51 protein-coding genes and 1 pseudogene (2 of these 52 only partly in view) are annotated in these 57,671 nt (G+C 48.4%); 35 read left to right on the top strand and 17 right to left on the bottom strand.

Annotated elements, in window-relative coordinates:
* Window positions 1–1,328: the 3' portion of a tRNA uridine-5-carboxymethylaminomethyl(34) synthesis GTPase MnmE gene (gene mnmE, locus WCN91_RS09880; protein ID WP_342678591.1), read on the top strand. It extends 37 nt beyond the left edge of the window; the window shows 1,328 of its 1,365 coding nt (coding positions 38–1,365); the start codon falls outside the window, past its left edge; the stop codon is at window positions 1,326–1,328.
* 78 nt (window positions 1,329–1,406) lie between these two features.
* Here mnmE and WCN91_RS09875 read toward each other — a convergent pair whose 3' ends face one another.
* Complete coding sequence (locus tag WCN91_RS09875; RefSeq protein ID WP_342678589.1) at window positions 1,407–3,308, bottom strand: hypothetical protein; 1,902 nt, start codon at window positions 3,306–3,308, stop codon at window positions 1,407–1,409.
* Window positions 3,309–3,332: 24 nt separating this feature from the next.
* Window positions 3,333–5,000, bottom strand: coding sequence for a hypothetical protein (locus WCN91_RS09870; RefSeq protein WP_342678587.1), 1,668 nt, complete (start codon window positions 4,998–5,000; stop codon window positions 3,333–3,335).
* A 793-nt stretch (window positions 5,001–5,793) separates the two neighbouring features.
* Here WCN91_RS09870 and mioC point away from each other — a divergent pair.
* The 18 genes from mioC (at window position 5,794) to creD (ending at window position 23,189) form a co-directional block, all read left to right on the top strand.
* Window positions 5,794–6,240, top strand: a complete 447-nt coding sequence (mioC, locus tag WCN91_RS09865) for an FMN-binding protein MioC (RefSeq protein WP_342678585.1) — start codon at window positions 5,794–5,796, stop codon at window positions 6,238–6,240.
* Between the two features lie 405 nt (window positions 6,241–6,645).
* Window positions 6,646–8,535, top strand: a complete 1,890-nt coding sequence (gene mnmG, locus WCN91_RS09860; protein ID WP_342678583.1) for a tRNA uridine-5-carboxymethylaminomethyl(34) synthesis enzyme MnmG — start codon at window positions 6,646–6,648, stop codon at window positions 8,533–8,535.
* A gap of 12 nt (window positions 8,536–8,547) precedes the next feature.
* Window positions 8,548–9,168, top strand: a complete 621-nt coding sequence (gene rsmG / locus WCN91_RS09855) for a 16S rRNA (guanine(527)-N(7))-methyltransferase RsmG (RefSeq protein ID WP_342678581.1) — start codon at window positions 8,548–8,550, stop codon at window positions 9,166–9,168.
* 15 nt (window positions 9,169–9,183) lie between these two features.
* Complete coding sequence (locus WCN91_RS09850; protein ID WP_342678579.1) at window positions 9,184–9,969, top strand: ParA family protein; 786 nt, start codon at window positions 9,184–9,186, stop codon at window positions 9,967–9,969.
* A gap of 20 nt (window positions 9,970–9,989) precedes the next feature.
* A complete protein-coding gene (locus WCN91_RS09845) occupies window positions 9,990–10,898 on the top strand; it encodes a ParB/RepB/Spo0J family partition protein (protein ID WP_342678578.1) in 909 nt (302 codons plus the stop codon).
* A 143-nt stretch (window positions 10,899–11,041) separates the two neighbouring features.
* The gene (locus tag WCN91_RS09840) at window positions 11,042–11,422 is read left to right on the top strand and encodes an ATP synthase subunit I (protein WP_342678577.1); all 381 of its coding nucleotides are present in this window, start codon (window positions 11,042–11,044) and stop codon (window positions 11,420–11,422) included.
* Between the two features lie 15 nt (window positions 11,423–11,437).
* A complete protein-coding gene (gene atpB, locus WCN91_RS09835; protein ID WP_342678575.1) occupies window positions 11,438–12,295 on the top strand; it encodes a F0F1 ATP synthase subunit A in 858 nt (285 codons plus the stop codon).
* Between the two features lie 61 nt (window positions 12,296–12,356).
* On the top strand, window positions 12,357–12,590 hold the full coding sequence (gene atpE / locus WCN91_RS09830; protein ID WP_130146651.1) for a F0F1 ATP synthase subunit C: 234 nt from the start codon (window positions 12,357–12,359) through the stop codon (window positions 12,588–12,590).
* A gap of 45 nt (window positions 12,591–12,635) precedes the next feature.
* Window positions 12,636–13,106 (top strand): F0F1 ATP synthase subunit B, encoded by a 471-nt coding sequence (gene atpF, locus WCN91_RS09825; protein ID WP_342678571.1) that lies wholly within the window; start codon window positions 12,636–12,638, stop codon window positions 13,104–13,106.
* Window positions 13,107–13,122: 16 nt separating this feature from the next.
* The gene (gene atpH, locus WCN91_RS09820; protein ID WP_342678569.1) at window positions 13,123–13,656 is read left to right on the top strand and encodes a F0F1 ATP synthase subunit delta; all 534 of its coding nucleotides are present in this window, start codon (window positions 13,123–13,125) and stop codon (window positions 13,654–13,656) included.
* Window positions 13,657–13,670: 14 nt separating this feature from the next.
* A complete protein-coding gene (atpA, locus tag WCN91_RS09815; RefSeq protein ID WP_342678567.1) occupies window positions 13,671–15,212 on the top strand; it encodes a F0F1 ATP synthase subunit alpha in 1,542 nt (513 codons plus the stop codon).
* A gap of 53 nt (window positions 15,213–15,265) precedes the next feature.
* Window positions 15,266–16,126: a F0F1 ATP synthase subunit gamma gene (atpG, locus tag WCN91_RS09810; RefSeq protein WP_342678566.1), complete on the top strand. Its 861-nt coding sequence runs from the start codon at window positions 15,266–15,268 to the stop codon at window positions 16,124–16,126.
* A gap of 32 nt (window positions 16,127–16,158) precedes the next feature.
* Window positions 16,159–17,544: a F0F1 ATP synthase subunit beta gene (gene atpD, locus WCN91_RS09805; RefSeq protein WP_342678564.1), complete on the top strand. Its 1,386-nt coding sequence runs from the start codon at window positions 16,159–16,161 to the stop codon at window positions 17,542–17,544.
* 13 nt (window positions 17,545–17,557) lie between these two features.
* Window positions 17,558–17,980, top strand: a complete 423-nt coding sequence (locus WCN91_RS09800; RefSeq protein ID WP_342678562.1) for a F0F1 ATP synthase subunit epsilon — start codon at window positions 17,558–17,560, stop codon at window positions 17,978–17,980.
* A 168-nt stretch (window positions 17,981–18,148) separates the two neighbouring features.
* On the top strand, window positions 18,149–19,510 hold the full coding sequence (gene glmU, locus WCN91_RS09795; protein WP_342678560.1) for a bifunctional UDP-N-acetylglucosamine diphosphorylase/glucosamine-1-phosphate N-acetyltransferase GlmU: 1,362 nt from the start codon (window positions 18,149–18,151) through the stop codon (window positions 19,508–19,510).
* Between the two features lie 170 nt (window positions 19,511–19,680).
* A complete protein-coding gene (locus tag WCN91_RS09790) occupies window positions 19,681–20,352 on the top strand; it encodes a response regulator (protein ID WP_342678558.1) in 672 nt (223 codons plus the stop codon).
* Complete coding sequence (gene creC, locus WCN91_RS09785; RefSeq protein WP_342678556.1) at window positions 20,339–21,817, top strand: two-component system sensor histidine kinase CreC; 1,479 nt, start codon at window positions 20,339–20,341, stop codon at window positions 21,815–21,817. The genes WCN91_RS09790 and creC overlap by 14 nt, the downstream gene beginning before the upstream one ends.
* A 76-nt stretch (window positions 21,818–21,893) precedes the next feature.
* Entirely contained in the window at window positions 21,894–23,189 is a 1,296-nt protein-coding gene (gene creD, locus WCN91_RS09780; protein WP_342678555.1) for a cell envelope integrity protein CreD, read from the top strand.
* A gap of 68 nt (window positions 23,190–23,257) precedes the next feature.
* Here creD and WCN91_RS09775 read toward each other — a convergent pair whose 3' ends face one another.
* Complete coding sequence (locus WCN91_RS09775; RefSeq protein WP_342678553.1) at window positions 23,258–24,556, bottom strand: LysM peptidoglycan-binding domain-containing protein; 1,299 nt, start codon at window positions 24,554–24,556, stop codon at window positions 23,258–23,260.
* Between the two features lie 597 nt (window positions 24,557–25,153).
* Between WCN91_RS09775 and WCN91_RS09770 the strand changes: the two genes are divergently transcribed.
* Window positions 25,154–25,456: a DUF6482 family protein gene (locus tag WCN91_RS09770; protein ID WP_342678551.1), complete on the top strand. Its 303-nt coding sequence runs from the start codon at window positions 25,154–25,156 to the stop codon at window positions 25,454–25,456.
* 229 nt (window positions 25,457–25,685) lie between these two features.
* Window positions 25,686–28,061, top strand: a complete 2,376-nt coding sequence (locus WCN91_RS09765) for a TonB-dependent receptor domain-containing protein (RefSeq protein ID WP_342678549.1) — start codon at window positions 25,686–25,688, stop codon at window positions 28,059–28,061.
* 211 nt (window positions 28,062–28,272) lie between these two features.
* On the opposite strand, the gene WCN91_RS09760 is transcribed toward WCN91_RS09765, so the two are convergent.
* Window positions 28,273–29,175 (bottom strand): retroviral-like aspartic protease family protein, encoded by a 903-nt coding sequence (locus tag WCN91_RS09760; RefSeq protein ID WP_342678547.1) that lies wholly within the window; start codon window positions 29,173–29,175, stop codon window positions 28,273–28,275.
* A gap of 166 nt (window positions 29,176–29,341) precedes the next feature.
* On the opposite strand from WCN91_RS09760, the gene WCN91_RS09755 reads away from it, so the two are divergent.
* From WCN91_RS09755 to WCN91_RS09745, 3 genes are all read left to right on the top strand, one after another.
* Window positions 29,342–30,112: a DeoR/GlpR family DNA-binding transcription regulator gene (locus tag WCN91_RS09755; RefSeq protein WP_342678545.1), complete on the top strand. Its 771-nt coding sequence runs from the start codon at window positions 29,342–29,344 to the stop codon at window positions 30,110–30,112.
* A gap of 55 nt (window positions 30,113–30,167) precedes the next feature.
* Complete coding sequence (gene glmS, locus WCN91_RS09750) at window positions 30,168–31,988, top strand: glutamine--fructose-6-phosphate transaminase (isomerizing) (RefSeq protein WP_342678542.1); 1,821 nt, start codon at window positions 30,168–30,170, stop codon at window positions 31,986–31,988.
* 380 nt (window positions 31,989–32,368) lie between these two features.
* Window positions 32,369–32,587 (top strand): hypothetical protein, encoded by a 219-nt coding sequence (locus WCN91_RS09745; protein ID WP_342678540.1) that lies wholly within the window; start codon window positions 32,369–32,371, stop codon window positions 32,585–32,587.
* Between the two features lie 45 nt (window positions 32,588–32,632).
* On the opposite strand, the gene WCN91_RS09740 is transcribed toward WCN91_RS09745, so the two are convergent.
* The 6 genes from WCN91_RS09740 to WCN91_RS09715 form a co-directional block, all read right to left on the bottom strand.
* On the bottom strand, window positions 32,633–32,851 hold the full coding sequence (locus WCN91_RS09740; protein WP_342678538.1) for a hypothetical protein: 219 nt from the start codon (window positions 32,849–32,851) through the stop codon (window positions 32,633–32,635).
* Window positions 32,838–33,338 carry a hypothetical protein gene (locus WCN91_RS09735; RefSeq protein ID WP_342678536.1) on the bottom strand — a complete coding sequence of 167 codons (501 nt, stop codon included), beginning with the start codon at window positions 33,336–33,338 and terminating at the stop codon, window positions 32,838–32,840. Before WCN91_RS09735 ends, WCN91_RS09740 begins: the two co-directional genes overlap by 14 nt.
* On the bottom strand, window positions 33,339–33,554 hold the full coding sequence (locus WCN91_RS09730; RefSeq protein WP_342678534.1) for a hypothetical protein: 216 nt from the start codon (window positions 33,552–33,554) through the stop codon (window positions 33,339–33,341).
* 102 nt (window positions 33,555–33,656) lie between these two features.
* The gene (locus WCN91_RS09725) at window positions 33,657–34,151 is read right to left on the bottom strand and encodes a tetratricopeptide repeat protein (RefSeq protein WP_342678532.1); all 495 of its coding nucleotides are present in this window, start codon (window positions 34,149–34,151) and stop codon (window positions 33,657–33,659) included.
* Entirely contained in the window at window positions 34,135–34,914 is a 780-nt protein-coding gene (locus WCN91_RS09720) for an RHS repeat domain-containing protein (RefSeq protein ID WP_342678530.1), read from the bottom strand. The genes WCN91_RS09725 and WCN91_RS09720 overlap by 17 nt, the downstream gene beginning before the upstream one ends.
* Window positions 34,911–35,705, bottom strand: a complete 795-nt coding sequence (locus WCN91_RS09715) for a hypothetical protein (protein WP_342678528.1) — start codon at window positions 35,703–35,705, stop codon at window positions 34,911–34,913. Before WCN91_RS09715 ends, WCN91_RS09720 begins: the two co-directional genes overlap by 4 nt.
* A gap of 71 nt (window positions 35,706–35,776) precedes the next feature.
* Between WCN91_RS09715 and WCN91_RS09710 the strand changes: the two genes are divergently transcribed.
* From WCN91_RS09710 to WCN91_RS09695, 4 genes are all read left to right on the top strand, one after another.
* Complete coding sequence (locus WCN91_RS09710; protein ID WP_342678526.1) at window positions 35,777–36,751, top strand: transposase; 975 nt, start codon at window positions 35,777–35,779, stop codon at window positions 36,749–36,751.
* A 340-nt stretch (window positions 36,752–37,091) separates the two neighbouring features.
* The gene (gene wecB / locus WCN91_RS09705) at window positions 37,092–38,216 is read left to right on the top strand and encodes a non-hydrolyzing UDP-N-acetylglucosamine 2-epimerase (RefSeq protein WP_342678524.1); all 1,125 of its coding nucleotides are present in this window, start codon (window positions 37,092–37,094) and stop codon (window positions 38,214–38,216) included.
* 334 nt (window positions 38,217–38,550) lie between these two features.
* On the top strand, window positions 38,551–38,784 hold the full coding sequence (locus tag WCN91_RS09700) for a TIGR02647 family protein (protein WP_342678522.1): 234 nt from the start codon (window positions 38,551–38,553) through the stop codon (window positions 38,782–38,784).
* A gap of 167 nt (window positions 38,785–38,951) precedes the next feature.
* Entirely contained in the window at window positions 38,952–39,326 is a 375-nt protein-coding gene (locus WCN91_RS09695; RefSeq protein ID WP_342678520.1) for a DUF3703 domain-containing protein, read from the top strand.
* Between the two features lie 115 nt (window positions 39,327–39,441).
* On the opposite strand, the pseudogene WCN91_RS09690 reads toward WCN91_RS09695, so the two are convergent.
* From WCN91_RS09690 to WCN91_RS09680, 3 genes and pseudogenes are all read right to left on the bottom strand, one after another.
* Window positions 39,442–39,828 (bottom strand): annotated as a pseudogene (locus WCN91_RS09690) (YbaN family protein); the annotation flags it as partial.
* 122 nt (window positions 39,829–39,950) lie between these two features.
* On the bottom strand, window positions 39,951–41,270 hold the full coding sequence (locus tag WCN91_RS09685) for a porin (protein ID WP_342678518.1): 1,320 nt from the start codon (window positions 41,268–41,270) through the stop codon (window positions 39,951–39,953).
* Between the two features lie 214 nt (window positions 41,271–41,484).
* Window positions 41,485–41,979 (bottom strand): MarR family winged helix-turn-helix transcriptional regulator, encoded by a 495-nt coding sequence (locus tag WCN91_RS09680; protein ID WP_342678516.1) that lies wholly within the window; start codon window positions 41,977–41,979, stop codon window positions 41,485–41,487.
* A gap of 219 nt (window positions 41,980–42,198) precedes the next feature.
* Here WCN91_RS09680 and WCN91_RS09675 point away from each other — a divergent pair, with 219 nt between their 5' ends.
* Complete coding sequence (locus WCN91_RS09675; RefSeq protein WP_342678514.1) at window positions 42,199–43,053, top strand: D-hexose-6-phosphate mutarotase; 855 nt, start codon at window positions 42,199–42,201, stop codon at window positions 43,051–43,053.
* Between the two features lie 415 nt (window positions 43,054–43,468).
* Window positions 43,469–44,083: a hypothetical protein gene (locus WCN91_RS09670; RefSeq protein ID WP_342678512.1), complete on the top strand. Its 615-nt coding sequence runs from the start codon at window positions 43,469–43,471 to the stop codon at window positions 44,081–44,083.
* 68 nt (window positions 44,084–44,151) lie between these two features.
* Here the strand turns inward: WCN91_RS09670 and WCN91_RS09665 are convergent, their stop codons facing one another.
* Window positions 44,152–46,662 carry a zinc-dependent metalloprotease gene (locus WCN91_RS09665; protein ID WP_342678510.1) on the bottom strand — a complete coding sequence of 837 codons (2,511 nt, stop codon included), beginning with the start codon at window positions 46,660–46,662 and terminating at the stop codon, window positions 44,152–44,154.
* A 385-nt stretch (window positions 46,663–47,047) separates the two neighbouring features.
* Between WCN91_RS09665 and WCN91_RS09660 the strand changes: the two genes are divergently transcribed.
* The 5 genes from WCN91_RS09660 (at window position 47,048) to WCN91_RS09640 (ending at window position 55,149) form a co-directional block, all read left to right on the top strand.
* Window positions 47,048–48,205 carry an efflux RND transporter periplasmic adaptor subunit gene (locus WCN91_RS09660; protein ID WP_425416032.1) on the top strand — a complete coding sequence of 386 codons (1,158 nt, stop codon included), beginning with the start codon at window positions 47,048–47,050 and terminating at the stop codon, window positions 48,203–48,205.
* Between the two features lie 9 nt (window positions 48,206–48,214).
* Complete coding sequence (locus tag WCN91_RS09655) at window positions 48,215–51,346, top strand: efflux RND transporter permease subunit (RefSeq protein WP_342678508.1); 3,132 nt, start codon at window positions 48,215–48,217, stop codon at window positions 51,344–51,346.
* 287 nt (window positions 51,347–51,633) lie between these two features.
* The gene (locus tag WCN91_RS09650) at window positions 51,634–52,239 is read left to right on the top strand and encodes a chitin-binding protein (RefSeq protein ID WP_342678507.1); all 606 of its coding nucleotides are present in this window, start codon (window positions 51,634–51,636) and stop codon (window positions 52,237–52,239) included.
* A 52-nt stretch (window positions 52,240–52,291) separates the two neighbouring features.
* Window positions 52,292–54,355 (top strand): S9 family peptidase, encoded by a 2,064-nt coding sequence (locus tag WCN91_RS09645; RefSeq protein ID WP_425416031.1) that lies wholly within the window; start codon window positions 52,292–52,294, stop codon window positions 54,353–54,355.
* Window positions 54,356–54,555: 200 nt separating this feature from the next.
* Window positions 54,556–55,149 carry a DUF938 domain-containing protein gene (locus WCN91_RS09640; RefSeq protein WP_342678503.1) on the top strand — a complete coding sequence of 198 codons (594 nt, stop codon included), beginning with the start codon at window positions 54,556–54,558 and terminating at the stop codon, window positions 55,147–55,149.
* On the opposite strand, the gene WCN91_RS09635 is transcribed toward WCN91_RS09640, so the two are convergent.
* The 3 genes from WCN91_RS09635 to WCN91_RS09625 all read right to left on the bottom strand — a co-directional run.
* Window positions 55,126–56,274 (bottom strand): GNAT family N-acetyltransferase, encoded by a 1,149-nt coding sequence (locus WCN91_RS09635; RefSeq protein ID WP_342678501.1) that lies wholly within the window; start codon window positions 56,272–56,274, stop codon window positions 55,126–55,128. The two genes, WCN91_RS09640 and WCN91_RS09635, sit on opposite strands and share 24 nt — an antisense overlap.
* Window positions 56,267–57,607 carry an alpha/beta hydrolase gene (locus WCN91_RS09630; RefSeq protein ID WP_342678499.1) on the bottom strand — a complete coding sequence of 447 codons (1,341 nt, stop codon included), beginning with the start codon at window positions 57,605–57,607 and terminating at the stop codon, window positions 56,267–56,269. The genes WCN91_RS09635 and WCN91_RS09630 overlap by 8 nt, the downstream gene beginning before the upstream one ends.
* A gap of 63 nt (window positions 57,608–57,670) precedes the next feature.
* Window position 57,671, bottom strand: partial view of an Lrp/AsnC family transcriptional regulator gene (locus WCN91_RS09625; protein ID WP_342678497.1) — a 1-nt sliver only. The gene runs 485 nt beyond the window's last position; only 1 of the gene's 486 nt is visible here; the start codon falls outside the window, past its right edge; the stop codon is cut by the window's right edge — 1 of its three bases falls inside, at window position 57,671.

Genomic DNA, 57,671 nt, shown 5'->3' with positions numbered 1-57,671 from the left:
CTCCCGGACGCGGTGGCGTAGGTATTATTCGCATCTCAGGTGCCCTGGCTAAGGAGGTTGCCGAGCAAATCATCGGCCACTGCCCCAAAACCCGTTACGCCGAATATGTGCCCTTTCATGACCTTAATAAGCAACAGCTGGATCAGGGTATTGCCCTATTCTTTCAAGGCCCTAATTCCTTTACCGGCGAAGATGTACTTGAGCTTCAAGGCCATGGCGGCCCTATTATTCTCGATATGCTGCTGCGTGAAATCGCCGAGATTGACGGTGTACGCCTGGCCAAACCGGGGGAATTCTCCGAGCGCGCATTTTTAAACGACAAACTGGATTTAACCCAGGCCGAGGCCATTGCCGATTTAATCAATGCCACCTCAGAGCAGGCGGCCAAAAGCGCCCTGCACTCGCTACAAGGTGAATTCTCCAATCACATCTCTCAACTGGTGGAACAGGTTATTCACCTGCGCATGTATGTTGAAGCGGCCATCGACTTTCCCGATGAAGAAATTGATTTTCTTAGCGATGGCAAGGTTGCCGGCGATCTGCAACAAATACTGGATCAGGTCGAGCAGGTACGTGCCCAGGCTAAACAAGGCAGCATTATCCGCGATGGAATGCGGGTGGTCATTGCCGGGCGCCCTAATGCCGGTAAATCCAGCCTGCTAAATGCCTTGGCTGGCCGTGAAGCTGCCATAGTTACCGATATCGCAGGTACCACCCGCGACGTGCTTAAAGAGCATATCCATATCGATGGCATGCCATTACACATAATAGACACCGCCGGATTAAGGGAAAGTCCTGATAAAGTCGAGCAAATAGGTATTGAACGCGCCTGGGAAGAAATAAACCAGGCCGACCGTGTACTTTTTATGGTTGACGCTCAAGACACCCAAGCTAATACGCCAGAGCAAATCTGGCCTGAGTTTGTCGCCAAGCTTCCCCAAAATATGGGCATTACCGTGATCCGCAATAAAGTCGATATAAGCGGTGAGGAGCTAGGGTTCGACGACAGCCACAGCCACCCGGTGCTGAGGATCAGTGCCAAAGAGGGTCTGGGGATTGACCTGGTACGCGAGCACCTTAAAGCCTGCGTTGGCTTTGAAGGCACGCAAGAAGGCAGCTTTATGGCCCGCCGTCGCCACCTTGATGCTTTAGAACGTGCTTTAAGCCACCTGCAAACTGGCCAGGAGCAGCTTGAAGCCCATATCGCCGGAGAAATACTTGCAGAAGAACTGCGCTTAGCACAGCAATACCTCAATGAGATCACAGGTGAATTCACCTCGGATGATCTGCTCGGCAAAATATTCAGCTCCTTCTGTATCGGTAAATAAGGCAATACCAAATAGCCCATATAAAAAACGCCCTTGTTTACTGCAAGGGCGTTTGTCGTTTTATTACCTGAATAAAAATTAAGAGAAGTACTTGGCAAGCGCCTCTTTCACCACTCGCGACCTGTCTTTGCTCAGCGGCAAGATAAGCTCTGCACCATCATCTGCCTGAGATAAGATCTCAGGCAGTTGTGCTCGCCTACCCGCATGCAAGTAGGCCAAGGTGTGCTTAAAGTTACCGTATTCACCACGGGCATGGCCGTGGATAAACTCACAACAAACCTCCAAATGCGCGCGCTTAATACAAAACAAGGTGATATGAGCGGCATTAACCTGCAGCGATACCAGCCACTGGAGCATAAAACGCATGCCTTCCTCTGTGCTTTCATTATCTAAATTACTGGCGCGAGTAAGCTCAAGGTAGCTATCGAAGTCTATCTCTCCTTGCAACAACAGATGGTGCAGCCAGCATTTTTCATAATCACGCTCGATCACCTTAAAACCACGGTAATCGTGATTAAACAACAGCTTGGCAAGCCTGTCCCGCTGAACTGGTTCCAGCATCCAGATAAATTGGCCGATATTATACATGCTCGACTCATCGGCATTAGGGCGGAAGTATTCGCCTGCCATCTGCCCACCATAAAGGCTGGCAATATTGTCATATTCCACCTCCCCCTCCAGATATGCCAAGATCTGCTCCACCAAGAGCTCAATACGGGCATTTGTATCTTGCAGTGTGGCAATACGCGCAAGCAGCGCCTGGCTATCCACTTCCTGGTCAAAAATAAGCAGTGAGCCACATGGCCACCTGCCTTGGTAAAGCTCCAGTGGCATCTCCTGATCGGCCATCAGAATATGGTTCTTATCACCACGCTGTTGTAAAACCGTGATTTCCAGCCAGCTCATGCCATCCACATGACAAGGCCGGTCGTGCAGCGTATGTTCATCGGCAACAATGGGGTTGCGCAATTTCGCCGGAGCTTTGTCACCCCCACCGATATAAAGGCAGGCTTGGCCATATTCGTGGGCAAGTGCTTGCTCCCAGGAGGTAATATTCAGTTGCACTAAAATACGCAGCGCCCGTTTCAGATCATGCTTTATATCCAGTGGGATCTGCGGGTATTTAAGCGAGGCATGGTGTAAAAAATCGACCTTGATACGTTCGTTAATATATTGCAGGCCTTGGTGCATGGCTTCGGCCTTTTTACGGTCAATACCGGCAAACATGCCCGTGGCCGTGCTGCTAATCTCGCTGTAAAGCTCAAGCCAATGCAGATAACGTTCGTTGTTATAGAACTCCCGACTCATCTCATAGGCCATAAGTACACCGGCATCGATCCCTGCTTTTTCTAACTGCTCCTGTATCTCAATCCCCTCTAAGACATTGTTAAACTCGATACTCCAGGAGTCGTCCGAGTATGCTCGCAATATATTACGGGCAACACGCACCGGCGCCAAGGCAATAATAAACTGCCACAAACGATCCGCATGAACGCTATAGAGAAAGGGTAGCTGACGCAGCCAATAGGCTATCAGGGTAAAGCGCTGGAAGTCATCATCATGGTCACTAAATAGCAGGTATCCCTTCTGCTGTTCGCTGTATTTATTGAGATAGAGCTGGCCGCGACAACAATCATCGCGATGTAATTGCGGCTCCAGCAAAGCCATAATGCTGGCCTGATCATCCTCTGGGTTGTTGGCGGTAAAATAGGCGCGAATACGAGCAACATCAGCCTCGCTTAAGCCCTTATCATCCAAGCTATGAAAGTCCCCTTCCTTATTGGCATGTTTGAGAATTTTCGATACCGCTTTATCCCATACCTGGTGCTCAGTTAAATAGGCCAACAGAGACTTGCTGATCTCATCGCCAATGCGCTCATTAAAATCTCGGTAAAGCTGGTAGCTGGCCAGGGCTAAAAAGCCCATGTCGGCTTTTGGCCAATGTCTTGGATGACACAAATCACGTGAACCACGCAGCACAGAGCCAACCAGATTAAAGTGCTTTTAATATAGGATCTCGTCTCTATCGCTGAATTTGCAGAAGATATATTGCACCTCCTGGGCTAACACAGGATCTGTTTCGCTTTGCTCTAGTACCTCTGGGGCAGGCAACTGGCTGTAACGGCGATAATATTCCTGGCGAGTGAGCAGTGCACCTTCTCCCTCACTTAGTGAGGACATCATGTATTCGCTAAACTCCCTCTTCCCCAAAGCGCGGTAAAATACATCGATAACTCTAAGATATTGTTGCTGACGCGCCTCAAGCAGGGAAACCTGGCTATCTGGAGTCACAGTCAAGGTGGTCGTTAAATTATCGGCCAGCTCAAATGTGCATTCTTCGCCAAAGTGATCAGTCAATAGATCGCCGCTCACCAGGCGCAACACGTCATCTATTTCTTCTGCAATGCCTTGGTTGTTGTACTCGAAACGGTGCAGCATATCGTCCAGATGCGCGGCCATCTCAGGAGCATGAGCCTTAGCAAGTGGCATAAGAGCTATTTCTTCAAGGGCTGCTAAAGCATCCCGCTGCTCGCCACTTTCTATATAGCACCATAAACGCTCGCCCTGGGGCATGGCCAAAATCAAGGGCTTAAGTATTTCTGTGCCATAGTTAAGTTCATATCTACGGGCATCACGGGCGAGATAAGCCTGATATTGAGCGCGCTTTTCCAGTGCGGCGTCTGCGGCTTTCACCAGTGCACCGGTTACCTGGCTTTGTACCTGCCGCTGCAAGTCATAGGCTTCGTCTTCCAAGGTGCTGCCCATAAATGCCTGTTGCATAAAGGCATCCAGCGCATCTTCTTGATCATCAAGGTCAGGACGCTGAAATAGCGACTGATACAGCCAAACTACCGGGCTGTAAGTACTAAGATCTTCCTCTTCATCACTGGTTTCATCTATATGTTGTAAGAGCACGGGCTCGGCTTGAAAACGCTCGATCACCAAGCGCTTAAAAACAGCGTATTGCTCTGGGTTTTCTTCAAGGTAAGCCCCCAAAGGCTGGTGGCTCAAACCACCACTATGGAAGTGGGCACCAAACATACCTAAACGAAATTCAGGGCTATCGCACCAGATAAAGGCTTTTATAAGTTCGGGATGCCAGCCATGTTCGTCTAAAAGGGTACTCAGATAACCTTCATATTGGCCGGCATGCTCATTATCCCAATAAGGAATAAGATACTGGCCGATCAAATAGGCATATTGAAGATCGGTTTTTGCCAGCATATATAAGGCTTCAATACCAAAAACGCGCATATCGTCCAGCCACATATCACTGGTATCGTTCATGCGCCGACTGTACGCCACTATGGCTTTAGCACTATCAACAACCGTGTCTTTTATCTCGGGATACTGCAGCGCAGCAGCAAACAAGATCACCTCGGAGATATAAAGCTCTCTATTATCTGTGATCTCATCTTTATAGTTATGCGCGCCACCTTCTTGCCCCAGGTTCAGGGCCGCTTTTAACAACGCCAGGTTTTCTCCGGCATCATTTACCTGCAGGCGACGTAATTCATCAGGAGTCTGATGTTTAAACTCCACATCAAATTGTTGCTCATTAAAGGCGCTGCCATCGTTAAGAAGCGTTTGGTAGTGAATAAGTGCAGCTTTGATTTGCTGCGGATCGTGAATGTTCAGTGAAATAATTTTGTTTTTATCAAATTGATTCATAAGGAAATATTTTTAAAAAATGATTTTAGATTCGCTATTGAAGAAAATGTCATTCATTGACATTGGGTCAGCGATCGAAATTTTGTGACTGAACGTACCTATATTGTCACGGCGCTAAAACTAGCATAAATAGCAAACCTCGGTCACAAAAAATCCTTTAATTTCTATTACATAGATAATGGATAAGCACAGGGTAGACAACTCGGCCAGCATCCGGAACTGGGTTCAATCATAGGGACTTTAAGGAAGAAAAAGCGCTTAATTATGATCTTATAGGCACAGGTATGAGCGATCATTTCCTTGGCCAGTAGTAAATAATTACGAATAAAAGAGCAGAACAAGCAAAATATTAGTTTTTAGTTGCTCAACAAGTCACCACCTAGCTGCTGTTTGCTTAAAACTAATACAAGATCATCCATGCTTAGGAGATCTAAAACAGAAGATCTTTCTCTTTTTAGAACCTTTTATTATATGGATCCGATGAATTAGATCTAAGAATTAAGATCTAATTCTCACTTTTGGATCATTATCCACAAGCAAATAATGCACACCCCTAAGAAATAAGCCAATAAGGCTTTTTCCCCCTTTTTTGGTGAACGGGTTTAGCTATTTAACCTAAGCTTATCGACTTTTTATCAACAGCTTAAATTTGAAAAAACATTATATTTTTCATACAACTAAAAATATATTCCACAGTATAAAACATAATTATTTATACACTGATAAATAGATCCATTGAGTGACGTGCGAGATCAGGTATCATACCAGCCAATTAAACGACTAGTTTGACGACATGAAACAGCTGGAAATTATCATTGGCAGCCAAATGGGCGGCACCGAATATGTGGCCGAACACCTAAGCCAACTCTTGGCGGATCAAGGCATAGAAACTCAGTTGCACGAGCAACCGGATCTGCAACATATAGACAGGGATCAACCTTGGCTGATATGCACCTCAACTCATGGCGCAGGGGACTATCCGGATAATTTACTGACATTTATCGAACAGTTAGACGCAAATGAACAGCTGAACCAGGTTCATTTTGCGGTGATCGGCGTTGGTGATTCCAGCTATGACACCTTCAATTTTGCCGCTAAAAATATCGTTTCCTTATTACAAACTAAGGGCGCGACCTTGTTATTGCCGCAATTAGAGATAGATGTGCTGGGTGAAGAACTACCAGAAGATACCGCCGAGCAATGGCTACCGAATTTGCTACAAGCATGGAAAAGTGCATAAGGATCTTACCCAATACTTATTCACAAAATATCTAAAAGTTAGATCGTAATGTGGATAAAAGCTGAGTATCATGCGATCCAATGGGTGATTATGCACTTGATAAGATCTATCGCGAATTGCCCTGTGTATAAAACAGCTATTTGATCAGAGCTTATTTACCCTTAGATCCGATCATATCTACAGCTACTTGGATCGATTAATTTATTGAATTTATAAAGTTTTTAATGGTTATCAACAGATCTGGTCGATCCTAATAGTAAGATCAATAAAAGATCTCTTTAAAGATCCTTTATTTTATATATGATCCACTTTGAGATCTTGAACACTATTTAACCATTTCCCTTACCCCATTTTCTAGGTAGAATACGCACCCTTTTCTCTTTCACCGGTTGTAGGAAACGTTAAATGATTTTCCATGAACACTTTGATGTCATTGTTGTAGGCGGCGGTCATGCTGGCACCGAAGCGGCATTAGCTGCGGCACGTATGGGTATGAATACCCTGCTGTTGACACATAACATGGACACCCTTGGCCAAATGTCTTGTAACCCCGCGATCGGTGGCATAGGTAAGGGTCATTTAGTTAAAGAGATCGATGCCTTAGGCGGCGCCATGGCAAAAGCCATAGATAAGGGCGGCATCCAGTTCAGAACCCTGAATTCATCGAAAGGCCCAGCTGTACGTGCAACTCGAGCACAAGCGGATCGCGCTCTTTACAAAGCTGAGATCCAGGCCATTTTACAGGGCCAGGAAAACCTGAAGATCTTCCAACAATCCTGTGATGATCTGATCGTTGAAGGCGATAAGGTAACTGGCGTTGTCACCCAGATGGGCCTGAAATTCAGCGCTCAAAGTGTGGTATTGACAGTAGGTACCTTCCTTGGCGGCCAGATCCATATAGGTTTAGAGAATTTCCAAGGCGGCCGCGCCGGTGATCCACCGTCGATCGCGCTGGCTCGTCGATTACGCGAATTACCGTTTCGCGTTGATCGCCTGAAAACAGGCACACCACCGCGTATTGATGCACGCACAGTTGATTTCAGCAAGATGCAAACTCAGCCTGGTGATACCCCGACTCCGGTTTTCTCATTTATGGGCAAAGCCAGTGATCACCCGCAACAGATCCCTTGTTATATCACCTATACCAATGAGAAAACGCACGAGATCATCAATAACAACCTGCACCGTTCGCCCATGTATTCCGGAGTGATTGAGGGCATAGGTCCACGTTATTGTCCTTCGATTGAAGATAAGATCGTCCGATTTGCTGATAAAGACAAACACCAGATCTTTGTTGAGCCAGAGGGCCTAACCTCTTATGAGCTCTACCCTAACGGCATTTCAACCAGTCTGCCGTTCGATGTGCAAATGGACATAGTGCGTAGCATTAGCGGTTTTGAAAATGCTCATATTTGTCGTCCTGGTTATGCCATCGAGTATGACTTCTTCGACCCACGCGATCTAAAACCATCGCTGGAAACCAAATTTATCAATGGTTTGTTCTTTGCGGGCCAGATCAACGGTACTACGGGCTATGAAGAAGCCGGTGCCCAAGGCTTGATCGCAGGTATGAACGCAGCATTGCAAGTGCAAGGCAAAGATGCCTGGACACCACGCCGTGACGAGGCTTACACAGGCGTGTTAATCGACGATCTTGCGACCTTAGGTACTAAAGAGCCGTATCGCATGTTTACCTCACGCGCTGAATATCGCTTATTGCTGCGTGAAGACAATGCTGATCTACGTCTTACCGCCAAGGGTCGTGAACTTGGCCTGATCTGTGATGAGCGCTGGGCAGCGTTCAATGACAAGCTGGAAGTGATGGAGCAAGAAACTCAGCGTATTCGCTCAACCTGGATCCATAAGGATCATCCATCATTAGATTCTGTTAACGATCTGCTAAAAGCGCCTTTGACCCGTGAAGCAAGTTTGGAAGAGCTGATCCGTCGCCCTGAAATTGATCACAAGGCGCTGTATGCCATTAGCGGTCTTGAGTCACCGTCAAGTAACGAAGCTGCTCTTGAGCAGGTGGCTATTCAAACCAAGTACGCCGGTTATATTGCCCGTCAGCAGGATGAGATAGCCAAACAGTTGCGCCATGAAGAAACCTTGTTGCCAAAAGACTTCGATTACAGCCAGGTTTCCGGTCTTTCGAACGAAGTGGTCGCCAAACTGACCGACGCCCGCCCGGACACTATCGGCCAGGCATCGCGCATTTCTGGTATTACTCCAGCGGCGATTTCGTTATTATTGGTCTATCTCAAGAAGCAAGGAATGTTACGCAAATCCGCGTAACCAAGGGCAAGCGTGTTAGAAAACAAATTTAAACAATTGCTGGCTAAGGCCAGCATTTCTCTTAGTGAGCAACAAATCCAGCAATTACTTGCCTATGTTGCTTTGCTGGACAAGTGGAACAAAGCCTATAACCTCACCTCGATTCGCGATCCTAAAGACATGCTGATCAAGCACATCATGGATAGTTTAGTGGTGGCTGAGCATCTGAAAGGTCAACACTACATAGATGTGGGTACTGGCCCAGGTCTGCCCGGCATGGTATTGGCCATCGCCCTGCCCGATACTGAGTTCGTCTTACTCGACAGTCTTGGCAAGCGCGTTACCTTCTTAAAGCAGGTAAAACACGAGCTTGGCCTAAAAAATGTAACCCCGGTGCAGAGTCGAGTTGAAGAATATCAGCCAAGTGTTAAATTAGATGGGGTGCTATCTCGCGCCTTTGCCTCTATTGATGATATGCTGCATTGGTGCGCGCATTTAATAGATCAGGACGGACGCTTTATTGCGCTTAAAGGTCAGTACCCTGAGCAAGAATTGGCAAACCTTCCCGACGGCTTCTCTTTCGAGCAAAACATTGAGCTTAGGGTTCCTGAATTAGAGGGCGAGCGCCATCTTATAATTCTAAAAAAAGATTAATTGGCGAGGATCAACGTGGCTAAAGTCATTGCTATTGCAAACCAAAAAGGTGGTGTGGGTAAAACCACTACGGCCGTAAATTTGGCGGCCTCAATGGCTGCGACCAAACGCAAGGTGTTGCTGATCGATCTCGATCCTCAGGGCAATGCCACCATGGGCAGCGGCGTTGATAAATACGATGACGTTGACACTGTCTATGATCTGCTGATCGAAGACAAACCCTTCGAAGAGGTAGTGATCACGCAAACTTCAGGCGAGTATCATTTGATCGCTGCTAACGGTGATGTCACCGCGGCGGAAGTCAAACTGATGGAATTGTTCGCCCGTGAAGTACGTTTGCGCAATGCTCTGGAAAAGGTCCAAGCCGACTACGAGTATATTTTTATCGACTGTCCGCCATCGCTGAATATGTTGACCGTCAATGCCATGGCCGCCGCCGATTCTGTGCTGGTGCCCATGCAGTGTGAATATTATGCCCTGGAAGGGATCACCGCCTTGATGGGAACCATAGAGCAGTTAGCGCAACTGGTTAACCCCAAATTACAGATTGAAGGCATTTTGCGAACCATGTACGATCCGCGCAACCGCCTTGCCAATGATGTTTCCGAACAGCTGAAACAGCATTTTGGCGATAAGGTTTATCGGACCGTAGTTCCGCGCAACGTTCGCCTTGCCGAAGCCCCCAGCTTTGGCGCCCCGGCCATGTATTACGACAGAGCCTCTGCAGGAGCCAAGGCGTATCTAGCCTTGGCCGGTGAAATGCTGCGCCGCAAAGAAAAACAAACATCTGCAGTCGCCTAAATCTAGAGGTAAGCGAATCAATGTCTGCTAAAAAACGTGGATTAGGAAGGGGCCTGGATGCCCTACTCACGTCGTCAAAACCCGTTGCACCTAGCTCAGAGCAAAGCGCCGATGAGGGGCCGAGCGAGCAAGCCCTTAAAGGCGAATTGCAAAAGCTGGCGATCGAGTTTTTACGTCCCGGCAAGTATCAGCCGCGCAAGGATATGGCCGAAGACGCTCTTGAAGAGCTGGCCAGCTCGATTCGTGCCCAAGGTATTATTCAACCCATAGTGGTGCGCCAACTGGGCGAGCAGCAATACGAAATTATCGCCGGTGAGCGCCGCTGGCGTGCCGCACAACTGGCCAAGCTGGATATGGTGCCTTGTTTAATCAAGGATGTTGCCGATGAAGCCGCCGTGGCCATTGCCCTGATTGAAAACATTCAACGTGAAGACCTCAATGCCATGGAAGAAGCCATTGCTTTAGAGCGTTTAATTGAAGAGTTTTCACTGACGCATCAGCAGGTGGCCGATGCGGTGGGTAAATCCCGCACCACAGTGACCAACCTGCTGCGTTTGAACAATCTCAACGATGATGTAAAAATCATGTTAGAACATGGCGACATAGAGATGGGTCATGCCCGCTGTTTGCTGGCGCTCAGTGGTGAAGCCCAATCTGAGGCCGCCCGCAGCGCCGTAGCCAAGGCTTTAACCGTACGAGAAACGGAAAAACTGGTGCGTTCTCTGCTGGAACCCACAGAAAAACCGGTTAAAAAAGAAAAAGACCCAGACGTCAAACAGTTAGAGCAAAAGCTCCAAGATAATCTCGGTGCCAAGGTTGAAATTAACTACAACCAGAAAGGTAAGGGTAAGTTGGTGATTTCTTACACTAATTTAGACGAACTTGAAGGTATTTTAGAGCGTATCGACCCACAGCTTAATCAGGTTTAACAATCCCCTTCTCGCCCCCGTGATCTCGGGGGTGAAATTGACACAATTTCATCTTGCTCAAGTTGCAAATTGGCTAGAAATCAGTATAATTTCGCCAGTTTTAGCACCCAAATGAAACTTAACGTAATTAAGGTTAATGAAAAGTGACGCAAAGGTTATCTGGCCCATATCGCCGAGCCGCATTTAAAGGCGTTCTTTTTCAGGGTGTCGTAGCAATTTTAGCTGCAGTAATAGTTTTAGTTTGTTGGGGAGTAGACGCAGGTCGCGCGACATTGTTTGGCGGCTTGACGGCAGTACTCCCTAATTTTGTATTTGCCGTCTATGCATTTCGATATATGGGCGCGAGCAAAGCAGAACAAGTGTATGCCTCGCTAAAACGAGGTAAAACATTAAAGTTTATGCTCACTGTGTGTATGTTTGTACTGGCTTTTAAATATTTATTCTTACTTCCAGTACCTTTTTTCAGCGCTTATTTGCTGATTTTTGCCACACAGTGGATAGCACCGATTTTTTTTAATCATTAACTTTTGGGATAAAACATGGCTGCAGAAGAAGTGACTCTATCGAGCCATATTCAGCACCACTTGACCAATGCAAAGATGTGCTCGACCGACGCCGGTATCGAGTTCAACAAAGCATGTGTCGACAGTGGTTTCTGGACATGGCATGTAGATACTCTCGCATGGTCAATCGGTTTAGGTCTTGTATTTTTATGGATCTTCCGTAGCGCCGCAAAAAAAGCACACACAGGTGTACCTGGTAAATTTCAATGTTTCATTGAAATGATTGTTGAGTTCGTTGGTGACAACGTGCGCGATACCTACCAAGGTAAAAGCAAACTCATTGCTCCGCTAGCCCTGACAATCTTCGTCTGGGTATTCCTTATGAACCTTATGGACTTAATCCCGGTTGACTTCCTTCCGGCATTCGCTGGGTTTGTAGGTGAGCAGGCGCTGGGCATGGATTCACACGATGTGTACATGAAAATTGTACCTACCACTGACTTGAATATGACCGTTGGCCTTGCTATTGGTGTATTCCTGCTAATGATCGGTTACTCAATCCGTATCAAAGGCTTAGGTGGTTTTATCGCGGAACTGACGCTACACCCATTTAGCGCTAAAAGTAAGCTAGCTATGGTGTTCCTGATCCCTTGTAACTTATTACTTGAAACAATTGCGTTGGTCGCTAAGCCATTCTCGTTGGCGCTGCGTTTGTTCGGTAACTTATACGCAGGTGAGATGATCTTCATCCTCATCGGTGCTATTGGTCTAATGCAGTTGCCATTGCACTTTGTTTGGGCGGTATTCCACATCCTGGTTATCGTACTGCAAGCGTTCGTATTTATGATGCTGACTATTGTTTACCTCAGCATGGCAAGCACAGACAATCATTAATATATTGTTTTTAATAAAGATTTTTTAACTTTAACTTACTATTGAAACTTTGGAGATAAAAATGGAAATCGCAGTTGCTATTAAACTAATCGCTGTTGCTCTACTAATCGGCTTCGGTGCTATCGGCACAGCTATTGGCTTCGGTAACATGGGTGGTAAATTCCTAGAAGCATGTGCTCGTCAACCAGAACTAGCACCTTCACTACAGGTTAAAATGTTCATCCTTGCTGGTCTTATCGATGCCGTAGCTATGATCGGTGTTGGTATCGCTATGTACATGTTGTTCGCACTTTAATTTACAAGTAGCTTTTCGAACAACTGTCAATAAGGAGGAGCGGTCGTGAATATTAACGCCACTCTTATCGGTGAATTAATCGCATTCGTCGTTTTTGTATGGTTCTGCATGAAGTTCGTGTGGCCACCACTAAACGGTGCAATCGAAGCTCGCCAAAAGAAAATTGAAGATGGTTTAGCTGCCTCAGATAAAGCTGAGAAAGACTTAGAACTAGCTCGTCAGAAAGCGACAGAGCAGTTAAAAGACGCCAAAGCTCAGGCTGCAGAAATCATCGAGCAAGCTAAAAAGCGTGCCTCACAAATTGTTGATGACGAGACAACTCGTGGCCAGCAAGAACGTGAGAACATCATAGCTCAAGGTCACTCTGAGATTGAAGCTGAGCGCAACCGTGTTAAAGAAGACCTGCGTAAGCAAGTTGCTTCTCTAGCTGTGGTTGGTGCCGAGCGCATTCTTAAGCGTGAAATTGACCAAGCCGCACACAGCGACATCGTTGAAAAACTTGTCGCCGAGCTGTAATTAGGAGGGTATGAGCATGTCTGAATTGACTACTATCGCTCGCCCATACGCTAAAGCGGCTTTTGAGCTTGCCGTTGAGAAGGGCTCAGTTGCACAATGGTTTGAAATGCTGCAATTCGCTGGTCAAGTGGCCAGCGATTCGCAGGTTAAAGTCATTCTTGGCAACTTACCTTCTGCGTCTGCACAGGCTGATGTAATCATCAAGGTGTGTGCAGAGCAACTCAACGAACAAGGTCAAAACCTTATCAAGCTAATGGCCGAAAATGAGCGTTTAGCTGCCCTGCCTGACGTTGCTGAACTTTTTGCTGAATTAAAAGCAGAATTTGATAAAGAAATCGATGTAACCGTGGTTTCTGCAACGGAACTTGCTGCAGCGCAGCAAGAACAACTAGGCGCGGCGCTTGAAAAACGTTTCGCACGCAAAGTTAAGCTGAATTGTAGTGTTGATGCCACCGTCCTTGGCGGATTGGTAATTCGTGCCGGCGACACCGTAATCGACGGTTCTGTACGCGGCCAAGTTGACCGCTTAGCGGCTACACTACAATCGTAATTGGGAAAAAGAGCATGCAACTTAATTCCACAGAAATTTCTGCGCTGATCAAGCAACGTATTGAGCAGTTCGAAGTTGTAAGTGAAGCGCGTAACGAAGGTACTATCGTATCTGTTACCGACGGTATCATCCGCATCCACGGTCTAGCTGACTGTATGCAAGGTGAGATGATCGAGCTTCCTGGCAACCGTTATGCTATCGCATTGAACCTTGAGCGTGACTCAGTAGGTGCAGTAGTAATGGGTCCTTACGCAGACCTTAAAGAAGGCGTAAAAGTTAAATCAACGGGTCGTATCCTTGAAGTACCAGTAGGCCGTGGTCTACTAGGTCGTGTTGTAAACACACTAGGTCAACCTATCGATGGTAAAGGCGCACTAGACAGTGACGGTTTTGAGCCAATCGAAAAAATCGCCCCGGGCGTAATCGAGCGTCAATCAGTAGATGAGCCAGTACAAACTGGTTATAAGTCTATCGATGCGATGATCCCAGTTGGTCGTGGTCAGCGTGAGCTTGTTATCGGTGACCGCCAGACTGGTAAAACTGCACTAGCAATCGATGCTATCATCAACCAAAAAGACACAGGCATTAAGTGTGTGTACGTAGCGGTTGGTCAAAAAGCTTCTACTATTGCTAACGTAGTACGTAAATTAGAAGAGCACGGTGCCCTAGAGAACACTATTGTTGTTGTTGCATCTGCTTCTGAATCTGCGGCCCTTCAGTACCTAGCACCATTTGCTGGTTGTACCATGGGTGAATACTTCCGTGACCGCGGTGAAGACGCGTTAATCGTATACGATGACCTGTCTAAGCAAGCGGTAGCGTACCGTCAGATTTCACTACTTCTTAAGCGTCCACCAGGTCGTGAAGCGTACCCAGGTGACGTTTTCTACCTTCACTCACGTCTTCTAGAGCGTGCAGCACGTGTTAATGCTGACTACGTTGAGAAGTTCACCAATGGTGAAGTGAAAGGTAAAACAGGTTCATTGACGGCATTGCCAATCATTGAAACTCAAGGTGGTGACGTTTCTGCATTCGTACCAACCAACGTGATCTCAATCACCGATGGTCAGATCTTCTTAGAAACTGACTTGTTTAACTCAGGTATTCGTCCTGCTGTTAACGCCGGTATTTCAGTATCGCGTGTTGGTGGTGCTGCGCAAACTAAGATCGTTAAGAAACTAGGTGGTGGTATCCGTCTAGCACTAGCTCAGTACCGTGAACTTGCGGCATTCTCGCAGTTCGCTTCTGACCTTGACGATGCAACTCGTGCTCAGCTTGAGCATGGTGAGCGCGTAACCGAGCTAATGAAGCAGAAACAGTACACGCCAATGTCTGTTGCGGAAATGTCTCTATCACTTTTCGCTGCTGAAAAAGGCTTCCTTGCTGATATCGAAGTTGCCAAGATCATGGACTTCGAAGCAAGCCTAATTGGCTTCGCTAAGAGCGAGTTTGCTGGGCTAATGGCTCAAATCAATGAAACAGGTAACTACAACGCCGAGATCGAAGCGCAGTTGAAAGAACTTCTAGAGAAGTTCAAGTCTACGCAAACTTGGTAATTTAGTTATCCTTGGTGAGTGCTTAGCACTCACCGCGATTCGGAGAGAGAGTCATGGCCAGCGGAAAAGAGATTAAAAGCAAGATCGGGAGTATTAAAAATACTCAAAAGATCACCAGCGCGATGGAAATGGTTGCTGCTTCTAAAATGAAGAAAGCGCAAGACCGTGTGGCTACTAGCCGTCCATACGCTGAGAACTTACGCAAAGTGATCGGTCGTATTGCTCAAGCTAATCTTGATTTTACTCACCCTTTCTTAGAAGAGCGTGAAGTAAAGCGAGTTGGTTATATTGTTATCTCGACAGACCGCGGTCTGTGTGGCGGCTTGAACACTAATGAGTTCAAGAAAGTGACACAAGACGTAAAAGCGTGGAAAGAAAAGGGCGTGCAAGCGACCTTTGCAACCTTAGGTAGTAAAGCTGCCGGGTTTTTCCAACGTTTTGGTGGTCAACTAGCTGCTAAAAAAGCAGGTCTAGGAGATACCCCTTCAGTGCAGGACGTAATCGGTCCTGTAAAAGTCATGTTAGATGAATTCGCTGAAGGCAAAATTGACCGTTTATTCGTGGTTTACAACAACTTTGTAAATACCATGAAGCAAGAGCCAGTAATCGATCAGTTATTACCTTTGCCAAAAGCTGAAGAAGAAGTATCAGCCCACGCTTGGGACTACTTATACGAGCCAAGCCCAGAGGCCATTTTGGAAACTCTGTTGGTGCGCTTTATTGAGTCACAAGTTTATCAAGGTGTGGTTGAGAATGCAGCGTCTGAACAGGCCGCGCGTATGGTTGCAATGAAAGCTGCAACTGACAACGCCGGTGACCTGATGGATAAGTTGCAATTGCAATATAACAAAGCGCGTCAAGCAGCAATCACACAAGAAATCAGTGAGATTGTTGGTGGTTCGGCAGCAGTTTAACGCTTCGGCAAAGTTTAACGAGAGGAATAGACATGAGTTTAGGTAAGGTCGTCCAAATTATCGGCGCCGTTGTGGACATCGAGTTCCCACAAGACAACGTGCCAGCCGTATATGACGCACTAAAAGTAACAGATGGCGACCTAGCAGGTTTGACACTAGAAGTGCAACAGCAGCTAGGTGGCGGTGTGGTACGTGGTATCGCACTTGGTACTACCGACGGTCTACGTCGTGGTACATCAGTAGAAGGCACAGGCGAGCCAATCAAGGTTCCAGTTGGTACTAAGACCCTAGGTCGTATCATGGACGTATTGGGTAACCCAATTGATGAAGCTGGCCCAATCGGTGAAGAAGAGCGTATGTCTATTCACCGTGAAGCACCTTCTTATGAAGATCAATCAAACTCGGTTGAGCTACTAGAAACCGGTATCAAAGTAATCGACTTGGTTTGTCCATTCGCTAAGGGTGGTAAAGTTGGTCTATTCGGTGGTGCGGGTGTAGGTAAAACCGTAAACATGATGGAACTTATCCGTAACATCGCAATCGAGCACAGCGGTTACTCAGTATTCGCTGGTGTTGGTGAGCGTACACGTGAAGGTAATGACTTCTATCACGAAATGAACGACTCAAACGTACTAGATAAAGTATCTCTAGTATATGGTCAGATGAACGAGCCACCGGGTAACCGTCTACGTGTTGCACTAACCGGTCTAACTATGGCTGAAAAGTTCCGTGACGAAGGTCGTGACGTACTATTCTTCGTAGATAACATCTACCGTTATACCCTAGCCGGTACTGAAGTATCAGCACTTCTAGGTCGTATGCCTTCAGCAGTAGGTTACCAGCCTACACTAGCAGAAGAGATGGGTGTTCTACAGGAGCGTATCGCTTCTACTAAGACTGGTTCAATCACTTCAATCCAAGCGGTATACGTACCTGCGGATGACTTGACTGACCCGTCACCAGCAACAACCTTCGCGCACTTAGACGCGACTGTTGTACTTTCTCGTGATATCGCATCACTAGGTATCTACCCTGCGGTAGACCCTCTTGATTCTTCTTCACGTCAGCTTGACCCGCTAGTAATCGGTCAAGAGCACTACGACGTTGCTCGTGGCGTTCAAACCGTACTACAGCGTTATAAAGAGCTGAAAGATATCATCGCCATCCTAGGTATGGACGAGCTATCTGACGAAGATAAGCAAGTGGTATCACGTGCACGTAAGATCCAGCGTTTCCTATCTCAGCCGTTCTTCGTTGCTGAGGTATTTACAGGTGCGCCAGGTAAATACGTTTCACTAAAAGACACTATCTCAGGCTTTAAAGGCATTCTTGACGGCGACTACGATGAACTACCAGAGCAAGCGTTCTACATGGTAGGTTCTATCGAAGAAGCTGTTGAAAAAGCGAAAAGCATGTAATTAGGAGGGGAGTATGGCAGCTATGACCGTACATCTTGATGTTGTTAGCGCTGAAGAGATGATTTTCTCAGGCCGCGTAGAATCACTTCAAGTGACAGGTAGTGAAGGTGAACTAGGTGTTATGCCTGGTCACGCGCCGCTACTGACTGCCCTCAAACCTGGTATGGTACGTTTAGTTAAGCAGCTAGGTGGTGAAGAGATCATCTATATTGCTGGCGGCACACTTGAGGTACAACCTCATAATGTGACCGTGCTAGCTGACACCGCGATTCGAGCGACTGAGCTTGATGAGCAGGCAGCAGAGCAGGCCAAACGTGAAGCGCAAGAACAGATGGATAAAGCACAAAGCGGCGAGTTGGATTACCAACAAGCAGCAGTGCAACTAGAAGAGGCGCTTGCGCAACTTCGCGTTCTTCGTCTATTGCGTAACAGCTAATAGCTATCAACCTAAAAGGTTTGCAAAAACCCACGCTAACAGCGTGGGTTTTTTATGCCTATTCGTTCAATGTTCATGATTGAGCGGTTACAATATTGGCAAATTGTACGCCGTTATGTAGGTCGGTCTTTAGGCCGACACTTGGCCTAGAGCGAAAAGGATATAAAAATGAATTTGACCACAGTTATTTTGGCCGCGGGTAAGGGAACTCGCATGCGCTCAAAGCTTCCCAAGGTATTGCACCCAATCGCCGGTAAACCCATGGTGCAGCATGTTATCGACAATGCCAAAGCCTTGGGCGCCAAAGCAACCAACCTGGTTTACGGCCATGGCGGCGAGATGCTGCAACAGCAACTCACGGGTAACGAATTGAACTGGGTGTTGCAAGCAGAGCAGCTGGGCACGGGTCACGCCGTAGCCGTAGCCAAAGAGCACATTGCAGACAATGACACAGTGCTTATTCTTTACGGCGATGTGCCGCTTACCAAAAAATCGACCCTGGAAAAACTTTTGACTGCAACGCCAGAGATGGGCCTAGCGGTATTAACCGTAGATCTGGAAAACCCGACCGGTTATGGCCGCATGCTGCGTGAAAATGGCAAACTGGTTGGTATTGTTGAACAAAAAGACGCCACCCCTGAGCAACTGGCCATCACAGAAATCAACACCGGCATTATGGCCTGTAACGGCGGCCTGTTGAAAAAGTGGTTAGGCAATCTTTCCAATAACAATGCCCAAGGCGAATACTATCTTACGGATGTTGTCGCCATGGCGCACGCTGAGGGCGTAGAGATCAGTTCAAGCCAGCCGGAGCATCCTATGGAAGTGGAAGGTGCTAACAATCGCGTACAGCTCGCTCAGCTAGAGCGTGCCTATCAAGCATGGCAGGCGGAAGAGCTGATGATTAACGGCGCCAGCCTCGCCGATCCTGCCCGCATCGATGTACGCGGCACTGTAACAACTGGCCAAGATGTACAAATAGACGTAAACGTTATTTTTGAAGGCAATGTAGAGCTAGGCGACGATGTGATCATTGGCCCTAACTGTGTGCTGAAAAACTGCAAAATTGGCGATGGCGTAGTGATCAAGGCCAATACCCTGATTGAAGATGCCACTGTGGCCGCTAAATGCACCCTGGGCCCATTTGCTCGCCTTCGCCCAGGTGCGGTGATGGAAGAAGACTCGCACATAGGTAACTTCGTTGAGATGAAGAAATCGCGTTTAGGCAAGGGCTCTAAGGCAAACCACCTTACCTACCTTGGCGATGCGCAGATAGGCGAGAAGGTGAATATCGGCGCCGGTACCATCACCTGTAACTATGATGGTGTGAACAAGTCGCAAACCATTATCGGCGACAACGCCTTTATCGGTTCTAACTCATCGCTGGTAGCACCGGTTGAGATCGGCCACACCGCCACCGTGGGTGCCGGCTCAGTAGTGACAACGAACGTAGGTGACAACCAACTGGCCGTGGCGCGTGCTAAGCAGCGCAACCTGGATGGCTGGCAACGCCCGGTTAAAAAAAGCTAATTGCTTATTCCAGTTAGAGAAAGCCGCGTAAAGCGGCTTTTTTGTGCCTGCTGGCAACAAATGTCACAAAGTGCGCCTGTGTGCGGATCATTTTCTAGCATCTTGATTAACGATGAACGTCCTGTAACTATATGTGGGGAAAATAAAAAATAGACCCAATGGACACCTGTATGACGAACCAACACATAGTGGTGATTGAAGATGAGCCGGCCATAGCCGATACCCTGGTGCATGTAATAGAACAAGCGGGGTTGAGCGTCAGCTGGTGTGCTACCGCCGCGCAGGGGTTGGCCGTTATACAAGATCAGCAGGTGGCTTTGGTGTTGCTCGATGTGGGTCTGCCCGATGGTAATGGCTTTGAACTGTGTAAACAGATACGCAGCTTCTCTACTGTGCCCATTATCTTTTTAACCGCTCGCAGCGATGAAATCGACAGGGTGGTGGGCCTGGAAATCGGCGCCGATGACTATGTTACCAAGCCCTTTAGTCCCCGCGAGGTGCTGGCCCGCATTAAGCTGCGTATGAACAAGGTAGAAGCCCCTGAACCTGAGACTCAGGCCTACACTGGGCTGCACGCCCGCCAGTATGACTTTTATGTCGGCGCACAGGCGCTGCAATTAACAGCGCTGGAATACAAGCTGCTGCTTAAGCTCCATAGCTATCCGCACCAGGTTTTTAGCCGTGAGCAACTTATGTGTGCCGCGGATATGGCCAATGCATCTCATTATGCCCGCAATATAGACACCCATATCAAGGCTATTCGACACAAGTTGAAGAGCCAAGACCTGGCAGAGGTGATCCATACCAAGCGCGGTTTCGGGTACTTTTATGAGCCAAAGTAACGATCGCTCCTGGGTCGATAAATTGTTTCAATGGCCGCGCATTCCTCTCGGTCTGCGGCTTTTTCTCTTGTATGTTGTAGTGGTGGCCTTGACTACCTATGTGATCAGCTCGACCGTGATGCGGGAGATTAAGCCTACGGTGCGCCAGGTGAGTGAAGAAACCCTGGTGGATATGGCCAACCTGTTGGCAACCCTGGCGGCGCCGTATCTGCAGCAGGACACCTTATCTGGTAGTGAATTTGCCGAGCTTCTGAGCCATTTTGGTCAGCGCGCTCCCAATGCGGCGATCTGGGGCGTGGATAAAAGCAGTATTAACCACAGAATTTATATCACCGATGCTAACGGTATCGTCCTAGTCGATTCCTGGCAGCGGGATGTGGGGGCGGATTTTTCCCGTTGGAACGATGTTTATCTGACGCTGCGTGGCGAGTATGGAGCGCGCTCAAGCATACAAGAGGGTGAGGAGCCTTCATCCACGGTTATGCATGTGGCGGCGCCCATTCGCGCGGATGGTGAGATCATTGGCAGTGTCACCGTGGCCAAGGCCAATCGCTCGGTGCAACCCTTTATCGATAAAGCTAAATATCGGGTGCTGACCTGGCTGGTGGTGATGAGTGTGGTGGCCTTGTTGCTCGGTGCCTTGATCGCCTGGCGTATCAATACGGCGCTGGATAAGCTGGCAAACTATGCCGCCAAACTGGGTCGTGGCGAAAAGGCTAGGCAACCGGTATTTCGCATCTTCTATGAATACGGGCAGCTGAGTGAGGCGCTGGCGGCCATGCGTGCCAAACTGGATGGTAAAAACTATGTGGAACAATATGTGCAAACCCTGACACATGAGCTGAAAAGCCCACTGAGTGCCATAAAAGGAGCCAGCGAGCTGTTACAAACGCCGCTGACGGAGCAAAAGCAGCAGCTCTTTGCTAGTAATATTGAGAAAGAAAGTGAACGCATGCAGCAGCTGATCGACAACCTCCTGGCTCTGGCCAGGCTTGAAAAGCAGCCGCAACTACAGAGCAAGGAGTTGATTGAGCTGGCGCCTTTAATTAACCGCGTGTGTGAATCCATGCTGGCCACCAGCACCCAGAAACGGGTTCAGATGCAGGTTAATTGTGACCCTGGACAAAGTCTGCTTGGTGATGCCTTCTTGGTACAACAGGCGCTCTACAATTTACTGGAAAATGCCCTCGATTTTGTTGTTGTTGGCGGTGAGGTGAATGTGTCTGTGCAGACGGAAGCTGATCGCACCCTGATACAGGTTTTTAATCAGGGTGCGACTATCCCCGATTATGCTCTTAGCAAGGTGTGTGAGCGCTTTTATTCGTTGCCGCGCGATAATGGCCACAAGAGTTCTGGCCTGGGCCTGACCTTTGTTGAGCAGATAATGCAATTGCATCAAGGTGAATTGCACATTGCCAATGTGCCCGGCGGGGTGCGCGTGACCTTGATATTCACAACTCCATAAAATCTCCACATTAGCCGCACCTAAACTCCAATCTTGTTGAATAAGCTAGGGTTATTCATCACATGGAGTTTATTAAATGAGACAAAAACTAGGTAATAAATTACTCATTATCGCCGGCCTTGTACTGCTTATCTTGGTGCCAATTATGATGATCAAGGGGCTGATAATGGAGCGCTCCGAGCGCCATCAGGAAGTGCAACAGGAAATCGCCCGTAGCAGCAGTGGCGAGCAGGGCATAATAGGGCCGTTCCTGTATTTAGAATATATGGAACCCAAGCATAATGAGCAGGGACAAAGCTATACCGTGCTACACAAGCGGTTGCTGTTGCCGAGCGAGTTAAAATGGCAGGCGCAGTTAAGCACCTACGAGAAGTTTCGCGGCATCTATAAGGCCAACCTTTATCGCTCGCAAAACGATATTTCCGCCACCTTTAACACGCGCAAACTCAAAGATTATGAAGACAAGGATATCACCAAGCTGAATCTGGTGATGGTGGTGCAGGATATTCGTGGTATTGGCGTTGGCAGCATGGCGCAAATGGCCGGCGAGCAATTGGCGTTTCTGCCCGGCAGTCAGATTAAACAACTGGCCGATGGTGTGCATGCGCCTTTGGACTTACAGACCCTGCTGACGCAGGAGAAGGTGTCGGTGCAGATCAATCTTAACCTGCAGGGCATGAAGCGTTTTGCTATTGCCCCCGTGGGCGAAGAAACCCATGTCACCATGACCGCCGATTGGCCTCACCCGAGCTTTGTTGGTGACTACTTACCAACCTCATCAAGCATAGATAGCGAGCAATTTACCGCCAAGTGGCAGACTAATTTCTTCGCTACCAATATGCAGGAGCTGTTTGGCAACTGTGTGCGCAGCAAGGGCGATTGCAGTAACTTAAGGGAGCGTAGCCTGGGCGTAAATCTAGTAGATGGGGTCGATCATTATCTGAAAAGCCATCGCGCCACTAACTATGCGCTTTTGGTTTTGGTACTGGTGTTTTCAAGTTTCTTTTTACTGGAGATACTGCGCAAAGACGCGATTCATCCGGTGCAATATGGTTTTGTCGGCCTGGCCATAGCCGTGTTCTATTTGATGCTGGTATCGCTCAGCGAACATTTTGGCTTTAATCTGGCTTACCTGGTATCGGCTTTGGCCTCGAGTTTGCTGTTGAGTATTTATGTGGCGGGTATGCTGCACAGTTCGCGCCAGGGAGGGGTATTCTTAGGCGCTATTGCGCTGCTGTATGGGGTTTTGTTTAGCCTGCTGGCGGCGGAGGATTATGCCTTGTTGATGGGGGCGACCTTGGTATTTGCTGTGCTTAGTTTGATCATGATGCTGACCCGTAAGTTTAACTGGTATGGCAATAATGAAGATTAGCGTGATGACGTAACCATTTAGAAAATAATAAGGCCGCTAAAAAGCGGCCTTATTATTGGGTATTTATATTAACCGCGCGATAAAAACAGGGTCAGTGTGTCGCCAATACGCAGCGCATCCTTGGAGAGATTATTCCACTGCTTGAGCTTGGTCACGCTCACCTGATAACGACGGGCTATCTTCCACAGGCTGTCGCCTGAGGCCACCTTGTATTCAATTTGCTCATCCGCCAGCACAGGCAAAATCAGCTTGTCGCCGATACGGATGCGATCCGACTTTAGGTTATTAAAGGTTTTTAATTGCTGCACCGTGAGCGAATAACGTTTGGCGATAACGCTTAGGCTGTCGCCTTTTGCTATGGTGTAATTTTGCCACTGGCTGTAATCGCTGCTCTGCTGGTCGGCAATAAGTGCCTGCCATTGTTGCTTACCCTCTACCGGCACAACTAGGTGCGGGGCGTCTATGATGGCTGGAAAGCGGATCACCCCATGGTTAAGCTGTTCCAGCTTACCCCATTTCGTTTTATCGGCCAGCACCACGGCACCAGAAATCGGCAAGGTGGTAATGCTTGGCTTGTTGGCTATTAGAGGAAACTCCATTTTCTGATGCTTAAGCAGTTGCACCGCCGCCAGCAGTTTAGGCACATAGTGGCGAGTTTGCTTGGGCAGTTTCAGGGCGAAAAAGTCGGTGCTCTTACCGGCTTTTTTATTGTTTTCAATGGCCTTTAACACCCGGCCTTCGCCGACGTTATAGGCGGCTATGGTGTGATACCAGTCGCCGTCAAAGCGCTTATGCAGATACTCGATAAAGTCCAGCGCCGCCTGAGTGCTGTCGACTACATCCTGACGACCGTCATACCAAGGGCTGATTTTCACACCAAAATATTTGGCTAAAGACGGGGTGAGCTGCCACAGACCCGAGGCATGCTTATGTGAGTAAGCACTGGCATCAAAGTCGCTTTCGATCAGCGGCATAAGCGCCAGTTCAATAGGCAGCTCGCGCTTTTCCACCTCGGTAACAATATGGTACAGGTAAGGCTCGGCACGGCGGCTGATCTCTTCCATATAGTTAGGGTGCGATAAATACCAGTCGATACGCTGCTGTACCGCGGGATGATCTGAGTCGGCAAAGCGCAGTTGCATGCGAATGCGTTGCCATACGTCTTCAACTTGTTGCGGTGTGAGTGTACTTGCTGTTTTGGTTTGCTGGTCATTCTGCTTGGTGCTGACGCTATCAGTTGTGATTGTGCCTGCGCTGCTTTGGTTATCCGTTGCAGTTGTATCCTGCTGCGTCTGGTTATCGTTCGATGGCGTTGTTTGACAGCCAGCCAACACCAGGAAAAAAGAAATAAGTAAAATTCGATACATAAAAATTCAGTGTTATTAAGATAAAAAGTTATATGTGCGCTACCAAGGTGGTAATAGCGAAAGGGTGTGAGCTTAATCGGTTAAGCTGAACACAAAGTGAGCTAAAACTGAGCGTCGGCTTAAGTGTCTGAGCCACACCTGAATATTATTTTTGTTACTAGGGTCTGTTGACCTTTGTTGTTTGTTTCTGCAGCAGTTTGTAGTGTATTTGTACAAGGCGGCACATGTGTGGTGTAGTTATTCTACATAAACATGTAACAACACAGTAGAAATGCGCTACAAACGCTGCCCTACGGGTTCACCTAAACGCATCCTGCTCTGTGTTGCTCGCGATGAACATAGAATGACTATGCATCATAACGAGCGTCGTGATCAGAATGCGTTTAGATTGAACATAAAGTAAACCGCAAAGATAAACAGACCCTAAAGGTAGACCATTGATTTGTATGCTGGTTCCCTCTGCACTTGAGCATAGCACAGAGAAATAGTTGGAACGTAAATTTACTCCATGCCTAAGTGCGAAGTGTGGATAAGGAAAACGCGGCCTTATTCCTCTGCTACCTTTAATCTAGGAGAGCATATTTTAGGAGCAACAGCATGCAAGCCAATCAACTAAAAGCGGCCATCGCGGATAGTCACTATCGTGCCATTATCCTCAGTTATGCCGATGCCAGTCACTATCTAGCTGGGGTGATAGACACCCTGGGTAACTACCATATTTTGGCTGATCATCATGAGGTTACCAAGTCCTTTAATTCGCTGCGCGAAGCTGAGCGAGCGTTATCGGCGCTCGGTGCCACCCAAGCGCTGTTGAAGATGCAGTCGGCTTATGAAGAGCTGGGACCAAATGACGGCTTAGAAGAGCATATTTCTGACCTTGAATTGCGCCATCTTAGTTAGCACCTTCCTAAAGAAAGCCTGCATTGATTGCAGGCTTTTTTGTTTTTAAGCCCCTGATTATTGATGTTTTCCCCATTAGAAAGCGCGAATAAGGTAGTTTTGTTTATTTTTGCTGAACATAAATGATAATCGTTATTGATCACATAGTTCGTTCCTGTATCATACCCACCGCTAATAACAATCATTCGCATTTGTTTGCGAGGTTCTTTTACTTATTTAGGGATGATTAATGTCGTATTTATTTAAACTAAGCCTTCCTGCATTGGCAGTGGGCGTGCACTTTGCTGCTTTTGCCGACGATGAAAAGCCAAGCACTCAAGAAATGGAACGTATCGTGGTTACGGCTACGGGTTTCGAGCAAAAAGTCACGGATGCACCAGCCAGCATTTCAATCGTGACCAACAAAGATATTAAAGCGCACTCTTTCACCTCTGTTTTAGACGCCGTGCAGTATTTAGAAGGGATAGACATAGGTACAACCCGAGATAAAACAGGCCAAGGTAGTGTGAGCATGCGTGGTTTAACCGGCGAGTACACACTCTTGCTAATTGATGGCAAACGTCAAAACAACCATGGTGATATTTACCCTAACAACTTTGGCGGTAATGCCTTTAACCATGTACCTCCTGTCGATGCAATTGAACGAATTGAAGTAATTCGTGGGCCGGCCTCAACCTTGTATGGTGCTGATGCGCTTGGTGGGGTAATTAATATCATTACCAAAAAACATACTGACACCTGGAGTGGCGCATTGTCATTTAGCCGCTCATTTGCGCAAGATGATGACTTTGGTGATGACGTAACCACTGACTTTAACCTTACTGGGCCGCTGATCAAAAACGTACTAACGCTAGGTGTACGCGGTAGTATTTATGACCAACAAGCGTCATCACCTAGGTTTGAGCCAGCTGTTGATCCTAATGGTGTTATTCACGTGCGTGAACTTGGCTTTGGTAGAGGTGGCCGTACCGTAGATAACACCAACGAAGAGTATGGTTTCTCACTTAACTACACGGTTGCGAAAGGTCATCACCTACGCTTTGACTTTGATGACTCACATCAGGTATATGACAACACTCCTAGCTATGACATTGAATCAGGTGAAATTAATTACCCGTTAGGCACCAAAGACAACATTGAATCCATTTGGCAAGCTCGACGTGGGCAAGTTAACCCACGTGCAGGCTACGCAGCAGAGCAAACGTTTGACCGACAGTGGTGGTCACTTGATTACGAAGGTGAATTTAGCTGGGCAACGATGAAGGCCGCTGTCGCTTATGTGGATACTCAGAATAATGGCCGTACCCTACCTTTGAGTGTGGCGGAGCGTCTATTGTTACAAGAGATGTACGACGGCACCGGCGCATATGCTGGTATGGACGAACAAGCGCGTAAAGACTTAGCAGAAGAAACCTTTTTGCCGCGCTCGCAGCGTCCATTAGAAAGCAGCCAATACACTTATGACTTACGCTTTGATATTCCTCTTAGCGGTGCTATCGGTGAACACCACCTTGTTGTTGGTGCCCAATTAATTGACGGCAAGTTGAAAGATGGCGTGTTCGGACTAGAAAGCAACGAAGCTGGTAAGGTGCAAGAGCAAAACATGCACTCAGTATTTGTTGAAGATAACTGGATGCCAAACGATGCCTTTACTTTCACCACAGGTGTGCGTTACGACAATCACGACGTATTTGGTAGCCAAGTATCGCCACGGGCTTATGGTGTTTACACTTTTGATAATGGCTGGACAGTAAAAGGTGGTGTAAGCACTGGTTATAAAACACCAAAAACAACCGACTTATACGACGGTATTACAGGCTTTGGTGGCCAAGGAACGAGTCCATTCGCGGGTAACCCTGACTTAGAGCCAGAAACCAGCGTGAACTCTGAAATTGCGCTTTATTGGAGCTCAGGCACAGCTGGCCACAACTTTAACATCACCTATTACAACACCCAGTTTGAAGACAAAATTGCCAGAGGTGATAGCATTCAAAGCTGTGAACAAACAGGTGGCGTAAAGCCCTGCGTGAATTTAGGTGAGTACGACCAACTGGGTTACCAAAGTTACAGCCAGAAAATTAATATCGACGAAGTAGACCTTCAAGGTATTGAAGTAGCTGGTCGTTACGATATTTCGCAAACCTGGTCTATCAATGGTAACTACACATGGACAGACAGCGAACAAAAGAGTGGGTCTGAGGAGGGTCAGCCGTTAACGAATACTGCTGAACACATGGCTAACCTCACCGTGAGCTGGGATGCCACAGACAACATTGAGATCTACCTACAAGGCGTTTTCCGCTCAGATCGCTACCGTGGCTGGAACACGACGCTGGACAAGGCTCTTTATTACAAAGACTACAACTTGTTTAACTTAGGCGCACAGTTCTATGTGAACCAGTACGTGCAAATTAATGCCCGCATCAACAACCTGTTAGACGAAGACTTCACGACTTACAGCACTGACTATAAGGACTTAAATGGTAATGGTGAGTACGAATACTTAACTGGTCGCGGCGCAGTGAGCGAAGTGGTGTTCACAGACGATTACAACGTGAAAGACAAAGGCCGTAACTTCTGGTTAGGCGTCACTGCTTACTTTTAATTAAAACGAAAAAGGCCTCTTTCAATGAGGCCTTTGTTCTTATTCTACATCGAAAAACTCCAACACAGTTGGCCCGCTAGAATGATTGACGATTGAAGTGAATCGGTAGTATAGCGCTTTGCTATCACTATTAAGCTTTAACCCCGTTTTACCGTGTGAGCACTATGAAAATTCGCCCACTGCCAGACCCCAATGCATTTACCTAAAACACTTAGCCTTGCTCAGGTAAGCCAATGTGAGCATGGCCAAATTTGTAATCTATGGTGACTACAAAGTGTTTGAGAATATCGTAGCCGAGGATACCTTCGACTTTAGCGGATTTAATGCGGGTACCTGTTGTTGAGAATTGATCTTCCAGGTTTGCGCTTTGCCCTTCACCAGGTACGCTTACCAACACATTTTCCAGCGTATATGGGCCAAATTTAAATTCGTCGATACGCAATGAGTTGGTGGTGGCCAAGGTATTGACCCCTCTGCTAATCTCGGAGCTGAGCTTTTTGTTGTCTAACCAACCGAGTCTATCTGCAACAGAGCGTTTGATGGTTAAGCCGCCGTTACTGCCGGTATCGAGTAGCAACCAGGCGCTGCGCTCTTCGCCCAGAGCAACTTTAACTATGGGTCTTCCCGTCCCACGTTGCGCGCGCATTTCTATGTTTTCCAGTTCACCTAAATCCAGGCTATCTCGCGTGATTAAACGTATACGACTATTCGGATAGTCTATTTGCACTATGAATTTATCAAAGAAGCCTGCACCGAGCAGAATGCCGCTTGTGTGAAAACCTAATTGGGCTGCAACTAAGCCGTCTATTTGGGTATCGAATCCGAACAGGCTTAATTCGACCTGGTTATATGTTTTTTTGTCTTCAGTGCCGTAAACGCCTTTAACCCTGGTCTTGCCCGTGGCGGTTAAATCGAGCTTATTTTTTAAGATAAATGCAGTGTTGATGGCATGTATTTGGGCACCGGTGTCGAGTATGGCGTGAGTTTCAATGCCTTCTACGGTAACAGGAATGGTGATATGGCCATTACTTTGGCTAAAACTGATCCATTTAGAAATAGCTGCGAGTGAAGGGAAGTTACATAAAATCAGAGTGATATAAATAAGAGTACGCATAGCTTTTCGTCCTTGTGCGCTATTTAAAAGCAGCTTTGAGAATACTCAAATGTAACATCTATGTAAAATCAATCCTTAGAAATGTGCTGGGAATAACAGGTTGAGCTTTGCTTAAAGTTTCGACTATAATGCAGCATCTTTCGAATCGAAACTTACTTGTAGCTAAATGACCAAACGTAATACTCAACAACGCCGCCATACCATACTTAACCAGGTTAATGAGCTGGGTGAAGTGTCGGTTGAGGCCTTGGCGGAGCAATTACAGACCTCAGAAGTTACGATTCGAAAGGATTTGGCCTCGTTAGAGCAAAGCGGCCTGTTATTGCGCCGTTATGGCGGCGCCATTGCGCTGCCAAAAGAAATAGTCGCCGCCAGTGAGTCGCAAGACTCGGCTCGTAAACGCGCCATCGCCAAAGCGGCGGCGCAGCTGATTAAAGATCACCACCGCATCATTATCGACAGCGGCCGCACCACGGCGGCGATGATCCCCGAGCTGGCCTCCAAACGCGGCCTGGTGGTGATGACCAATGCCATCAATGTGGCCAGCAGGCTACTGGCGTTGGAAAATGAGCCAACCCTCTTAATGACAGGTGGCACTTGGGACCCGCATTCCGAGTCCTTCCAGGGCCAGGTAGCCGAGCAGGTGCTGCGCTCTTACGATTTCGATACCCTGTTTATAGGCGCCGATGGTATCGATGTTTCCCGTGGAACCACCACCTTCAATGAGCTGATCGGCTTAAGCCAGGTTATGGCTGAAGCCGCTCGCGATGTAGTGGTGCTGGTGGAGTCAGAAAAAATCGGTCGCCGCATCCCGAATTTAGAACTGCCTTGGCAAAGGGTTAGCACCCTGATCACCGACAGCAAGCTGGCGCCCGATTTGCGCCGGGAAATAAGCGCCCATGGCGTGCAGCTGATCTGTGCCGAGGTAAACGAATAAGCCCGACCGACAACATCGGGCAAAAATATAACACATACGTGCAAATGGAGAATTTATGTGTGGAATAGTTGGGGCCGTTGCAGAGCGCCCAGTAAACAAGATTTTAGTTGAAGGCTTAAAGCGCCTTGAATACCGTGGCTATGACTCGGCCGGTGTGGCCTTGTTGCAAGGCAATACCCTAAACAGCGTTAAAGCCGTGGGCAAGGTTGCCATGCTTGAGAGCGCCTTAAACGAGGCCGGTGTATCCGGCACTACGGGTATCGCTCATACCCGCTGGGCAACACACGGCGGTGTAACCGAAGCCAATGCGCACCCGCATTTGTCGAACAATGAACTGGCTTTGGTACACAACGGTATCATTGAAAACCATAGCAGCCTGCGTGAAGCGCTCAAGGGCGATGGCTATACTTTCCTATCGGAAACAGATACCGAGGTCATGGTGCACCTTATCCACCAGCTACGCCAGCAACACGACACCCTGTTAAGTGCGGTGCAGGCGGCGGTTAAGCAGCTTGAAGGCGCCTACGGTACCGTGGTATTCGACAAGGCCAACGACAATGAAATCATAGTTGCCCGCTCTGGCAGCCCGCTGGTAATTGGTCTGGGTCTGGGCGAGAACTTTATCGCCTCTGATCAGCTGGCACTCTTGCCTGTGACTCGTAGCTTTATCTTCCTGGAAGAAGGTGATGTGGCGCGTATTACCCGTGACAGCGTCGAGATTTTCGACCAAAACGGTGAGCCGGTGGAGCGTGAGGTGGTGGAATCTAACATCACTCAGGACGCTTCGGGCAAGGGCGAATATCGTCACTATATGCTTAAAGAAATCTACGAGCAGCCGATGGCGGTGCGCAACACCTTGGAAGGCCGTTTACAAGATGACCGCGTTGCGGTCGATGCCTTTGGCGACAGCGCCACACAAATATTTAAAGACGTACAGCACGTACAGATCATTGCCTGTGGTACCTCTTACCACTCGGGCATGGTGGCCCGTTACTGGCTTGAGCAGTTTGCTGGCGTCAGCTGTAATGTCGAGATTGCTTCCGAGTTTCGTTATCGCGAATCATTTGTACACCCGAACAGCCTGTTGGTAACCATTTCACAATCTGGTGAAACAGCTGATACCCTGGCCGCCTTGCGTTTGGCCAAAGAGCAGGGCTACATGGGCTCTATGACTATCTGTAACGTACCAGGCTCGTCATTGGTACGTGAGTCTGACTTGGCCTTTATGACCAAGGCAGGCGCCGAGATCGGCGTGGCTTCAACCAAGGCCTTCACCACGCAACTTGTTGGCTTATTGATGCTAACCGCATCGATTGCCCAGGAAAAGGGCCTAAACCAGGCAGAAATCGTTAACGCTATTAAGGCCCTGCCAAACAAATTGGAAGAAGCACTACAGCTTGCCGACGGTATCGAAGCCTTAGCGGAAGAATTCGCCGACAAGCATCACTCGTTGTTCCTTGGTCGTGGCTCTCAGTACCCTATCGCCATGGAAGGGGCGTTGAAACTCAAAGAGATCTCCTACATTCACGCCGAAGCCTATGCGGCGGGTGAGTTGAAGCACGGCCCACTGGCGTTAATCGATGCGGATATGCCGATCATCGTTGTGGCGCCAAACAACGACTTGTTAGAGAAGCTGAAATCGAATGTGGAAGAAGTACGCGCCCGTGGCGGCATCATCTATGTGTTCGCGGATAAGGATTCACATTTTGAGTCTGACGACACCATGCGCGTGATCAACGTCAATCATGTTGAAAACGTCATCGCCCCTGTGGTCTACACCATCCCATTACAGCTACTGTCATACTATGTAGCCGTCATTAAGGGCACGGACGTCGACCAGCCTCGTAACCTGGCCAAGTCGGTTACCGTAGAGTAATCATAGGTTGGTAGATAATAAAAATTGTCGGAGAGGAATAAAGTTTCATACTAAGTATTAAAGTATCATACTAAGTAATAAAGTTTCATACCGATATTGAGCAAAAAGCCGACTTTACGTCGGCTTTTTAGTGCGTAGGGCAATCTAGGGAATATGCGACGCATCGAGAATGAACTGGTTGCAAACTCTAATTACGGATGCAACTAATTAGGGGAGGTTTACAACAGGACCATCACGCTCAAGATATTGGACCAATCGAATCAATGTTCTGGACCAACCCAGATCTGCTCATATTCATTGCGCTTGGAAAGCGAGCTGTACTCGAAACGGTGTAGCCAACCCCATATCGCTTTAATGAAGAACACAACAGGAGGTAACGTATGACACATCAACTGGATGTGCTCTCCCTGTCTGAAGGAGTTGAGCGCGATAGTCAATCTGGAAAGTTAAGCGTTGAGTTGCAGGCTCAGGGGCAGACGGTATATGGAAAGAACCCTCTATTCCCCGATTATCTTGAACGCATCACACCAGATGGCAAAAAGTCTCTCGGCCAGTGGAAAGATGGCGAATTTGCTGAAGAGCTTTGTCTGCTTTGGTAACAGAAAGCCCCGCTAGTGCGAGGCTTTGGATTCAAAACGCTTATATCACTCTAACCCAATTAATGCTTTCGCTTCTTGAGTGGCTGAATCTATATCGCCAAACAATCCAGCAGGGTCTGGTGTTACTCGCACCTCATAAAACACTTCTTCTTCAGAATCATACTTCTGAACAAATTTTTGAAGCACAAACGAGCCTTCTTGTGACAGGTATATTTCAATGCTTACCTTGTCATCCTCTGTTGAGAAGCGTTTAATTTTTACCATTTAACTTCTTGTTTGATAGTCTAACGATCTCATTGAACCAAAACGCCCCCTCAGCTAAGCATGAAGGATCAAGGCCATTTAACTCTTCTTTTAGCTTTTGAATCAAATTCGCCTCAACTGTATTTTCAACAAAGGAGTCTTCGTCAATAGCAATCGCTTTTTCAACCATGATTGCATAAAACTGCAATGCTTTTCTAAGCTTAAAAGGTGAAGTATTCATAAGCTGCTCATCTGAACCTGCCATGACTTTCAGTGATACTAGGTCAATAAAGATATCTCTATCATCCCGATCTTCCCCAATTTTGAGACTATCCAATTTGCAAGGGTAGTTATCGAAATTAATGTTTGGGGCCGCCCATTCAGGCAACCCCATTTCACATAATGCTCTGATGTCACTAATAGGCGCATCAATTTCAGTGAAGATGCTTTTATCCCACTTAATGAACTGCGTATCTCCCCAATAATCTTTTTCTGAGTATCTAGTCATCTACTTTAGCAACTCTAATTTCGCATTATTGATAGCTTTAAAATATGTATCTAGCTCTACGTTTATAGAAGATTCCTGACCATTAGGAATTTCAAACCTTAATGGCTCATCGGGTTCATTGGTTACAATGCCGACAAAGACATTATCAATTTTAATTTCCGCTATCAGATTGTCATAATCCAAATCACTGCATACTGTTATTTCAATATTTTCCAAGCTGCTATTATTTCCTTAATGCAAGACCTCAAAATAACATTCTTCTTTGAAAACAGCAAAAAGCCCCGCGAAGTGCGGGGCCTTGGATTCAAAAGAAGTCGATTAACTGCCAGATTCGATTCTTTCCTTGACTCTGTTTAAGCTTTCTACAGCTTGTTCATAGCCTGAATCTATTCGTAAAGCACTTTCAAAGTAACTTGATGAAAGCTCTAGCTCATCCATTTCTTCGGCTATTTCTCCCATCCAGTAAAAAGCTTCTGGATCGTCAGGCTTTAACTTGGAGTATTTTTCTAAATCTTCAATTGCTTCCTTTAAAAGCCCTAAATCCCATTTAGAAATCCCCCTCTGCCAGATAGTATTTTTAGCTTTAGGATTCTTATCAATGGCTACATCAAAATCATCGATAGCTTGTTCAAAAGCTTCTAACTTGTGGTATGCGTAGCCCCTTTTAGCATATGCATATGCAGGCTCAGGAAAGCTGCTTATAACTTTGTCATATAGTTTTACAGCGTCCACATAATCAAGTTCATTTGCCTTCTGAAGTAAGAGGACTGCTTCATCTGAATATCCTGCATACATTTTACTGGTAGTCTTCATCTATTTGATCCTTTGTGCGGTCGGGTTCACCACGTCTCTTCTTATCATGACTATCTCTTCGGCCTTGTTTTCCATCTGTCTTTTCTTTTTCTTTAGCCTTCCACTTTACATAGTCCTCAGATACAGGCTCTCCTGCCTCGCCAAACTTCTTATCTCTAGCTTCTTGCTTTTGACGCTTTCGACGATCCTTTGCTTTTTCTTTTTTCTTAGGTTCTTCACCCTCTGAGTCAGAATCATCGCTCATTTCATTGTAAGCTATTACACCTAAGACGCCTAAGGTAGCTCCAATTACACCTCCAACAACAGCACCCACAGGACATGCAGGGCCAGTTGCTGCACAGCCAACGGCAGCTCCCGCGACAGGGTTCCTTCCATCAGGATCTGTATATTTATAAGGGTTATTGTTAGCGTAAGCGTAACGGTTGAAGCCATGTATTCCTCCAGTTCCGCCTAAATGTTCCAGAGTACCAACCGGATCATTGGAATAGAAACGACCTATGACTGGATCATAGTATCGTGCCTGCATATAGTTTAATGCTAGGTCGGTATCATATTTATGCGCGGTAAAACCGACGTCATCCCGCTTTTGTTCAAGCTCGTCTCCGAAAGGCTTGTAATGTGAAAGCGTAATCAGTTTCCCCGATAAATTCGTTTCGGCAGTCGGTGAGCCCAGCAAGTCGCTGTGAACAAATGTGACGTCTGCAGTGGCGAGTTTACAAACCAACCCGGAGAGTAAAATTAGAAATTTGATGTAGTAGTTCATAGCTCTATTCCTCCACCACCGGAGGCCTTGCAGGTAATTGTAGGTGATTTGTTGACTGTCTTTTTAAGTCCGGTGCCCTTGTCAGTCACGATGGCGCCTACGACCCCAGTTATTTCTTGATTAGTTCCTCGGCAGCGGTGACTGAATGTCATTGGGTTGGTGCCAGCACTATTGGCAAATAGTGGGTGGACAGCGTAATACCATTCGATATCACACCCCTTAGTACAACTGGTATTAAGAGATACGGTGATTGAAACCGTACCTGAGCCCGTCTTTGTAACTTCACAACTGGATGGGCTGCATGACATGCTTGCGGTAGGAGGGGACAATTCGGGTTTGCTGGTGTTCCCGGCACCATCTTTTGCAATCAGCTTATTGTTTAGGTAGACATAGTTAATGCCTCCGCTGGCGGTTTCTCGATAAAGCAAGGTGCCGCTTTGAGAGTAAAAACTATAACTTGTCCCTTTGCTGTCAGTTTGTTTAATTCTGCGGTTCTGAGCGTCATAGACGTACGTATTGCCTCCAGAATTAACCATTTGTTCGGCTAAGTTATAATTGAAACTTCTGAAGCTGTTATTCGTAACATTACCACGAGAATCATAAGTAAATGATGGGTATGATTTGGCAGCAGTGCCCGAGCCTGTAACTGAAGAAAGTCGGTTACGTGTCATATCATAGTGATAGGTAAGGCTGCTATTGGCGGTATTGTATGTCTTGATATTTCCGAGCGTATCATAACTGATTGATACGTTGCCGAAGCTGCCTTGACCTGAAAAAATCAACCAAGACACCCACTTTAATATTCCACACTTCCAACCACTTTGGCTACACTTTGAGTGTGTAACTCAAGGAGGAGTGGATCATGGCAACGCCTCGGAAAAACCAAATCAGTTTGGCTGATACTTCTTATTATCACTGTATTTCTCGCTGTGTGCGGCGGGCATTCTTGTGTGGCAAAGATGCACTGACCGGCCGCTCTTATGAACATCGCCGCGAGTGGGTTGAAAGTAAACTGTTGCAGCTAGCGCAAATTTTCTGCATAGATGTATGTGCTTATGCGGTGATGAGTAACCACACCCATATCGTACTGCATGTGGATAAGCCTAAAGCCCAGCACTTAACGGATAAAGCCATAGTGCTGCGGTGGCACAAATTGTTTAAAGGCACCGTGCTCAGCCAGCGCTTTTTGCAAGGAGAGCAGCTTGATACGGCTGAGCTGGCAGCTCTACAGGGTCGTATCTTGATTTATCGGGAGCGTCTCAGCGATATCAGCTGGTTTATGCGTGTACTCAATGAGGGGATTGCCCGTCAAGCCAATCGTGAAGATGGCTGCACCGGCCGTTTTTGGGAAGGGCGCTTTAAATCACAGGCTCTCCTTGATGAAGCCGCTTTAGTAGCTTGTTTAGCCTATGTGGACTTAAACCCGATCAGTGCAAAGGCCGCCGACTTACCCGAGCACTCAGACTATACCAGCGTGAAAGCCCGAATCGCATCAGCAAAGCAGGGTAAGCAACCCACTACCTTAATGCCCTTTGTTGGTAATCCACGCAAAAACATGCCTAAGGGCTTGCCTTTTGAGCTACAGAGTTACTTAGAACTGATTGAATGGACGGGACGCTGTATGCGTGAAGATAAACCAGGGCATATTTCATCTGATGCAACCCCCATTCTTCAACGGCTCGATATTTGCCCAGGAAACTGGCTTGCGCTCACAACTTCGTTCACCAAGGTTTTTCGCGGTGCTGTGGGTAAGGAACAAGCCTTAACAACTTACTGCCAGCATCAACACCGAAAACGACGTGTGGATTTAAGTAACAGTCAAGCGCTGTTTGCTTAGATATTCTTCTGCTCCCTTGTATTTAAACTCTCGGCCAGAGTGGTGACTTTGCATGTCACAAATTCACAGGAAAAGATAAAAACGGAAGAAAAATCGTCGAAATGCAGATTGAATTGAACAAAGCGCATAGGGAAAAGCATTAGTAGCAAGAAGCTAACTTTAGAGTGGGTGTCTTGGTAATTTTGGGTTAATTTTTGCAGTTGTTACAAGTATGCTTATCAGTTGGTTAGTTAGACAAGGTATTGCATTAAAGAGCTCTTCGAAGGGCGCTTAAAGCTTACAATTTTCTTATTTTGGTGCACTACAGCATCAGCAAACACGACTAATAGGATTTAACGTGATGAAAGTATTGACAGTTTTCGGTACGCGCCCTGAAGCGATAAAAATGGCGCCATTAGTACACGAATTAGCAAATGATCAACGCTTTGAAGCAAGGGTATGCGTAACTGCCCAGCACCGGGAAATGTTAGACCAGGTGCTGGAGCTATTCGAGATTGAGCCAGATTATGATCTTAATCTGATGAAGGCTGGGCAAACTCTGCCACAGGTGACCAGTCGTATACTGCTAGAGCTCACCCCAGTTTTACAAGAGTTTAAGCCTGATATAGTGCTGGTTCACGGTGATACAGCAACAACCTTTGCCGCAAGTCTAGCCGCTTATTATGAGCAAATTGCTGTCGGCCATGTTGAAGCGGGCCTGCGCACAGGCAATATTTACAGCCCCTGGCCAGAAGAAGCTAATCGCAAATTAACTGGGGCGCTTACTAAATTTCATTTTGCGCCAACGGATAACAGTAAAAATAACCTGATTAGGGAAAACTATGCACCGGAGCATATCCATGTAACGGGCAACACAGTGATTGACGCTTTGCTGATGGTAAAAAATAAAATTGAGGGTGACGCCAGCCTCAAAGACAAGCTCGCCTCACAATTTCCATTTATTGACCCCAGCAAAAAACTAATTCTCGTTACCGGCCACCGCCGGGAGAGCTTTGGTGGCGGCTTTGAGCGTATCTGTGAGGCGCTTGCCAAAACGGCACAGGCCCACCCAGAGAGCCAAATTGTTTACCCCGTACATTTGAACCCTAATGTGCAAGAGCCAGTTAACCGCATCTTAAATGGTATCAAGAATATTTTCTTAATTGAGCCGCAGCAGTACTTGCCCTTTGTTTACTTGATGAACCAGGCGCACATAATCCTGACCGACTCAGGCGGTATCCAGGAAGAGGCGCCCAGTTTAGGCAAGCCAGTTCTGGTTATGCGCGATACCACAGAGCGCCCGGAAGCCGTTGCGGCTGGCACAGTTAAACTAGTAGGCACCGATGTAGAAAAGATCACTGCATATTTGCACCTCTTGCTAACAGAACAGACTGCGTATCAGGATATGAGTTTTGCTCATAACCCCTATGGCGATGGCCAGGCTTGTAAGCGTATTTGCAACGCTTTGGTCGATAATCAACTATAAGCCGCTGTAGGTCTAATGTTGATCAGCACGTCACATTTTTGAATAACTATTCTTGTTTTATTCAATATTTACTAGGGGAAGCACAATTGCTTTAAAACCATAGGGGGTAGTCCCTGTTAGGCGTTGGCGTGGGGTGAATTGCGCCGAGAAAAGTATTGGCCAGACCCCGCCGCGCACACAAAAATTTAAAGTGGGTGTCTTAGTAATTATCTTTTAAAGCGGGTGTCTTAATTAATCTTGAAAGTGCGAAAATATGATATCGCGCAGGGCAAAATTTATTTCTTCGTCTAGCATTAGTACAGACAGAATAATAAAAGCAACAAAGGAACCTAATATGCGTATTAATCAAGCCATGGTAGATGAGATGGAGTTACTGGCTAAGTTTCCGCGCGCCAGTCATATGCAGGGTATTAAGGTACATAGTGATGCCGATGAGGCCATGCGCGATGCGGCTCAGCGCTTGTATGAAAAAGGCATTACCGACAGCCCGGATGGCGGCTACCTAACCGACTTGGGGCTGGACTTAGTAAACCACCTCGACACCCTGCACAGTGCGCTAAGCTGTTAATCCTAGAATAACCAAGGCGGCAAGCTCTTGCTGCCTTACTTTCCTTTTCCTCCCTTGACGTAAATTCCGTTGCCTCAAAAGGTCGATGAAAAATTACCCATAAAACCTTGCCTTGGAGTTAACACCAAGGTTTATGCTGATTAAAACCTTAGTAATTGGAGCACAGCATGAACTTTACCCAAGCAATTCGTTATGCTGTTTTGCGTGAGCTGGCCATGGCGCGCAGAGCCAGAGTATCGACACAGAGCACACAAGAATTTAAGCACTTAGAAAATGCCCATGTGTTAGGCCAAGAGTCCACTTATTGGCACACCTACACTCATTGGCTGATGCTGGTTTGGGGCTGGAAAAATAAGGCTTACTCCGAGGTCGCCGGGCAGATACTGCGTATTGTCGGTGCTATCAGCAAAACCGCCTTGGGCCTGCTGCCAACGGGTAACACCGGCGGTGCAAATGTGAGTCCATTTAAACCCATGGTTTTATCGCCAACGCATGCGCAGGCCATTAATGACGCCAAGCACAGATGTAAGCTTGCGAACTAAAGTTGCGCTTTGCTCAGCCCTGCAGCCAAAAGAGGACGAGTAAGTGATGGGTAAAAAACAGCGCGCTTAGGGTCATAGCCAAGGTAAAAGAGCTTGGCGGCAGCTGGACCTTCCCTGGGCGGCGAATTAAATAAACCAGTACGCAGGCCTCGATAGCGGCCACCAGCACCACGGCATAGCTTGGCGCGGTAGAAAACATCATCATATACAAACCTATGCTCATGCCCAAGGCCGCCAGCCATTTAGCCTTGGTTGGTACTACCTTATGATGACGCCAAGCCGTTAGTATTGGCCCGAACCTGGGGTGTTCCAGTAACCAGGCCTCAAGGCGCGGGGAGGAGCGGGTAAAGCAGGCCAGAGCGGCAATAAAAAAGATGGTGGTCGGCATCACCGGCAGAGCAATGCCTACTATGCCCAGGCCGACAAAACCTAAGCCCAGCGCTTGTAAGGCAGAATTCTTATAGCGAATGATGACATTGGCAAATGCCGCAAATCGACCCACTGAATATCCCAGCAACCTAAAGGTAGCTTAAGTTTACTAAATGACTTGTCAACTCGCTATGGCTTTAAATTGGCTTTGGCGCTGACGGTTTACACAGCAAAAAGGGCCTTGCGGCCCTTTTTTTAGAAGTAATATCCGATGTTGATATTAAAGCGACGTTCGGTTTCGTCGCTGTCGCCGGCGATGGAACCGCCAACAAATGGCTGGTTCTTCGCATGCACCAGATCGAAATAGGTGAACAAGCCGCCGGCCGCCACCGAGAAGCCGGTGACATTCATCCAGGTATCGGCGCTGTTATCGGATTTGTCGTAGATGATGCCGTAGTCATTATAAAACTGCAGCCCTGTTACCGCGCCCCATTTTACCGGCAGGCTATAGGCGATATTGGCATTGGTCATGGTTGCCTCGGCGGCGATGCTGTCGTAAAAGGAGTAAGCGCCTACCGCCATGCGATCGACATTGTCGATATCATAGTTATATTCACCATGCTGTAACTGTAAATTCCAGCGCCCCAGTGTGCTGTTGAGGTGAACCGCCCAGGCATAGTAATCGCCCACCCGGTCGTCGCCGTCATGCAGATCGCCGCGCAATCCAGACACCCCTAGCTCGGTTTTGCCACCTTCATGCTCAAGGTGGTAGCCGTAGCGGCCGGAGAAGGTGTTGTATTCGCCAATGGCATTGGTGGGTTCGGCATAAATGCCTTCATCGGCGCTGCGAAAACCAACTACATCATAGGAGTAGCGATCGCTGCGGTTATCGACATAGCCATCGACGCCACCGAGTTCATCGTTTTTGAAAAAGCCGAGGTCGAGCTGCCAGTTGTCGGCAATTTTGCGCTTAAACAGCAGGCCTAGGTCGTGATCGTCCTCCAGGCCCACGTAATAAGTGGTGCCGAAGAAATAGTTATGCGAGTTATAAGGCCAGTTACCGAATGGAACCTTGGTAATACCCGCCTGCACCTGCCAGTCGTCGGCAAAATCATAACCCACATAGGCATATTTTACCGCGGTCATATAGTCGAAGAAGCGGATCTCGGCATTGAGTTCCACATCGCCAATATCACCGGCGAAGTTAACGCGGAAAATATCGAAATCGAAGTCGCCGCCGCGGTTTTTATTGTCATCGTCATAGGAGGTATGGCTGTAGTTGGTACGTACGGCACCGCCAATGCGAATACCCTCTTCTTTTTCTTCGCTTTGTTGCGCTACGCTCTGTTCCAGTTGTTCTTCCTGTTTAGCAATGCGCCGAGTGATTTGCTGTTGCTCTTGTTCTTGCTGTTTGGATTTACGCTCTGCCGCTTCGAGCTTTTGCTGCAACTGTTGCATTTGCTGCTGCATTTGCTCAAGTTGCTTTTTCATTGCCTCCAATTCAGGGTTGGCCAGTGCCGAGCCAGATGCTAGGGCTAAGCTTACCGCCAATGCTGTGCTGTTGATATTAATCATAATAACCTTTTGTTGTGGCCCGTTCCCCTAGCCTAGACTAAGTTTCGGGTTTTTACGAAGGTAGGCCCGGATCTGGGGCGACTGGTCGTTTAGAACCGAGTGTCTCAGCAGAGTTTCTCAACCGTGAACAAGCGGTAGCCATGACCAGGCCTCTTATCGAGCCTAAAGATGATTAATTAGTGTAGCAAAAGCGAAAGCTTAGGTTAATGGGGGATTATTCGCCCTTGTTGCTCTCTGGGGGCTTGGTGATGGCGCCAACTTCCAGCAGAGGTGAGGCATCGATCTTATCGGCATCCATCATGGCGGCGATGCGCTGCATAGACGAGAGCAGCAGGGTTTGCTCCCATTCGGCTAGGTTAGTGAACTTGTCGATAAAGTGCTCTTGCAGTGGCTGTGGCGCCTTGTTCAACAGGGCCGTTCCTTGCTCGGTGAGATAGAGGCTGACGCGGCGCTTATCGAGTTGGCTGCGTACCCGGTTTACTAGATTGCGGCTTTCCAGGCGGTCGAGAATATTGGTGACAGTGGCAGGGCTTAAATTTACATTTTGCGCGATGCGACTGGCGGTAATGCCGTCGGTTTGCGCCACTTCATTCATGATCAGCAACTGAGGCCCGGTTAACCCCGAGGTTTTATTGAGTTGTTTGGAATGCAGATCGATAGCGCGAATAACCTTGCGCAGAGCAATTAACAACTCATCATATTTTTGCATTTCCAACCTCCAACTAGTGTATCTCGGCTATTATACCCGTAAAAAGCGCCTCAGCCACCCGCACCTAAAACATCTTAATCTAGACAATAGCTTAAGCCTGGTTGCCAGCCAAGAATCGCGAGCGATGACAATGTTATGAATTATTCTGCTCTTATATTTATTTCGCGCGGGACTTTGGGTAAGGTGACTCAGCACCGCTTTATCGTTAAGGATTGAATAATGCAGCTTTCTTCGAGTGTTTCTATTAACCATTGTGATTCTGGTCTGGAGTATTTGCAGGTGGACTCGCCACTTTGTCAGGCGCGTATCTTCCTCCAGGGCGCACAACTTACCCAATACACTCCTGCTTGCGGTAAAGCCCTTATCTGGATGTCCGAAGAAGAAGATTTTCAAAGTGGTAAGGGCATGCGCGGCGGCATTCCCATTTGTTGGCCCTGGTTTGGTGTGCACCAGCATCCGGATTGGCCGATACATGGCGTTGCCAGAGTCTCGCTATGGCGCGCCGAAGAAGTACAGGAAACTCAGGATGAAATTCGCATCAGCCTGTCTTTACCTATGACCCAGGTCGACCCCGAGTACTGGCCTCATAAAACCAAACTCAAGGTTGAATATGTGCTTAGTGCTAAACAGCTTGAGGTGCGTTTAACCAATACCAACCAAGATGACCACCAGATTCAGCTGACTCAAGCGCTGCATACTTATTTCCCGACTCCGGATATTACTCAAACCGAGGTTGATGGCCTGCAAGGCGCGCACTATATCGAGTTTGGAGAAGGGCCTTTTGAGCAACAAGAAGTGGTACGCTTTGGTCGTGAAACCGACATGGTTTACAGCGGCGCTGGCGCACTGCAGCGCATTCGTACGCCTGATGGTACCATAGAAGTAGAGCGCGAGAATTCCCGTTCTTGTGTGTTGTGGAACCCTTGGGTGGATAAATCCAAGCGCCTTTCTAATTTTGCCGATGATGAATATCACCGCATGCTCTGCCTGGAAGCGGCCAATGTGCTCGATGACAAGGTGGAGCTGGCACCGGGCGAAAGCCATACCCTGGGCACTATTATTCGCTGGGGATAAGCTCGACATTATCATGCCCGGGCTTGGCCTGCTTTTGCTGGCTGAGCCCACAGCGTTGCCTGTATTTTCCTTGTACGAAAATATTTACAGCGGCTCCTCGCTCGTCTTCCCCTTCAAGCTTGCCAACGCACTACGCAAATATACAATGCGCGCCTTCTTCAAAATCGTTAAAAATCATAACTTTACAAGTTTAAACCTGGTATTAACCAAGATTTTTAATGGTTAACTTTTTAATATCAATTCTGTTGAGTATGTGATCAGAGGTAGCGCTGGATAAATGAGGTGATAACAAGGCGGAATTTTTCTTATGTAGTTATTTTACATGGAAAAATCCCAACGCAGTTAGCATGATATTTAGCCCGCTAGAATGATTAGCTATTTAAGTGGATTGGTATAATTACTAAAAGAGGTTGCCTTGACTCCGTATCTAGCTCTGATTGCGTCCTGTATTCTGGCCTTTAGCTTTTGGCCTCTACTGAATAAAATTCGCAGAAATCGCAGTGTTTCCGGGGTGTCCATGCTGATGATGAGCTTTGGGGCGGCGCAAAGCCTTTACTTTATCGCCTTTAACCTGTTTTTTGAGCGCTACGCCATGGTTTTACCCTTTGTGGTAACCGGTATGCTCAGTGCGCTGATCCTCTATTACTTTATCCGTTACAACGCCAGCGATAGCCAGCGTAAACGACTATTAGCCTTGCTGGTCGTGACCTTATTGCCCTTTACCTTGCTGCTTAGCGCGCAAGTTGATACCGGTGAGTTGCTCCATGCCTTAACCTTTGTGGCCTTGCTGATGAGCTCAATTCGGGTGATGCCGCAAACCTATAAAACCATCCGCAGTGGTGATGTATCCAACCTCAGCGCCCGGTATTTTATTTTGCAGTTTATTGCCGGTGTACTTGGCCTGATGGCGGAGTTGGCCATGAGCACACCGAGTGTGGCACATGTGTTGAACTTTGTGATGATCCTCTTAACCAACGCGGCGCAGCTGGCCTGTATTCAATATTATCGCCAACGCCCGGCCATGGCTTAGCACAGACCTGAGTATGAATATAAAAAAGGCCACTTGAAGTGGCCTTTTGTGTTTTTGCGGTGACTAGCTTAAACGGTTAATGCCTTGTCGATCAGCAGGTTGATATACTGCTTATTGGCCTTGGCCGCTGCACTTGCTCCCCAGGCGACATTTATGTCGCGGATATGCTGCAGTTGCGATAATGCTGCCGCCTTGGCCAGATTGTCGTAGCCGCTCGGCTTCTTCACATCGGCGATGGCGATCAGGCGATTCACGTATTCCACCTGCAGGTTATGGCTTAGGCTGCTGGCTTCTTTGGCATCAACAAAAATAGCCGCAGTAAGATCCTGCATCATGGTGCTTAAATCATACTCGTTACCGTAGAGGCTGGAGTCAGAAATACGCTGCAATACATTCTTGTGCAGTAACTGGTTAAGCACCCCTTGCTGCATGGTCAGTATCATGGCGTGCGCTTTTGGATCTTCATTCTTACCATAATGGTTAAAGCCACGGCGCTGTTGCTGTAAGTAGCTGTACAGAGGCTGCATGTCTTTAAGCACATTAGGTGCGAAGACCTTGTCGGCTAGCACCTGCATGGCTGCTTTTTGACGTTCCAGTGGTACCGGCGTAAATGGTGCCTTGCCGCCATCGCTGCCAACCAGATTACGCTCGACATAAATACCGCCGATCTGGCGAGAAATAACTCCCGCCTGCTGGCTATATTGACCAGCGAGGATATTGGCCGAGACCACTAGCTGCTGGTGGCTTTCGCCCTCAACCAGGGCCTTAGCTTTAAGCTCGGCCAGCAGGCTTTCTACAAGTGCCATGCGCTCGGCGCCATAGGCTACTGGGTTTGAGGAAAGGTCACCAATCATTACGCGCGGGTCGATATGACGGCCTGGGGCACGCATATCGTCGGCATCGTTACCAAAGGCCAGCTGATGCTCAGCGGAGCGCGATAGGATTTTCTCCAGGCGAGCTTGCTCAGCCTCGGCTGTATTGAGCGCCTGGCTGTAACCGAATTCAATCGCCCAATCGTCATAAGGGCCTGGTTTGGTTTGGAAAAAGTCGCCTTGCTCAACGCCTTTTGGCGCTATGTTGGCAGGGGCGTAATCCATTACAGAGCCGGTCACTATGCCTTGAGTCAGACTCTTATCATGCACCTGCTTTTCATCCCATAGGATGGATGATTTCATATTGTGGTTCAGACCCAGGGTATGACCTACTTCGTGCAGCACCAATTGCGTTAGGCCCTGGCGCAGAATTTCTTTGTCGCTAATGTCGGCGCCGCTGGCCAGGGTGCTGGCTAAGATCATGTTTTGTTGTAACTCATGGCCAAGCGAGCAGTTTAGCTCTTCGCCGTGAGCTGGGCTTTGGGCTAGGCTGGCGGCACCTTGTGAATACAGGGTGTCGTAGATCCAACGGTTTTTCATAAACACGTATTCAAGCATGATGTCCGAGCCCAGGATTTGACCTGTGAGCGGGCTTGCCAGCGCCGGGCCATAACCACCAAATGGTGGAGTAGGAGACGAGGTCCAGCGTAAAACGTTGTAGTTGATATCGCCAGCATCCCAATCGGCGTCGTCCGGTTGTACCTTCACGACCAGGGCATTTTTAAAGCCGGCCTTTTCAAACGAACTGTTCCAGCCCAGCACGCCTTCTTTAATGGTGTCACGCCACTCCAGTGGTGTGGTGTTTTCAATCCACCAGACGATCGGCTCAACCGGTTCGGATAGCTCGGCATTTGGATCTTTCTTAACCAGGTTCCAGCGGTTGATCACGTCTTTATAGGGGGCCCAATCCGCCGAGGTCATATCGTCAAACTGGTTGCTAAAGTAGCCGATGCGGGCATCGTCATAACGTGGTTGGTAATCGTTCTCTGGCAGCGCCACAAAGGAGTGCTGCACCTTGATGGAAACCGCACGTGGATCGCTGATGGCCGCGGAGCCGCGCACACTAGGGTTGTCATTGTTGAAAACATAATCAACAACTATATCTATATTATTCGGGTAAGGGCGGTGCTTAATAATGCGTGATTTTTTGTCGTCCAGCTTGCCCAGTTTAAAGCGCTTCTTGGCGTCTTTGTCATCCGGGTTGCTCCAAGGCGACACCTTATGCAGCGCTTCGCTAAGGAATAACTGGTCTACTTTAAAAGCGATTTTACCTGCTTCTTCCACTTCAATCGGCAGACTGGCGAGTACGGCTTCGCTGATATTGGCTTCAGCGGCGCGGGCAATGGCGCTGTCGTCGTTGAACTGGTAACGCGGGGTTTTACTAACAATGTCGACGCGGTTAAAGTAGCGACGAAACTCAATCAGCTTGGTTTCACGGTAGGCGCCACGGAAGTGACCGGCATCGGTAACGCCGTCTACTGTATGGGCAAAATAAACGTAAGGCTTGTTAAGTTGCGCCTCGGTGATCACCATCAGGTTATCGCCGCTTTTTGGGTCCTGATAAAAATCGAAAACGCCATCGTAAAGGATGTGGTCGGCGGTGGTTTGCGCCAGTGTCTTGGTTTTGTCTTCTTCTTTGTCTTTGGCAAAGCTGACCTGGCTGCCTAGCGCCAGGCTAAGAGCCAATGTAAGGGTAGATAACTTCATTTGAATCTCGAATGTTGCTTGTTGTCAGCAGGGCAGTGTACTGAAACTGGCTGGCGAAAAAATAGGGAATGAGATAGAAGCCGGTATAAAGCCGATATATTGAAAATAATCAATTGATAAATATGGGTTTTTACTTTGTAACAAAGTATGGCTAAAAGCACTTTATCGCACCTTGGGTGCTCCATACTGTTTAGTGGGCGATAGCTAAGCGCAAATCAGCGGACGATAAATGCACATTACAGGCCTAGAAAGCCCTTGCTAATCAAGTACAAAGCGGTTGATGTTTGCTGTTGCTAGAATTAATACTTGCTTACAAATGAACAGTTACTAAAAAGCATCAGGTTGTTAATATATGCTGAATATAATTTTATCAAGGTGATCGGCCATGCATCAGGCATTAAAAAAATCCTTAGCAGCACTCGCAGTCGTTGTGGTCACTGTGGCCGCCTCGGGCGGTATTATGGCAACGGCGAAGAAGCCGGATGAAAGCAAGCAGGTCGATACCCGGCCCATAGTCGAGGTGAAGTCTCTGGCCGCCAGCGATCACCAAGTGCTGCTGACCAGTTATGGCGAGGTTAGACCGCTTGAACACACCTTGCTGGCCGCTCAAGTCAGCGGCGAGGTGGTGAGCTGGAACAAGGGTTTTGTTGCCGGTGGTGTGGTTGCCCGTGGCGAACTGCTATTCACCATAGAAAAAGACAACTATGAAGCGGCTGTGCTGCAGGCCGAGGCCGAGGTGGCACGAGCACAAGCGGCCTTGATTGAAGAGCAGGCGCAGCAGCAGGTGGCCAAAGATGAAGCCGCCCGCACCCCAGGCGTGAAGCGCTCGGCCTTGTTTTTGCGTGAGCCTCAGGTATTGAGTGCCAAGGCCGCGGTTAAGTCGGCGGAAGCTGCATTAAAACGGGCGCAACGTGATTTAGCCAACTGCGAAGTGCGAGCCCCTTATGATGCCCTGGTGGTATCCCGCGATATTGGTCAGGGTCAGTTTGTCAGCCCAGGTAGCAAGGTGGCAGAGCTTAATAATATAGAGACGGCGGAGATCATCCTGCCGATCGCCGGCTTCGACAGCGCTTTTTTACCGCCGCGCGTTGCCGGCATTGAGGCCACCATTACTCAGGAAGGACTCGGTGGTTATAGTCGCAGTGCGGTGATTGACCGTGACTTGGGTATAGTCGACAGCGCTACGCGTATGAGCAACTTGGTGGTGCGCATAGACGACCCTTATGCCATTCACACGCAGCAGCCTAAGGTGAAATTTGGCAGTTATGTGCAGGTGCAATTCCCAGGGCAAACCCTGCGTGAAATTTTCCGCTTACCGCAAGAGTTGGTGAACAATAAAACCGTCTGGGTAGTGAACAAGGACAACCTGCTGCAGCCGCGTCAGGTTACCGTGGTGCGCGAAGAAGATGAGTTTTTCCTGATCAGCGAAGGTCTGCAAAGCAGCGATCGCATTGTGCTGACGCTGCCGGAATATCCGCAGCAGGGCATGGAAGTGCGCATTGCCGGGCAGGTGAATACCAGCCCAAGCAACGATCAGCTGTAGGAGGTGCCCATGCAAACACCTAAGCAAACCGGCATTATTGCCTACTTCGCCAACAATTCCGTGGCCGCTAACCTGATGATGGTGTTTATCATCATCATGGGTATCGTCAGTTATTTCACCATTCAGCGGCAGATGTTCCCGAATATTGAAATTAACTATATCAATGTGGCCGCCAGCTATCCCGGTGCTTCGCCGCAGGAAATAGAAGAAAGCATACTGATCAAAATTGAAGAGTCGCTTAAAGATGTGACCGAGATAGACAAGGGCATTTATCGCGCCTTTCGTAATTCGGGGCAGGCTTCGTTAGAGATAGACCCGGATACGGAACTGAGTGAGGTGCTCGACAAAGTAAAACTGCGCATAGATGGCATCGCCACCTTCCCTGCAGGAATGGAGCCGGTCACCATAAGTCAGGTGGAATTTCGCCAAGATGTCATAGGCATGTCTTTGGTGGCCGACCTGCCTCTGACCGAGCTTAAGCCCATAGCCAACGAAATAGAAGACGAATTACTGCAGCTCGGCAATGTGTCCCTGGTGCAAAACGATGTGCCGCTGGACGAAATTGCCATTGAAATCAAACCCGATACCCTGCGCCGATATAACCTGACCTTGAGTGATGTAGCTAATGCGGTACGCCGTTATTCGGCCAACTTTTCCGCCGGCCAGTTGCGTACCGATGCGGGCATTATCTCCGTACGGGTTGAGGCCCAGTCATATTCCGGCGAGGAGTTTCGCAATATTCCCGTGAAGATAGGCGCTAATGGCGCCAAGGTGTTGTTACAGGATGTGGCGCAAATTCAGGACGGTTTTGTCGAAGGTGAGCGTTACTTCAAGTTTAACGGTAAAAATGCCATCTACCTGAGCGTGAAGGCGACCAAAGAGCAAAACATGATCCCGGTGGCGGAGTCGGTCAAGGCCTATATAGATCAAAAAAACAAAACCTTGCCTGCCGGGGTGACCATAGAGCCGCTGATGGATATGACCTATTACCTCAATGCGCGCCTCGATATGATGCTGAAAAACCTGTTTCAGGGCGCTGTTTTGGTGGCCTTGATGCTCACCCTGTTTTTGCGCTTTAAGCTGGCGCTTTGGGTGATGATAGGCCTGCCGGTCTGTTTCTTGGGAGCCTTGATGATGATGCCCATCTTCGGCATCAGCATTAATATTGTTTCCCTGTTCGCCTTTATTATGGTGCTGGGGATAGTGGTAGATGACGCCATAGTCATAGGCGAGAGCGCCTATTCCGAAATCGAGAAAAAAGGCGGTGGCGTTGATAATGTGGTGCGCGGTGCACAGCGCGTCGCCACTCCGGCGACCTTCGGGGTGTTAACTACTATGGCGGTGTTTGCGCCCTTTACCCTATCGAGCGGCCCAGAGCGTGCCTTTTTCTTCGGCATTGCCGTGGTGGTAATGGCTTGTTTGGCCTTTAGCTTGATTGAATCCAAGTTGATTTTGCCAGCGCATATCGCTCACACCCATTTTGGCCCCATCAGCTCCAGCGGTTTCCGCGCCCGCTTTAATAATAAGTTCTTTGGCTTTGTAAATGGCACTTATCGTCGCTGCGTGGAGAAGAGCATAGAGTGGCGCTACGTGGTTTTACTCGGGTTTTTAGGTATGTTGATATTGAGCTTTACGCTCATTAGCAGCAATCATATTCGCATGGTGCCAACCCCCAAGGTGCCCCATGATTTCCCGCAAATCAGGGTGGAAATGAACGACAATGCCTCGGACATTCAGACCATTAACGCGATTCAGAAAATCGAAGCCATGGTGCTTGATGTAGATAAGCAAATCGAGCAGGAATTTGGCCAAAAAATGGTACGCAGCCTCTTGGTTTTCAACCAGGGCCGTACCGAGGCTCAGGTATTGGCGCCGCTGGTTGATGAAGAGCTGCGCCCGTTCGATGCTTTTGAGTTATCGCGGCGCTGGCGCGAAGCCATGCCAGAAATTGCCGGGGTGAAGTCGCTGACCATTTATGATGATGTGAATGGTAATCCGGGCGGTGATGGCGAATTCGGTTATCTGCTGTTTGGCTCGGATATAGACACGCTTAATGCCGCTGGCCGTCAGTTTATAACCATGTTGCAGCAACAGCAGGGGCTGTTCGATATCAGCTCCACCATAGACCCGGCCAGTAAGGAAGTGCAGATGAGCTTGAAGGCGGTGGCCTATGATCTGGGTTTGGACCTGCAGAATATTGCCGCTCAAGTTGGTGCCAGCTTCTACGGTGGTGAAGCCCAGCGAGTGATCCGCGACGGTGAAGAAGTGCGGGTCATGGTGCGTTACCCCAAACTAACCCGTGAAGCCTTTGCCTCTCTTAAACATGCCGTGGTGATGACACCGGCGGGCCAGGAAGTGCTACTTGGTGATGTGGTGGAGCTAGAGGAGCGTCCGGGGATCAGTTATATTCGCCGCGAAGGGGGTTATCGCACCGTTTATATCTATGGCAGCATAGACGAGGAAAGAGTGGAGCCTTCCGAGGTGGTTAAGCGCATTAAAGAAGATTTATTGCCGCAATTACAAGAGCAGTTTCCATCGGTGAAAACCGAACTGGGTGGCTCCATTGAAGAGCAGCAGGCTCAGACCAATGAGCAAATCCTCTTCTTTCTTGCGGGCATGATCATAGTTTATATCCTCTTGGCGGTACCGCTTAAGAGCTATGGCCAGCCGTTGATCGTAATGTCGGTGATCCCCTTTAGCTTAACCGGAGCCCTGTGGGGTCACTTCTGGTTTGGTCTGGATTTAAGCACCATGTCGTTTTTTGGTTTAATCGCCGCCGCCGGGGTGGTGATCAACGACTCACTGGTGATGACAGATTATGTGAACCAGGCGCGCCGTGAGGGTTATACGGTAAAACAGGCGGTCGTTGAAGGTGGCTGTGCACGCTTCCGCGCCATTACCCTGACCTCAATTACCACCTTTGCCGGGGTTTTACCCATCATGTTTGAAACCAGCTTACAGGCCAAGTTTGTGATCCCCATGGCGGTGGCATTGGGCTTTGCTGTGCTTTACGCCACCTTGCTTACGCTTATTCTGGTGCCCTGTTTGTATGTGATCCTCGGTGATATGCGCGCCGCGTTTCGCTGGGTGTGGCAGCGCATCACAGGCACAGTGCCACGTAAGCATGAGGTTAAAGCATAAGCAATAGAGAAAGTTACCCGCTTTCAGGACGCGTTAAGATTCGCACTTCTATCTTTTGATAGTCTTGGGTATAAATTTGTAGGCCTTAATATTCTTAACAATAAGAGCTAAGGCCAACAAACCCTAAGCGAGCTTAAAGTTCAACGTATCCTAGTGCAAAAGTATGGTGTTAAGTGGTTGTTTATCCTAATTAGTTGCTATCTTTTTTTAGGTGTCACTACAATAGCCCATTACTTTGATGCTCAATGAAGTGTGCTTTGGTTACTGACCAAGCAAGGGGTAACAAATTGCAATTAGCTGAACATACAGACATTTACTCGAACGTGAGCGAGGCTCTCCCCGCAGCCAGTTGGCTCAGTGTGGGTACCCTAAGCAGCCATACTCAGTTGTTTCGCGGTGATATTGTCGAAGTTGAGGTGTACGATCATCAAGGCCTGGTTCAAGGACTGAGCTTTAAGCTGTATATTAAGTCCGATCAGCAAGGCGAGCCACAAAATTGGTCTCGTGAAGTTGCCCATTATATCAATACTCATATTCCCCTGATGCAAGCGGGTAAATTCACCGAACATGGGCTGATCACCGCTTATCGTGGCAATGAAATCTTTGCCTGTTCAGACAGTGGCATCTGTGAGGTGGTGATCAACTACAACTGTGTGGCGAAACAGCAGCATAGAGGTCAGCATAATAACCAAGGTTATGATCATATCTTCCCCGTTGACCATGAACTCTATTGTGCCGGCGATCGTGTTCTGCATCTGGCCACAGGCAAGGTTTATCGCTGTAAGCCTTGGCCTTACACAGAATTATGCCGCTTAGGCGGAAATAATCGCGAACAATATGAGCCCGGCGTGGGCCTGAATTGGCGCACCGCCTGGCAAGAAATAGAGTCATAGTCGCGCAAAAGTACAAGTGATACACTGAGCGTCCAGTTTCAGTGTATTGAGGTTGCGCGTGCAAGCCCCCATCGCCAAAAAAATCCCCCATCTGCTTACTCAGCATGGTCAACAACGACAAGACGATTACTATTGGATGCGCGACGATCAGCGCCAAGACCCGGAAGTTCTCGCACATTTACGTGAAGAAAACGCATATTGCGATGCCCAGTTAGCTGCCAGCTCAGCTAGACAGGAGCAAATTTTCGCCGAACTAAAGGCGCGCATAAAAAAAGACGACAACACTGTGCCGGTGCACGATGGCCATTACTGGTATCACAGCGAGGTGTCCGGTGATGACGAATACGCCAAGCATTATCGCGCCAGCAGCTTTGGCGGCGACAATAAAACCTTGCTTCTCGATGTAAACGCCCTTGCCGCAGGCCATGAATTTTATGACTTAGCCGATATGGCGGTGAGCCCCAACGAACAACTTCTTGCCTATTGTGAAGACACCAGTGGCCGTCGTATTTACCAGGTGCGTATAAAAGACCTGCAAAGTGGTGAATTGCTCGATGATGTGCTGCTTGAGTGTGAGGGGCAGGTGGTTTGGGCCAACGACAATCGCACCCTTTATTATATTAAGAAAGACCCGCAAACCCTGCTGGGCTTTCAGGTTTTTCGCCATCACCTGGGCAGCGCCCAAAGTGACGATGAAATGGTGTATGAAGAGCAGGACCGCAGTTTTTATATGGGCCTGGGGAAAAGTCGCGATGAAAGCCTGATTTTTATCGACCTGGAAGCCACCGAAACCAGTCACACTTATGTGCTTGATGCCAATGATTCTAAGGCACAACCTAAGCCTCTAATGCCCCGTGAAATGGGCCATCTGTACGAAGTGGATAAGCTCGGCGAGCATTTTTATATAGTTTCTAACCGAGATGCGAAAAACTTCCGCCTGATGCAGGCGGATGCCAGCACTATCGCCGAGCCAGATACCTGGCTGGAACTTATTGCCCACCGCGATAATGTCCTGCTTGAGGGCGTCGATCTCTTTAAGGGTTACTGGCTGGTGACTGAACGTGAGCTGGGGCAGATCCGCTTTGTGGTGTATCAACATCAGCAAGGCAAAATGCAGGGCGAAGGGCAAACACTGAGCTTTAGCGATCCCTGTTATTACGCTGGAGTAGGGATGAACCCAGAGCCGGATGTAAGTAACGTGCGCATTTACTACAGCAGCCTGACTACGCCGGGCAGCTTGTACGAATTTGACCTTAATACTTTGGAGCGCAAGCTGCTGAAACAGCAAGAGGTGCTGGGCGAGTTTAACGCTGATGATTACCAAAGTGAGCGACTAATGATCACCGCGCGGGATGGCGTGCAGGTGCCCGTATCCCTGGTGTATCGCCGCGATACCTTCACCAAAGACGGTACTAACCCCTTGTTGCAATACGGCTATGGCGCTTATGGCATCACCATAGACCCAAGTTTCTCGAGCAGCGTTTTAAGCCTGCTGGATCGGGGTTTTGTCTATGCCATCGCCCATATTCGCGGCAGCGAAATGCTGGGGCGTGCCTGGTATGAAGCCGGTAAGCTGGCGCATAAGCAAAACACCTTTAACGACTTTATCGACGTAACAGAAGCTCTGGTGGCTCAGGGTTATGGCGCTGCCGATAAAATCTTTGCCAGTGGCGGTAGCGCTGGTGGTCTCTTGATGGGGGCCGTGGTCAATCAGGCGCCGCACCTATACCGCGCTATTGGCTGTCATGTGCCGTTTTTGGACGTATTGACCACCATGCTTGATACCAGCATTCCGCTGACCACCAATGAGTATGATGAGTGGGGCAACCCAAATTACGAGCAGGACTACAGCACCATAGCCTCTTATTCGCCCTATGATAATATTCGCGCCCAGGCTTATCCTCATATTCTGGTAACCACAGGCCTGCACGATTCTCAGGTGCAATATTGGGAGCCGATGAAGTGGGTGGCCAAGTTGCGTGAATACAAAACCGATGACCATTTGCTGCTGTTTAAAACTGACTTAGAGAGTGGTCATGGTGGTGCTTCCGGGCGCTTTAAAAGCCTGGCAGAAAAGGCTCTGGAATTTAATTTCTTCTTAACGACATTAGAGTAACCTGAGCTTAGGATAGCTAATGCTTTTCTAGCAGCCAGTTTTGGCGCTAACTGCGTTGAATTCACTTCCAATAGCCAGCTATTGGTGCATAAATTCGCCTGGTTATCCCTAAAACTCTCTGGCTAGACAAGGGATAATTTATAGTAAATTATTAAAAATAATTAGTTAGTTCATTCCTTATCCAAACCTCAGGTTAGAATATGAAAATTAGTGGCTTATCCCAAGCATGTGAAAACAATAAGGGGCCGATACTCGCCGAGTTGACGCAGATCTTTGCTCAGACCCAAAGGGTATTGGAAATTGGCTCTGGCACCGGCCAGCATGCGCTGCATTTTGCCGCGCATTTGCCGCACTTACTCTGGCAAACAAGCGATTTGGCCTATAACCATGCGCTGATCAAGCAGGTTATCGGCACTGCCGAAGGCGATAATATTTTGCCGCCATTAGCGCTGGATCTCGGACAAAGCTGGCCGTTAGCGCAAGTTGACGGCATTTTCACCGCCAATACCCTGCATATTGTTAGTGAGGAGCTGGTGCGGGCTTTTTTCCACGGCGTTAAGCAGCACCTTAGCCAAGGCGGCAACCTGTGTATTTACGGCCCTTTTAATTATAACGGCGCCTACACCAGCGACAGCAATGCCCGCTTCGATACCAGCTTGCGCCAGCGCGACCCCTTAAGCGGCTTGCGTGATCAGCAATGGGTGGTGGACTTGGCCGAGGCTGCTGGGCTGGAACTGGCTGCCGATATAGCCATGCCCGCGAATAATCGCTTATTGCACTTTATACGGAGATAACCCGGCACATTGCTGCAAATACAGGCTATATTGCCGCGTTTCGCGGATGATAAAGTCATCAATAGCGGCGGTAAAGGGGCTGTTGATAAAGTGGTGGCAGGAATGGGTCAGTAGCGGGGTAAAGCCTCGGGCGAGTTTGTGCTCCCCCTGGGCGCCACCATTAAAGTGTGATAACCCCTGCTTTATGCAATATTCTATGCCCTGATAATAACAAAGCTCGAAGTGCAGGCGATCATAATGCTCCAGACAGCCCCAATAGCGCCCGTAAAGTGTGTCTTGGCCACGCAGAAACAGGCTGGCGGCGACCATTTGCTCGCCGTCATAGGCGCTTATCACTACCAGTTGCTCACTTATGCTCTGTTTTAGCCGGGTAAAAAAGTCGCCATTCAAATAACCCAGATGACCCGAGCGTTTTAGGTAGGTACGCTGATAAAAGGCGCTAAGTGCCTGCATATGTGCCAGCGAAATTTCATTACCACTGGCAACCTCTATTCTCAGCCCCGCCTCGGCGACTGCAGCCCGCTCCTTGGTTATATTTTTACGTTTGCGGGCCTTTAATTGCCGACAAAATTCATCAAAGTCGCGGTAGCCTGGGTTATGCCACTGAAACTGCACCGTGGTGCGTCTTGCCAAGCCTTGCTCTTGTAATTGCTCCGCCTGGGCCTGGGAGCAAAAATTGATATGCCAGCCGGACCAGCCTAGTTGCTGCGCCTGCTCATCCAAAGCGGTGCGTATGGCCGCTAGCGCCTGCGCTTTATCCAGCGAATCACTTAGCGCCAGGCGCGCGCCTGTCACTGGGGTAAAGGGCGCGGCGCACAGCCACTTGGGGTAATAATCATAGCCATGCGTTTCATAGGCTTCGGCGATGGCCCAGTCGAATACGTATTCACCGTAGGAATGGCTTTTTATATAGCCTAGGGCGAGGCCAACCAGCTCTTGCTTGTGGTAAAGCGCCAAATGGTGAGCTTGCCAGCCAGTGCGAGCGCTGGCGCAGCCCGTTTGTTCCAGGGCATCAATAAATTCATAGCTGGTAAAGGGATCAACGGCTGCATCAAAAAACGCCTGCCAGGCCGATTTACCCAAGGTCTGGGCGCTGGAAAAAAAGCGGACGCTGAAGTTACTCATGTAAACGCCCGAGGAAGGTGCGCATATCCTGCTCCAGCTCGGCATAAAAAGGGTTATAGGTTAGACGCTTAAGTGGTCCCTTGGCCAGATTTGCCTCGCTGCGCTCGCCGATCAGTACCTGAGCTTGCGTTTTACAGCGGCGATAAGCCTTGTCGTCTTCTAGGTAAGAACCGCAATTGCGATAGTGCCCCTGGGCGCCGTAATAGGGGTGATTTGGCGCATTAACCACGCTGATATGTGATAAGTCGATGATTTTATTACAGGGTGACTGGTTGGCCTGGCAGGCGTAGCTGCGCAGCGGGAAGTCATCCCCCAAATAGCGCTTGGCGGTTTGCGGGTTGCCGTAATAAACCAGCATGTCCTTGGCGCTGTTTGGGCGCACCTGAGGATTATGCCAGGCTTTCACCAGTGCCAGGGTGGCGCGGGCATCTATGGTGGTATCCACCTCACTTTGGACGACAAAAAGCGGCAAGTTGGGCAGTTTTGCCTTGGCCAGGTGCTTAGCATCGATGCGGCGCATGGCCTCATGGCCGAGTCTGGCGGCGGCAAAAGGGAAGGACTCGTACTTGGCAAAGTCGATATCCGCGTCCTTATCTATCCAGTTTACAAAGGGAATGCGGTCTATCCATTTCGCCAGCCAGCCTTGCTTATTATGAGGTTCGGTTGCCGGAGACCAGAGCATCAGCGCCTGCACCTGCTGCGGTACCGGGCGTTCAATCAGGTTGGATACGGCGAGAGCGGCACCGGTGGAGTAGCCGCCGATAATAACCTGGTCGAAGTCTTTGCTGGTGCGCTCAATGGCATAGCGAGTCAGGGCTTGCCACTGTTTAAAACTCACCTCCTGGAGATCGTTGGCGGCGCTGCCATGGCCGGGCAGTAGTACGGTGCGCACATTAAAGCCCTGGCGATGGAAAAATGCCGCCAAGGAATGGTAACTAAAGGGAGAGTCGGTCAGGCCATGGAATAACAGCACCGCCTTATTGCTGCCCGGGTGGCGCAGCTCAAAAGGGCTGAGCAGATCGCCCACGTTTAAGTCGGCCTCCAAAGAGCCTTGAGCTTGTAATAACTTAACGGTTTCTGTGTGTACCGGGCAAGGCAAGCTGGCCCTAGGGTTGCGTGCATCAATCCAGTCTCTGGCCGAGGCCAGATAAGCACTAAATGGTGGCTGTGAGTCGAGGTCGAGTGTTCGCACCTTGGCGTCTATGGCAAAGCGATGGCTGCCATTCTTTTTGGCCGCCATTATGTAGTCGATATCATCTATATGGCTAAGGCAGGTCTGTGCCCAGCTAAAAGAACTGGTTAGGCCGAGCAGGAAACATAACAGCAAACGCATCGCTTTGATCTCTAGATAATTTATATCACGCAGCATAACAAAGCGGCGATTTTACGCCTAGCCC

Origin of the sequence: Pseudoalteromonas qingdaonensis (genome assembly GCF_038739665.1) — a bacterium.
In the GTDB taxonomy this organism is placed as follows: Bacteria; Pseudomonadota; Gammaproteobacteria; order Enterobacterales; family Alteromonadaceae; genus Pseudoalteromonas; species Pseudoalteromonas qingdaonensis.
Note: the sequence above shows the minus strand (reverse complement) of the source record. Positions and strands in the feature narration are given on the sequence as shown.

Bases quoted from the DNA above. Each gene is read 5' to 3' on its own strand.
- WCN91_RS09870 (WP_342678587.1), bottom strand. From the start codon at position 5,000: ATGAATCAATTTGATAAAAACAAAATTATTTCACTGAACATTCACGAT.
- mioC (WP_342678585.1), top strand. From the start codon at position 5,794: ATGAAACAGCTGGAAATTATCATTGGCAGCCAAATGGGCGGCACCGAA.
- mnmG (WP_342678583.1), top strand. From the start codon at position 6,646: ATGATTTTCCATGAACACTTTGATGTCATTGTTGTAGGCGGCGGTCAT.
- WCN91_RS09845 (WP_342678578.1), top strand. From the start codon at position 9,990: ATGTCTGCTAAAAAACGTGGATTAGGAAGGGGCCTGGATGCCCTACTC.
- atpB (WP_342678575.1), top strand. From the start codon at position 11,438: ATGGCTGCAGAAGAAGTGACTCTATCGAGCCATATTCAGCACCACTTG.
- atpE (WP_130146651.1), top strand. From the start codon at position 12,357: ATGGAAATCGCAGTTGCTATTAAACTAATCGCTGTTGCTCTACTAATC.
- atpH (WP_342678569.1), top strand. From the start codon at position 13,123: ATGTCTGAATTGACTACTATCGCTCGCCCATACGCTAAAGCGGCTTTT.
- atpA (WP_342678567.1), top strand. From the start codon at position 13,671: ATGCAACTTAATTCCACAGAAATTTCTGCGCTGATCAAGCAACGTATT.
- atpG (WP_342678566.1), top strand. From the start codon at position 15,266: ATGGCCAGCGGAAAAGAGATTAAAAGCAAGATCGGGAGTATTAAAAAT.
- atpD (WP_342678564.1), top strand. From the start codon at position 16,159: ATGAGTTTAGGTAAGGTCGTCCAAATTATCGGCGCCGTTGTGGACATC.
- WCN91_RS09800 (WP_342678562.1), top strand. From the start codon at position 17,558: ATGGCAGCTATGACCGTACATCTTGATGTTGTTAGCGCTGAAGAGATG.
- glmU (WP_342678560.1), top strand. From the start codon at position 18,149: ATGAATTTGACCACAGTTATTTTGGCCGCGGGTAAGGGAACTCGCATG.
- WCN91_RS09790 (WP_342678558.1), top strand. From the start codon at position 19,681: ATGACGAACCAACACATAGTGGTGATTGAAGATGAGCCGGCCATAGCC.
- creC (WP_342678556.1), top strand. From the start codon at position 20,339: ATGAGCCAAAGTAACGATCGCTCCTGGGTCGATAAATTGTTTCAATGG.
- creD (WP_342678555.1), top strand. From the start codon at position 21,894: ATGAGACAAAAACTAGGTAATAAATTACTCATTATCGCCGGCCTTGTA.
- WCN91_RS09775 (WP_342678553.1), bottom strand. From the start codon at position 24,556: ATGTATCGAATTTTACTTATTTCTTTTTTCCTGGTGTTGGCTGGCTGT.
- WCN91_RS09770 (WP_342678551.1), top strand. From the start codon at position 25,154: ATGCAAGCCAATCAACTAAAAGCGGCCATCGCGGATAGTCACTATCGT.
- WCN91_RS09765 (WP_342678549.1), top strand. From the start codon at position 25,686: ATGTCGTATTTATTTAAACTAAGCCTTCCTGCATTGGCAGTGGGCGTG.
- WCN91_RS09760 (WP_342678547.1), bottom strand. From the start codon at position 29,175: ATGCGTACTCTTATTTATATCACTCTGATTTTATGTAACTTCCCTTCA.
- WCN91_RS09755 (WP_342678545.1), top strand. From the start codon at position 29,342: ATGACCAAACGTAATACTCAACAACGCCGCCATACCATACTTAACCAG.
- glmS (WP_342678542.1), top strand. From the start codon at position 30,168: ATGTGTGGAATAGTTGGGGCCGTTGCAGAGCGCCCAGTAAACAAGATT.
- WCN91_RS09745 (WP_342678540.1), top strand. From the start codon at position 32,369: ATGACACATCAACTGGATGTGCTCTCCCTGTCTGAAGGAGTTGAGCGC.
- WCN91_RS09740 (WP_342678538.1), bottom strand. From the start codon at position 32,851: ATGGTAAAAATTAAACGCTTCTCAACAGAGGATGACAAGGTAAGCATT.
- WCN91_RS09735 (WP_342678536.1), bottom strand. From the start codon at position 33,338: ATGACTAGATACTCAGAAAAAGATTATTGGGGAGATACGCAGTTCATT.
- WCN91_RS09725 (WP_342678532.1), bottom strand. From the start codon at position 34,151: ATGAAGACTACCAGTAAAATGTATGCAGGATATTCAGATGAAGCAGTC.
- WCN91_RS09720 (WP_342678530.1), bottom strand. From the start codon at position 34,914: ATGAACTACTACATCAAATTTCTAATTTTACTCTCCGGGTTGGTTTGT.
- WCN91_RS09710 (WP_342678526.1), top strand. From the start codon at position 35,777: ATGGCAACGCCTCGGAAAAACCAAATCAGTTTGGCTGATACTTCTTAT.
- wecB (WP_342678524.1), top strand. From the start codon at position 37,092: ATGAAAGTATTGACAGTTTTCGGTACGCGCCCTGAAGCGATAAAAATG.
- WCN91_RS09700 (WP_342678522.1), top strand. From the start codon at position 38,551: ATGCGTATTAATCAAGCCATGGTAGATGAGATGGAGTTACTGGCTAAG.
- WCN91_RS09695 (WP_342678520.1), top strand. From the start codon at position 38,952: ATGAACTTTACCCAAGCAATTCGTTATGCTGTTTTGCGTGAGCTGGCC.
- WCN91_RS09685 (WP_342678518.1), bottom strand. From the start codon at position 41,270: ATGATTAATATCAACAGCACAGCATTGGCGGTAAGCTTAGCCCTAGCA.
- WCN91_RS09680 (WP_342678516.1), bottom strand. From the start codon at position 41,979: ATGCAAAAATATGATGAGTTGTTAATTGCTCTGCGCAAGGTTATTCGC.
- WCN91_RS09675 (WP_342678514.1), top strand. From the start codon at position 42,199: ATGCAGCTTTCTTCGAGTGTTTCTATTAACCATTGTGATTCTGGTCTG.
- WCN91_RS09665 (WP_342678510.1), bottom strand. From the start codon at position 46,662: ATGAAGTTATCTACCCTTACATTGGCTCTTAGCCTGGCGCTAGGCAGC.
- WCN91_RS09660 (WP_425416032.1), top strand. From the start codon at position 47,048: ATGCATCAGGCATTAAAAAAATCCTTAGCAGCACTCGCAGTCGTTGTG.
- WCN91_RS09655 (WP_342678508.1), top strand. From the start codon at position 48,215: ATGCAAACACCTAAGCAAACCGGCATTATTGCCTACTTCGCCAACAAT.
- WCN91_RS09640 (WP_342678503.1), top strand. From the start codon at position 54,556: ATGAAAATTAGTGGCTTATCCCAAGCATGTGAAAACAATAAGGGGCCG.
- WCN91_RS09635 (WP_342678501.1), bottom strand. From the start codon at position 56,274: ATGAGTAACTTCAGCGTCCGCTTTTTTTCCAGCGCCCAGACCTTGGGT.
- WCN91_RS09630 (WP_342678499.1), bottom strand. From the start codon at position 57,607: ATGCGTTTGCTGTTATGTTTCCTGCTCGGCCTAACCAGTTCTTTTAGC.